A 55493-nucleotide genomic window follows, 5' to 3' on the forward strand; every position below is an offset into this window, starting at 1 on the left:
GCAGCGCACCGACAACCAGTGGGCCCGCGCCAAGGGCTTCGACGGCGCCTGCCCGCTGGGACCCTGGATCGAGACCGACCTCGACACCTCCGCACTGGCCGTGCGCAGCCGCGTCAACGGGGAGACCAAGCAGGACGGCAGCACCCGGGACATGGTCTTCGACGTCCCGTTCCTCGTCTCCTACGTCTCCCAGGCGTTCACCCTGCTGCCCGGCGACGTGATCCTCACGGGCACCCCCGCCGGCGTCGGCATCGTCGACGAGGGCGACCGCATCGAGGTCGAGGTCGAGGGCATCGGCGTCCTGCCCACCGTCCTGCGCCGCTGACGCCCGCGGCCGCACGCCTCGCCCACCCATCCACGCACCCACCGACGTCCCGAAAGAGCCATGACCGAAAAGCCCGCCACCCCGGCCACCGCCTCCACCTCTTCGCCCGTGCGGGTGCGCTTCTGCCCGTCCCCGACCGGCACCCCGCACGTGGGACTGATCCGCACCGCGCTGTTCAACTGGGCCCACGCCCGCCACACCGGCGGGACCATGGTGTTCCGCGTCGAGGACACCGACACCCAGCGGGACTCCGAGGAGAGCTACCAGCAGCTGCTCGAGGCGCTGGCCTGGCTCGGCATCGACTGGGACGAGGGTGTGGAGACCGGTGGTCCGCACGCCCCCTACCGGCAGTCCCAGCGCCTGGACATCTACCGCGACGTCGCCGCGAAGCTGCTGGCGCACGGGGCCGTCTACGAGGCCTACTCGACCCCGGAGGAGGTCGAGGCCCGCCACCGCGCCGCCGGCCGCGACCCCAAGCTGGGCTACGACAACTACGACCGGGACCTCACCGAGGAGCAGATCGCGGCCCACCGGGCCGAGGGCCGGGAGCCGGTGCTGCGGCTGCGGATGCCGGACGAGGACATCGTGGTCCACGACATGATCCGCGGCGAGATCGTCTTCCGGGCCGGGTCCATCCCGGACTACGTCGTGGTGCGCGCCAACGGCCAGCCGCTGTACACCCTCACCAACCCGGTGGACGACGCCCTGATGGAGATCACCCACGTGCTCCGAGGGGAGGACCTGCTCTCCTCGACGCCGCGCCAGATCGCCCTCTTCCGCGTGCTGGTGGAGATCGGCGTCGCGCAGTACGTGCCCGAGTACGGGCACCTGCCCTACGTCATGGGGGAGGGCAACAAGAAGCTCTCCAAGCGCGACCCCGAGTCCAGCCTGTTCCACCTCAGGGACAGCGGCTTCGTCCCCGAGGGCCTGCTCAACTACCTGGCCCTGCTCGGCTGGTCCCTGTCCGCGGACGAGGACGTGTTCACCGTGGAGCAGCTGGTGGCCCACTTCGACGTCCACGACGTCCTGGCCAACCCGGCCCGCTTCGACCTCAAGAAGGCCACGGCCATCAACGGCACGCACGTGCGCCTGCTCGAGCCCGCCGACTTCCGCGACCGCCTCGTCCCCTACCTGCAGACGGCGGGGGTGCTGGGGGAGACCCTGACCGAACGAGAGGCCGCGGTCCTCGACCAGGCCGCCCCGCTGGTGCAGGAGCGGATGAACCTGCTGGGGGAGGCCCCCGAGCTGCTGTCGTTCCTGTTCGCCGCCGACGACGAGATCGAGCTCGCCGACGACGCCCGCAAGCAGCTCAAGGACTCCGCCGGCGACGTCCTCCGGGCCGCCCTCGAGGCCCTGGAGCCCCTCGAGGACTGGCGCGCCCCGGCGCTGGAGACCGCTCTGCGCGAGGCGATCGTCGACGGGCTGGGCATCAAGCCCCGCCTCGCGTTCGGCCCCGTCCGCACCGCCGTGTCCGGGCGGCGGATCTCGCCGCCGCTGTTCGAGTCCCTGGAGATCCTCGGCAAGGACTCCTCCCTCGCCCGGATCCGCGCGCTCGCCGGACAGCTCGGCTGAGCCCCGCACCACGACGACACCGGCCCCGGCCACCGCACACGGTGGGCGGGGCCGGCGTCGTCGTGCGGCCCGGGCGCGCGCGGGAGCGCGCGGCGGCGTAGCCTGGACCCAGGGGGCGATGGCCATGGACCGGACCGACGACGAGATCACCCGGATGCGCACCGGCCGCCCGCAGCACCGCAACCCGGTGCAGCGGGACACCATCACCTGGCTGCGCACCGGTGCCGAGACAGGCGGTGAGCACGCCCTGCTCCACGTCGAGGTGGAGCCCGGAGGGGAGGTGCTCGCCCACTACCACCGCCGGATCGGGATGCACCTGCGGGTCCTGGAGGGGACCCTGCGCGTCCAGGTGGGGCACGTGGTGCGGGACCTCGGTCCCGGCCGCGAGGTGGAGATCCCGGAGGAGCACCTGTTCCGGTGGAAGAACCCGAGCGCCGCGTCGGCCCGGTTCGTCGTCGAGTTGCGTCCGGCGCCGGCCTGCCTCGAGAAGGGCCTGGTCGCCCTGTACGGCCTCGCCCGTGACGGGCGCACCCGCCGCGACGGCAGGCCGAGGAGCCTGCTCCGCACGGCGCTGCTGATGCAGTGGACCGACATCGGCCTGCCGGGGATCTACCGGTGGCTGGGGCCCGTGCTGCGGGGGCTCGCCGCAGCGGCCTGCCGGCGGGGGATCGACCGGGAGCTGGAGGAGCGCTACTGCCGGTGACCCCGATTTGCCGCCCCGGCCGAAGGCCGGTATAGTTTTCTTGCGTTGCGCCGGTCGGTGCGGGAAACCGCAGAGACCGGGGACGACAGTGGGATATGGTGTAATTGGCAACACTACGGTTTCTGGTACCGTCATTCTAGGTTCGAGTCCTGGTATCCCAGCGCTGATCGCTCGATCAGTAGGGCCCCATCGTATAGCGGCCTAGTACGCCGCCCTCTCACGGCGGTAACGCGGGTTCGAATCCCGCTGGGGTCACCTCGAGAAGAACCCCCGGACTGCACGGTCCGGGGGTTCTTCCGCGTCCGGGTTCGGCGGAGCCGGCGCCGCGCGGTCCCGCACCGGGCGGTGCGGCGCCCCTCCCGGAACCTGGTACAGTGTACGAGTCCGGTGGCGGGAGGCCGCCGACCGGACAGCCGCGGCCCCATCGTATAGCGGCCTAGTACGCCGCCCTCTCACGGCGGTAACGCGGGTTCGAATCCCGCTGGGGTCACCAGCAGAAGCCCCCCGGACCGGACGGTCCGGGGGCTTCTCCGTGCCCGGGGGAGACGCGCCCCGCCGACCATCCGGCGCCTCCACCACTAAGTACGCTGACAGTCCGGGCTCCGACTGCTACCGTGGCAGGACATCGCAGGACCCGGCGCCGGGTCTCCGGCGCCCACCGCCGAAGGAGCAGACGTGAACGACATCCCTCAGCACGACGACCTCCCGCTGCCCGACTACGACCACCTGCCTGTCGGGGTGCTCGGTTCGAAGATCACCGGTCTCGACGAGTCGGGCCTGCAGCAGCTGCTCGCCTACGAGCGCGCGCACGGGGACCGGCTGCCGGTCGTCCAGGTCCTCGAACGCCGGCTCGAGGCGCTGCGCCAGGGCGCCGAACCCAGTGGGCCGGTCCCCACCGATGCCCCCGAGGTCTCCTCGTCCAGCCAGGGGTCCCCGGTCTCTCCGGAGACCTCCGGCCCGCCGATCAATCCGCCGTCCCAGGGCACGCCGTTCAATCCAGCCCAGCCGCGCTGACGGCTCCACCGCCGCACGGCTGGCGGCCCGGCGGTACGCCCGCTGCGGGCACGCACGTGCGCGGTGACGCCGGGGATCCGCATGCCCGGATCCGTCCGCCCGCCGCCGTCCGCACGGATGCCCGGAGCGAGCACCCCGGTGCTGCTCTCATGCGGCGCCGGGGGTGAGGACCCGCCGGGCCGGTCGCGGCCCGGCGGGTCCTGCGCTCAGGCCAGGGAGGCGTCCAGGGTGATGTCCACGGACAGGGCCTGGGAGACGGGGCAGTTCGCCTTGGCCTCGTCGGCCAGGCGCGCGAAGTCCTCGGCCGAGAGGTCCTCGACCTCCGCCTGCACGGTGAGCACGATGCCCGTGATGCCCTCACCGGCGACGAACGTCACCTCCGCGCTGGTGTCCAGGCGGGTGGGCGGGGTGTCGTTCTGCGCCAGCCCGTTGGACAGGGCCATGGCGAAGCAGGTGGCGTGGGCGGAGGCGATGAGCTCCTCGGGGCTCGTCCGCGACCCCGCACCCTCCTCCGCGCGGGCCTTCCAGTCCACGTCGAACGGGCCCAGGCCCGATCCGGACATGCGGGTGCTTCCCGAGCCGCTGAAGAGATCGCCGTTCCAGACGGTGCTGGCCTTGCTGACGACGGGTTTCGGCATGGTTCCTCCTGAGGTCCACGGCACGCGGGCGATCCGCCTGCCGGCGCCGGGCGGCGCTGCTGTCACGGTAACGGATCGGGCTGGCGGTTGAGAGCCCGGTGCCACCGGTTCCGCGCCCGGCGTGACGCCCGGCAGTGCACGGGCCGGCGGGCGCGTCGGCCGCTAGCCGAGGGGCGTGCGCGGCGGCCCGGGATCGCGAGGCTTGGCCCGGTCCGTGACGGCGCGGGCGGTGGCGTGCGCGGCACCGGATACGACCCGCTCCAGGGGGCCTCGGCCGAAGGCGTGCCGCCAGGCCAGGGCCACGAGGGCGGAGACCACCAGGCAGGCGAGGAACCACAGCAGGGGGCTGCTGTAGTGCACCTCGGTGGAGAGCAGGACCAGCTGGGCGACGTACAGGGTGAGGGCCATGGCGCCCATGGCGGTCAGCGGCAACAGCCACGTGGCGAACTGCCGCTCCAGGAGCAGGAGGGCGGCGAGCGCCGCCAGGCTCACCCCGAGGCTCCACGCGACGGACAGCGGCGTGTTGACGTGGGGGGCGGCGATCACCTGCCACCACAGGGTGTTCGTGGGCAGCTCGCCCTCGGCCCCGAAGACGAGGATGTGCTCGAGGTCCGCCCGGGTCAGGGACTCGATGCTGTACAGGAGCACGTTGTAGCCGTCCGCGGCGTAGAGGAGCAGCCAGGAGAGGAGCTTAGAGAAGGCCGCGAGACCGAGCCCGGCCGCCAGGAGCCGGAGCTGGACGTGCAGGTTCTTGAGGTTGAGCCGGCCCACGGCCAGGCCCGCCAGCAGATAGGCCAGGTAGGTCACCGCCGGGTACGCGCCCGTGACGAGCAGCTGCCAGAAGACCGCCACGGGCTCCGTGAACAGGCTCGCGAACGTCGGGTTCGCGTCCGTGTGCTCCGGCACCCGGTCGACGAGCCAGTGGATGAGCAGCGGCCCCAGCACCAGGAAGGCGCCGGAGCACGCCAGCAGGGTCCGTGCCCGCAGGCCCAGGAACGGCAGGGCGAGCAGGAAGAAGGCGCCGTAGTAGACGAGGATGCCGACGGCCGGAGGCTCCGGGGGCATCAGGTACCCGATCGTCAGGCCGACCAGCATGATGAGCAGGGCCCGCACGGCCGTCCCGGCCCGCACCGCCGTGAGATCCCTGCCCCGGCGCGGCCGGCGTCCTCCGGAGGCGAGGGCGAGCGCCACGCCGGCGAGCAGGGCGAAGAGCGCCGCGGAGTCCCCGGCGAAGAGCAGCCACGACAGCGTCGGCCTGTTGTTGTCCGGGTAGGCGTCCGGCAGGAAGTGGACGGCGGTCATGCCCACGAGCGCCAGGCCGCGGGCTGCGTCGACGGCGACCACCCGTCCGGCCGACCGGCGGGGATCTAGCCCGCCGGCGGCCTCCGTGGCCCGGTCCCGCGTGGAGTGGTCGTTCATGCGTCCCGCCGTTCTGTCTCTCGTCCCCCGGTGCGGCAGCGCTCAGGATCGTGCGTGCGCTGCCGCCAATCTTTGCACCCCCCGGTCGTGGACGCGGCAACGTTGCGCTCGGCGACCCGGCGGCGACCCGGCCGCGGTGGCCGGGTCCGTCAGGAGGCCGCGCTCAGCGCGGGCTCGGGCAGGGGGACGGGAAGCTCACCGGCACGGCGCTGCAGGATCCCGTGCCGCAGCCGACGCCGGGCGTCCAGGGCGGTGGCCGCGTCGCCGGAGGAGGGTTGCTCCGGGGTGAGGATCTCCACGGCGTCGCCGAGGCCAGGATCCTGCGCCACCGCCTCGCGGAGCAGATCGAGGGCGTGCGGGTCCAGATCGCGCACGCAGCTGAGGTCCAGGCGCACGGTGGCCGCGGGGAGCATCGTGCGGGCTCGCCGCAGCACGGGGTGCAGCCTCTGCTGGTTGACCGGGGTCACGGCACCGGTCACGTCGACGCGGACGTACCGGCCGTCGAGGTCCACCTCGACGAGGACGGAGATCTTGCGCTGCACAGGTGCACTCCTTCACGGGACGACCGGTCGTGCACCCCCGGCAACTGGTCAGCCTGCTGTCCGTCAGGGTGCCCTGGAATGCTAAGCCGACTGTCGGTCGTGGTGCAAGCCCGGGCTCCTCCGGGAGAGGGTGCGGTCCCCGGGGCAATGCTGGAGACCCGGGGCAATGCTGAAGAAACGACGAAGATCCGCGCGCAGGGCCCGCTCCCGCGGGACCGGCGACCCGCCCGGGAGGACACTGGACGCATGGGAACTGCTGTCGAGAACGCCGCCCGCCCGGCCGGACGGGTGCTGGTGGTGGACGACGAGAAGGCGCTCGCGGGGATGGTCGCGTCCTACCTGGTGCGGGCCGGGTACGACGTCGCCCAGGCGCACACCGGTCCGGCCGCCCTGGAGGCGGCGAGCGCCGGCGCGCCCGACGTGGTGATCCTGGACCTCGGCCTGCCCGGGCTGGACGGGGTCGAGGTGTGCCGGAGGATCCGTGCCTCCTCGGAGTGCTACGTCCTGATGCTGACCGCCCGCGGGGACGAGGAGGACCGGCTCGCCGGGCTGGCCACGGGTGCCGACGACTACATCACCAAGCCGTTCAGCGTCCGCGAGCTCGTCGCCCGCGTGCAGGCGGTCATGCGGCGCCCGCGCACCGTCGCCCGGCCGGACGGCGCCGTCGCGCCGCACGTGGTGGGGGACCTGGAGGTCGACGTCCCGGGCCGGCAGGTGCGGGTGGCGGGGGAGCGGGTGACCCTGACCCGCACCGAGTTCGACCTGCTGGCGGCCCTCGCCCAGCGGCCCCGGGAGGCGATGTCCCGCCGCCGGCTCATCGACGTGGTCTGGGACCCGGCCTGGGTGGGGGACGAGCACCTCGTGGACGTCCACATCGGCCACCTGCGGCGCAAGATCGGGGACGACCCGGCCGCGCCGCGCTACGTGGAGACCGTCCGCGGGGTCGGCTACCGGATGGTGGCACCGTGACGGCGCGGCGCGAGCGCGGCCTGGCGGCGCGCTTCCTGCTCGCCCAGCTGCTGGTGGTGGCGGCGAGCGTGCTCGCCGCGGCGGTCGTGGCCTCCCTCGCCGGTCCGCCGCTGTTCCACGAGCACCTGGTGCGCGCCGGCGCCGAGCCGGACCCGGCCCAGCTGATGCACGTCGAGCGGGCCTACCGGGACGCCGGCCTGTGGACGCTCGGCGTGGCCCTGGTCACGGCGCTGGCCTGCGCCCTGGCCGTCAGCGCCTCCCTGGCCCGCCGGCTGCGCGGTCCGCTCGCCGCCCTCACCCGGGCCGCGCAGGACCTGGCCCGGGGCCGCTGGGGCGCCCGGGTCCCGGCGATGGGTGCCGGCAGCGAGGTCGACGCCCTGGCGGCCGCCTTCAACGTGATGGCCGCCGAGCTCGAGGCCACCGAGGGCGTCCGGCGCCGGATGCTCTCCGACCTCGCGCACGAGATGCGCACCCCCCTGTCCGTGCTCGGCGTCTACCTCGAGGGTCTCGAGGACGGCGTCACCGAGTTCGACGCGAGCACCGGCGCCGTCCTGGCCGAACAGCTCTCCCGGCTCACACGGCTGGTGGAGGACATCGACGACGTCTCCCGCGCCGAGGAGGGGCGCATGGTCCTGGAGCGCTCACCCGTGGCCGTGGCCCAGCTGCTGGGCGCCGCCGCGGACGCGGCCCGGGAGGCCGCTGCCGCCGAGGGGGTGGCGCTGCGGGTCGAGGACGACGCGCCCGGTGCGGTCCTGCCCGTCGACCCGCAGCGGATGGGGCAGGTGCTGGGCAACCTGCTCTCCAACGCCCTGCGCCACACCCCGCCCGGCGGGGAGGTGGTCCTCGGCGCCGCCCGGGCCGGCACCACGGCTGTGGTGCTGCGGGTCGACGACACGGGGGAGGGCATCGCGGCGGAGCACCTGCCGCACGTCTTCGAGCGCTTCTACCGCGGGGACACCGCCCGGGACCGGGAGCACGGCGGCTCCGGCATCGGGCTCACCATCTCCAGGGCCCTCGTGGAGGCCCACGGCGGTGCGCTCGAGGCGAGCTCGGCCGGCCCCGGGCGGGGTGCCGAGTTCCGGGTGGTGCTGCCCGTCCGGTGCCCCGCGCCCTCCGACCACGCGGTGCCGGCGGCCGATCCCTTGAGTTATACCCCAGGGGGGTATACTCTCGGGGACACGGACAGGCCCGGGCCGGCACGCGGCGCGGTCGCACCGGAGCCGCCGCCCATGTCGCGCAGCCGCGGAAGGAGCTCGTCATGAACACCCCGGACACCCACCCGGACCCGCACGGGGACGGCCTCGGACGCCACCCCGGCGACTCCGAGACACACGGGCAGGCCATGCCGCACGGTCCCGTCCACTCGGCCGTGGACGAGGAGCACACGGTCCACACCCACGGCGAGCACGCCGGCCACTCCACGGCGATGTTCAAGAACCGGTTCTGGCTCTGCCTCGCGCTGGCGGTCCCGGTGGTGGTCCTCAGCCCGATGGTCGGCCACCTGCTGGGCTACCACGTTCCCGGGTTCCCGGGCTCGGCCTGGCTGCCGCCGGTGCTGGGAACGGTGATCTTCGGCTACGGCGGACTGCCCTTCCTGCGGGGAGGGCTCACCGAGCTGAGGTCCCGGCAGCCCGGGATGATGCTGCTGATCGCCATGGCGATCTCGGTCGCGTTCGTCGCCTCGTGGGTCACCACGCTCGGCATCGGCGGCTTCGAGCTGGACTTCTGGTGGGAGCTGGCCCTGCTCGTGGTGATCATGCTGCTGGGCCACTGGATGGAGATGCGCGCCCTGGGCGCGGCCTCGAGCGCCCTGGACGCCCTGGCGGCCCTGCTGCCCGACGAGGCGGAGAAGGTCGTGGCGGACGGGACCGTGACCGTGCGGATCGGCGAGCTCTCCGCGGGCGACGTGGTGCTGGTCCGCTCCGGAGCCCGCGTGCCGGCCGACGGGGTGGTCCTCGACGGGACGGCGGAGTTCGACGAGTCCATGATCACGGGCGAGTCCCGGACCGTCTCCCGGTCGCCCGGCGACACGGTCGTGGCGGGGACGGTCGCCACCGACAGCACCGTGCGGGTGCGGGTCGAGGCCGTGGGGGCCGACACCGCCCTGGCCGGCATCCAGCGGATGGTCGCCGACGCCCAGGAGTCCTCGTCCCGCGCCCAGGCCCTGGCCGACCGCGCCGCCGCGCTGCTGTTCTGGTTCGCCCTGGCGGCCGGCATCCTCACCGCCGTCGCCTGGACGCTCCTGGGCAGCCCCGACGACGCGGTGGTCCGGACGGTCACCGTGCTGGTCATCGCCTGCCCCCACGCCCTGGGGCTGGCCATCCCACTGGTCATCGCCATCTCCACCGAGCGCGCCGCCCGCGCCGGGGTGCTGATCAAGGACCGTCTGGCCCTGGAGCGGATGCGCACCATCGACGTGGTCCTGTTCGACAAGACCGGCACCCTCACCGAGGGCGCCCACGCCGTCACCGGCGCCGCCCCCGTGCCCGGCACCTCCGAGGGCGAGCTCCTCGCCCTGGCCGCCGCGGCCGAGGCCGACAGCGAGCACCCGGTGGGCCGGGCCATCGTCACCGCCGCCGCGCACGACGCCGCCGCGCGGCGGCTGGACCTGCGCGGCACCGACTTCCGAGCGGCCACCGGCCGGGGCGTGAGCGCCACCGTCGAGGGCGCCCGGATCACGGTCGGCGGGCCCAACCTGCTGCGCGAGCTCCGCCTCGAGACCCCCGCCGCCCTGGGGCCGACGGTCCACGAGTGGACCGCCCGCGGCGCCGGCGTGCTCCACGTGCTGCGCGACGGGCAGGTCCTCGGCGCCCTGGCCCTGGAGGACACGGTCCGCGCGGAGTCCCGCGCCGCGGTGGCCGCCCTGCAGGACCGCGGGGTGAAGGTCGCCATGATCACCGGCGACGCCCGCCAGGTCGCCGACGCCGTGGGCGCCGAGCTGGGCATCGACGAGGTCTTCGCCGAGGTCCTTCCGCAGGACAAGGACAGCAAGGTCGTCGAGCTGCAGGACCGCGGCATGACCGTGGCGATGGTCGGCGACGGCGTCAACGACGCCCCGGCCCTCGCCCGCGCCGAGGTGGGCATCGCGATCGGGGCCGGCACCGACGTGGCCATGGAGTCCGCCGGGGTGGTCCTGGCGGGCAACGACCCCCGCTCGGTGCTGTCGATGATCGACCTCTCCCGGGCCAGCTACACCAAGATGATCCAGAACCTGGTGTGGGCGGCCGGCTACAACGTCGTCGCCGTTCCCCTGGCCGCCGGTGTCCTCGCGCCCGCCGGGATCGTGCTGTCCCCGGCCGTGGGCGCGGTCCTGATGTCGGTCTCCACCATCGTCGTCGCCCTCAACGCCCAGCTGCTGCGCCGGCTCGACCTGTCCCCGGCCCACCTGGCCGCCACCGGCGCCGAGTCCGGCCGCGCGGAGGCGCGGCCCCCCGCCGTCCCGGCCCGCTGACCGACCACCCCGCAGACACCGAACGAAGGACCGACACCATGACCCGCACCACCACGCTCCCCGCCCTCGCGCTCGCCGCCGTGCTCGCACTCGCCGGCTGCGGGAACGGCCAGGAGGCGGAGACGCCGGCCACCGGCGGCGCGAGCCCCGCCGCGGACGCCACCCCGACCGGGAGCACCCCGACCGGGAGCACCCCGACCGCGAACACGTCGACCGGGTCCGCGCCGGCCTCCGGCGCCGCCACGGAGATCTCCGGCGAGCACAACGACGCCGACGTCATGTTCGCGCAGATGATGATCCCCCACCACGAGCAGGCGGTGCAGATGAGCGAGGTCCTCCTGGGCAAGGACGGTGTCCCCCAGGACGTCCGGGACCTCGCCGAGCGGGTGGCGCAGACGCAGGAGCCCGAGATCGAGCGGATGCAGGCGATGCTGACGGCCTGGGACGCTCCCGCGACCCCGGACGAGTCGGCCACGGCCCACGGCGGCCACGGATCCGGCATGGTCGACGAGCAGGGCATGAACTGGCTGCGCGAGGCCGAGGAGGGGCCCGAGGCCGCCGGACTGTACCTGGAGCAGATGATCCGCCACCACGAGGGCGCCACCGAGATGGCCCGCGACGAGGTGGAGGAGGGATCCAACCCGGAGGCCGTCGAGCTCGCCGGGGAGATCGTCGAGGCCCAGGAGGCGGAGATTCAGGAGATGAGGACGATGCTGGAGGAGCTGGATCGGCCATGATGTGGGGCGACGGCATGGGCTGGGGCATGGGCTGGATGTGGATCTTCTGGCTCCTGCTGATCGTGGGCATGGTGGTCCTGGTGGTCGTGCTCGTGAAGCTGCTGACCGGCGGCGAGAGCGGCCGGAGCCGCCGCAACGGTCCCGCCTCACCGTCCGGTCCGCGACCCCGCCGGTCCCTCGAGATCCTGGAGGAGCGCTACGCGCGCGGGGAGATCAGCACCGAGGAGTACCGCGAACGGCTGCGCACCCTGGAGGAGGGCGACCGGTGAGCCCGCTGACGCGCCGGCAGCTGCTGGCCCTGGGAGCCGCCGGGGCGGGCGCCGCGGCCGTGGGCGGGGCGGGGCTGTGGTGGACCGGCGGCGGCGAGGCCCTCGGCGGCGGCCGCGGACTGGTCCAGCCCGAGGTGCTGAGCGCCGCCGACGGACTGCTCGAGCTGGACCTCGCGGCCGCCCCGGCCACGGTCCGCGTCGGGGCGCGCACGGCGCACGTCCAGGCCTTCAACGGCTCCCTGCCCGGCCCCACCCTGCGGCTGCGGCCCGGGAACACGCTGCGGGTGGCGATGACCAACCGGCTGGAGGTCCCGACCAACCTGCACGTGCACGGGCTGCACGTCTCCCCGGAGGGCCACGGGGACAACCCGTTCGTGAGCATCGCACCGGGGGAGTCCTTCGACTACGACCTCGCCCTGCCGGAGGACCACCCGCCGGGCACCTACTGGTACCACCCGCACCGGCACGGCCACGTGGCCGACCAGCTGGCGGCCGGCCTCTACGGGGCGATCGTCGTCGAGAGCCCCGACCCCGTCCCGGTGACGCGCGAGCGCGTCCTGGTCGTCTCGGACATCACCCTGGACGCCTCCGGCGTGCTCGCCGCGGTCTCCCCGCCGGAGCAGATGATGGGCCGGGAGGGCGAGACCGTGCTGGTCAACGGCCAGGTCCGTCCCGCGGCCACCGCCGCCCCCGGGGAGCGGGAGCTGTGGCGGGTCGTCAACGCCTGCCCGGCCCGGTTCCTGCGGCTGACCCTCGACGGCCAGACCCTGCGGCTGTCCGGACGCGACGTCGGCCGCCTGCCCGCACCGCGCGAGATCACCGAGGTGACCCTGGCCCCCGGCAACCGGGCGGAGCTGCTGGTGGACACCCGCGGGGGCACTTCCACGCTGACCGCCGCCCCGGTGGACCGCGGAAGCATGGACGGCATGATGGGCGGGCGGACGCCCGGGGACGGCCCGGGCAACGACGAGCCGATCGAGCTGCTCACCCTGGAGGTCACCGGGGCCCCGGCCGGGGCCGTGGGTCCGGTGCCTCCCGGGCCCGCGCCGCGGGACCTGCGCGGGGAGCCCGTGGCCGCCCGGCGGACCCTGGACTTCGCCATGGGCATGGACGGCGGCATGATGAGCGGCGGGATGATGGGCAGCACGCGCGGTCCCGGCTCGATGACGACCTTCACGATCAACGGGGAGCCGTTCGACGAGGACCGCACCGACCAGCGCGTCGCCCCGGGGACCGTGGAGGAGTGGACGCTGACCAACTCCAGCCCCATGGACCACCCGATGCACCTGCATGTCTGGCCGATGCAGGTCGTGGCGGACGGGGACGGGGACGTCGACGCCCCTCTCTGGCTGGACGTGGTCGACATCCCGGCCTTCGGAGAGGTGGTGGTCCGGGTGGCCTTCGACGACTTCACCGGCCGCACCGTCTACCACTGCCACATCCTCGACCACGAGGACCTCGGCATGATGGGCACCGTCGAGGTCCGCTGACCGCACAGCCCACCGCACCGACGCACCCACCCACTGATCCGGAGGAGGACCGTGGAACGCCGCGACACGCACGACGACACCCACGACGACACGCACGAGCACCGGACGACGCAGCAGGAGCAGGCGCACGGAACGGACCGGGAGCAGGACCGGGACCAGAAACTGTCCCTGACCGGGTCCGTCGCCCTGGGGACGGGGGTGATGATCGGCGCGGGCATCTTCGCCCTGGTGGGGCAGGTGGCCGAGCTGGCCGGCGGCTGGGTGCCGTGGGCGTTCCTCGCCGGGGCCGTGGTCGTCGCCTTCAGCTCCTACTCCTACATCCGCTACTCGGCCGCCAACCCGTCCTCCGGCGGGATCGCCATGCTGCTCAAGGCCGCCTACGGCCCCGGGGTGGTGGCCGGGTCCTTCGCCCTGTTCATGTACGTCTCGATGATCCTCGCCCAGTCCCTGCTCGGGCGCACCTTCGGCACCTACCTGCTGCGCCCCTTCGGGATGCAGGACTCCGCGGTGTGGGTGCCGGTGCTGGCGGTGGTGGCGATCGTTGCCGCGGCGCTGGTGAACCTCGTGGGCAACCGCTGGGTGGAGCGCTCCGCCACGGTGACGGCCGCGCTCAAGATCGCCGGCATCGGGATCCTGGCCGTCGGCGGGATCCTCGCCGCCGGCGTCGACTCGCTGGACCGGCTGGTCACCGTCGCCGACCGCACCCCGCCGGAGGCGGGGTGGCCGGGCTTCCTGGCCGGGGTCACCCTGTGCATCCTCGCCTACAAGGGCTTCACCACGATCACCAACCAGGGTGCGGACCTGGCCCGTCCCGAGCGCAACATCGGACGCTCCATCATGATCTCCATCGCCCTGTGCACCGTGCTCTACCTGCTGATCACGGTGGCCGTCACCGGCAGCCTGAGCGTGCCGGAGATCGTGGCCGCGCGCGACTACGCGCTCGCCGAGGCGGCCGAGCCCATGTTCGGCGTCTGGGGCGTGCGGCTGACCGTGGCCATCGCGGTCGTCGCCACGCTCTCGGGCCTGGTCGCGAGCCTCTTCGCGGTCTCGAAGCTCTACGACATGCTCCGGGACATGGGCCAGGCCCCCGGGCTGCCGGGAAAGGAGTGCCACCAGTCGCTGTCCATCACGGCGGGACTGGCCATCGTCATGGCCGCCTTCTTCGACCTGTCCCAGATCGCCGCGCTGGGGGCGATCCTCTACCTGGCGATGGACATCGCCATCCACCTCGGCATCCTCCGCCACCTCAAGGACGACGTGCAGGCCAGGCCCTGGATCCCCTGGGTCGCGATCGCCCTCGACGTCGCGGTGCTCGTGCCGTTCGTGCTGCTGAAGGCCCGGGCGGACCCGTTCACCCTGGTGGTCACCGCCGTGGTGGCCGCGGTGATCGTCGCCGCCCAGTGGGTCACGGTGCGCCGCCGGTCCGGCGCCTCGGAGGGCCGGTAGCCGGAGCAGGCTCCGGCCGAGCGTGGAACCACCGGTCCTCCGGGGCCCGGAGCGGCCCGGATCGCGCCGGGCCGCACCGCCCGAGGCCGCTGCCCGGCACCACGCCCGCGCGACGGGGGCCGGGAAGGACCGACGCCGTGCCGGGCGCGTCCGAGGGGCTCGTCCCGCGCGTCGGAACGGGTCCGGGCACCGCGCTCGCCGGGACCCGGGTGCTACGCTCCGATGAGCGCGACGACACGCCGCGACAGGCCTCGGCCTGCCGACCCGGATGGAGGCGAACACCGTGCCCCCGTACCCCGACACGGCCGGCCCCGACGACCGGGGCCGCACCTTCGGCGTCGAGGAGGAGCTGCTCCTCGTGGACGCCGAGACCCTCGAGCCCGCGGCGGTGAGCCGGGACGTGGTCCGTGACCACGACCGGCACCCGGTGGACTCCGGGCACCGGATCAGCACCGAGCTGCAGCAGGAGCAGATCGAGGTCGCCGGGCCCCCGGTGCAGGGGCTCGAGGAGCAGCTCGCCGCGATCCGGCAGGGCCGGGCGCTCCTGGACGCCGCCGCGGGCCGCCGGGGAGCCCGGGCCGTGGCGCTGGCCTCACCGGTGTTCCCGGCCCGGCCCCACCTCGTGCCCCAGCCCCGCTACGAGTGGCTGCACGAGCGGTACGGCATGGTCGTCGAGGACCAGCTGACCTGCGGTCTGCACGTCCACGTGGGGATCTCCGGCCCGGACGAGGGCGTGGCCGTGCTGGACCGGATCCGCGGCTGGCTGCCGGTCCTGCTGGCGCTCAGCGCCAACTCGCCCTTCTGGTACGGCCGGGACACCGGGTTCGGCAGCTTCCGGTACCAGACGTGGACCCGCTGGCCCACGTCCGGTCCCGACGAGCTCCTGGCCACGGTCCCGGAGTACGACCGCCGGTGCGCGGCCCTGCTGCGCTCCGGGCTGGCCCTGGACCGCGGCATGCTGTACTTCGACGCCAGGCTCTCCGCCCGGTACCCCACCGTGGAGATCCGGATCGCCGATGTGTGCCTCGAGGCCGAGCACGCCGCGGTGCTCGCGGCCCTCGCCCGCGCCCTGGTCGAGACGGCCGCCGGGCAGTGGCGGAGCGGCGCCGCGGCGCCGCCGATCGGCGTGGGCCAGCTGCGTGCCTGGTCGTGGCAGGCCAGCGCCGCCGGGCTCGACGGGACGCTGGTCAGCCCGGTCTCCGGCGCGCCCGCGCCCGCGGAGGAGGTCGTGGCGGCGCTGCTGGCGCACGTGCGCCCCGCCCTCGAGGCGCAGGGCGAGCAGGAGTCCGTGGCCCGGATGGTGGCGGCCCTCCTGCAGGGAGGGTCCGGGGCACGGCGTCAGCGCGAGGCCTGGGGGGCGCGGCAGGACCCGCACGACGTGGTCCGCGCGGCCCTCGAGGCGACCCACCGGTGAGGCGGGTCACCGACGACCGGAAGGGCTCCCCGCGCCGGGGCCCCGGCCCGGCCCGGGCGGAGGAGCGCGCCGCACCGCCCGTTGCGAGCACCGGCCGGGTGCGCCGGCATCCCCTGCTCCGGCGGCGCCGCGTCGTCGTCGGGCCCCACACGGTGGACGTGCGCGGGACCTTCGACCCCGCCCGTCCGCCGGTGGTCCTGGTGCACGGGATCGGGATGTCGGGGGCGTACTTCCTGCGCCTGGCGGACGAGCTCGCCGTGACCCGCGACGTGTACGCCCTGGACCTGCCGGGCTACGGCACGACACCGAAGCCGCGGCAGCCCCTCTCCGTGGCCGAGCTGGGGGAGGCCGCCGCGGGGGCGGTCGCGGCGCTGGGGCTGTCGAGGCCCGTCCTGGTCGGGCAGTCCATGGGCTGCCAGGTCGTCGTGGACGCCGTCAGGGACCATCCCGGACTGTGCTCGGGCTACGTCCTCGTCGGGCCCACCGTGGACCCGGACGCGCCCAGCCGGCCGGCCCAGGGGTGGCGGCTGCTGCGGGACACGCTGCGCGAGCCGCCGCGGACCAACGCCCTCGTCCTCCGGGACTACCTGCGGATGGGCCCGCTCCGCTACCTGCGCACCACCCGGTCCATGGTCCGGGACCGGATCGAGGAGGACATCCGGGGTTGCACGGTTCCGGGCCTGATCGTGCGGGGAGGGCGGGACCCCATCGCCCCGCACGACTGGGTGCGGCGACTGGCCCGGGCCGCCCCCGACGCCCGGGTGGTGGAGATCCCCGGTGCCCCGCACAACGTCCAGCACACCGACCCGAAGGAGCTCGCCGCAGCATGCGCCCCCTTTCTCGACGCCTGCCGACCCGCCCGCCGTCCGGACGGCTCGGCGTGATGCCGCGCCGGCTGGCGGAGGCGGGGACCAACCTCGCGGCCTGGGCGCAGGACTACGCCTACGCCCTGCGCTGGCAGGCGGCCGGATTCCTCGGCCGGTGGGACCCGGCGCACTACCGGGCACCGGCCGATCCGGAGCGGACGCCGGTCGTGCTGATCCCCGGGATCTACGAGTCCTGGACCTTCCTGCTGCCCGTGGCCGGGCTGCTGCGGGAGCACGGGCACGACGTGCACGTGGTCGAGGACCTGAAGTTCAACACCGGCACCATCCAGGAGATGGCCGAGCTGGTGGACGCGCACCTGCGCACGGCGGGCGTGGAGCGGTGCGTGCTCGTGGCGCACAGCAAGGGCGGGCTGATCGGCAAGCACCTCCTGGCCCACCACAACGGGGGCGCCGGGATCCACGGGCTCGTGGCGGTCAACACCCCGTTCTCCGGGTCCGAGCTGGCCCGGCTGCTGCCGCTGTCCACCATCCGGGTGTTCCTGCCGCACTCCCCGGAGCTCACCGCGCTGACCACCCAGCAGGCGGTGAACCGGGACATCGTCTCGATCTACGGCCGCTTCGACCCGCACATCCCCGGCGGCAGCCGCCTGGAGGGCGCCCACAACGTCCAGCTCGGGACCCGCGGGCACTTCCTGCCCCTGAACGATCCCCGGGTGCACCGGGCGATCCTCGACGGGATCCGCACGCTGACCCGCTGACCGGCCTCCCCGGCCCGGCGGCGTCGGGGGTGGCTGGTACTCTCCGCCCATCGTCCGTGCTCCGGCGGTTGGCGCCGGGACGCGGGGACGACGTCGGAGGGGACGGTGGCACCATGGTCGTGATGGGACTGACGCCCTTCCAGGGCTGGGAAGCCGTGTCCTGGGTGCTGCTGCTCCTCACGGCCGGGTGGGGGCTGATCCGGCTGGTGCGCGGGCTGGTGCTGCGCTACGGGAGCAACACCCGGTGGGGCCGGCGGACCCGCACCCGGCTGGGGCTGCGCCGGGCCCGCGACGACCTGCTGGAGCGCCACGCCCGCGGGGAGATCACCGAGGCGGAGTACCTGGAACGGCTGCGCATCCTCGAGCAGGAGGGCCGGTCCGGTCCGTGACCGCGTCGGCTCCTCGGGGCGACGCGCGGTCCGCGGGCCGGGGCTGACGCATGGCAAGGAGGCTGACAGACTGGGGGTGTTCGTGTTCCGTCGAGCCGGCGGGACGAGACCTCGCGACGACAAGGAGATTCCCATGTCCGACAAGCCCAACCCCATCGAGCTGCAGAAGCACCTCAGCGGCCTGGACTACCCGGTCAGCAAGGACGAGGTCGTGCAGAAGGCGCAGGACTCCGGTGCGGACGACTCGATCCTCGAGGCGCTGCGCAACCTTCCGGAGCAGCAGTACGAGAAGCCCACGCACGTGACCGAGGCCGTCTTCGGCGAGTAGGACCCGCGGACCCGTGTCCGGCAGGCCCCGCGGCGCGTGCCGCGGGGCCTGCCGGACTCCGGAGGGCTTCATCGAATCTTCAGGGTTCCGGGGTTCACCCGCCGGAACGGACAGTCTACTGTCGATCCTGTGGGGTGCGGCGGGCGCCGGTCCCCATCCAGCACCGCAGGACAGGTGGCCGTGGCCCGGCCGCCGATCGGACGAAGGAGCGAGACCATGACCCATGTGACATCGATGCTCGAGACCTACCCGAAGGACCTCGGCGGGGTGGACCGTCAGAAGCTGGCCGAGTGCATCGCGGCGTGCTTCGAGTGCGCCCAGACCTGTACCGCCTGTGCCGACGCCTGCCTGTCCGAGGACTCGGTCGCCGAGCTGACCAAGTGCATCCGCACCAACCTGGACTGCGCCGACGTCTGCGCCACCACGGGCAACGTCCTCTCCCGGCACACCGGCTACGACGCCAACCTGACCCGGGTGGTGCTCCAGGCCTGCCAGGCGGCCTGCAAGGCCTGCGGGGACGAGTGCGCCCAGCACGCGGAGATGCACGAGCACTGCAAGGTCTGCGCGGAGGCCTGCCGCCGCTGCGAGCAGGCCTGCGCCGACCTGATCAGCTCCCTGGGCTGATCCAGCACCGGCGAGCGAGGGGCCCGTCCGCCGGACGGGCCCCTCGCTCGCCGTTCCGCTCCGCGGTCGGCGGTCTGCGACGGCCGGACGCGCGGCGGTCGGCCGGCGGCCGGCGTCGGGCCCGGCCGAGGGCACGCAGGGGATGGAGGGAGCCCAGGATGCTGCAGGGACTGAAGACCAGGGCCGGCGCGGTGGGAGCGGGCCTGTACGCCGCCGCGCTCTCCCTCGTGGTGCTGGCGGCCTCCGGCGGGGTGGGCCTCCTGCTCCATCAGCCATGGCTGTTCCCCAGCCTGGGGCCCACGGTCATGCTGTTCTTCGAGTCCCCCGGACAACGGGCCTCGCGGCCGCTCAACGCCCTGGTCGGGCACGGGGCCGGCCTGCTCGCCGGGATCGCCGTCCTCTACGGCCTCGGTCTGCAGGACGACCCGCCCGTCCCGTCCGACGGGCTCACCCCGGCCTACCTGCTGGCCGGGGCCCTGTCGGTCGCGCTCACCACGCTGGTCCTCACCGCGGTCAGGACGCCGCACCCACCGGCCGGGGCCACCACGTTGATCGTCAGCCTCGGCATCCTCTCCGAGCCCGCGGAACTGGTCTCGATGGCCGCGGCGATCGTGCTGATCACCGCCCTGGGGTGGGGCCTCAACATCCTGCTGGGCACCCGCCCGGGCGAGGGGGAGGAGTAGGCACCGCACGGCCGGGGCGGGCCCCGCCCGGTCCGGCGCTCAGTCCGCCACCAGCAGGGCCTGCGGAGCCGCCTGCTTCATCCGTGTCGACAGCCAGTGCAGCTGCGTCCTGGTCTCGCCCTCGCAGCGCTCCACGACGTCGATCAGCTCCCGGTCCCGCAGCCCCTGGGCGGCCTGCTTCACGGCGGTCCAGGTGATGTCCACGAGACTGGCCAGCAGGTAGAGATCCTGCAGGTCCCGCAGCAGGCCCACGGGCCCGGAGCGGGTCTCGGCGAGACCGTCGGCGTGCAGGCGCTCGGGCTCGTCGTCCTCCTCGACCTCGCCGTAGCGGTCGACGACCGGGGCCAGGGCCTGCTCGTGGGCCTCGCACTGGTCGGCCAGGGACCGGCAGAGGTGGTAGACGTCGGGTTCGGCGCCGTGGCCCTCGGCGACCTGGCGGAAGGACGCGGCCAGGGTCTGCTCGGACCGGTGGAGCAGTCCCAGGTAGACGGGCAGCTTCATGGCCTCTCCTCCCGTGTGGCCACGGCCGGGGGCTCGGCCGGGGCGATGGTCTCATGCACCTCGGCGGCCGCCCCGCCCACGGTGGCCGGCACGCGGCCGCCCCGGGCGGGGCGCGAGGCGGTGGTGGTGGGAGCCGGTGCCGGTCCCGTGGCGTCGGCGACCTTGGTGACGCGCACGGCCGCGGTCTTGAACACCGGCTGCTTCGAGACGGGATCCCACTCCGTGAGGGTCAGCTCGTTGGCCGCGCGGTGGCGCTGCCCCGGGGCCCGGCCGGTGGGGTCCTGCTGGTCCCAGGACCCGTAGTGGAAGGGGGCGAACACCGTTCCGGTGCGCACGTCGCCGACCCGCACCGGGGCGGTCAGGTGGCCCCGGGGGGACTCCACCCGCACCACGTCGCCCTCGGTCAGTCCCAGGGCGGCGACGTCGGACACGGCCATCTCGACCCACACGTCGGGCGCCGCACCCTGCAGCTGCGGGGCCCGGCCGGTCTTGGTGCGGGTGTGGAAGTGGTAGACGGTCCGGCCCGTGGTGAAGCGGAACGGGTACTCCTCCCGCGGGAGTTCGTGGGGGCCCTGGTAGGGGGCGGTCTTGAAGATCGCCCGCCCGCCCGGGGCCATCGCCCGGTAGGCCTGCGGTCCCACGGTGGCGCCGGTGGTCAGGTCGTGCCCGTAGGTCTCGCTGTCGTCGGGGTCGGTGGGGAAGACGCCGTCCTCGTAGAGGCGAACGGTGCCGTCGGGGTGCTCCTCGGTGACCGGCCAGGGGATCCCGCTGCCGCCGCGCAGCGTCGCGTAGCTGAGCCCCGTGTAGTCGCAGGGCCGGCCCCGGGAGCACTCGCGCCAGGCGTCGAACCCGTCCTCGGGCCCGGACCAGTCCAGCAGCGGGCGGCCCGAGCGGGTGCGGAAGTCCATCCGCCGGGCGTAGTCCAGGAAGATCTCCAGGTCGCTGCGGGCCTCCCCCGGTGGGGACACGGCTTGTTCGGACAGGTGCACGGTGCGGTTGACGTTGGTGAAGGTCCCGGTCTTCTCGCCCCAGGCCGCGGCCGGGAGCACCACGTCGGCGTAGCGGGCGGTCTCGGTGAGGTAGAGGTCCTGGACCACGAGGAACAGGCCCTCCCGCTCGAGGACCTCGCGGATACGGGGCAGCTGCGGCATCGACACCGCCGGGTTGGTCGCCGAGACCCACAGGAACTCGATGGAGCCCTGCTCCACGTAGCGGAAGATCTGGGCCGCGTGCGTGGGCGGGGCCCAGTGCGGAATGACCAGCGGATCGATGTCCCACAGCTCCGCCAGCTGCCGGACGTGCGCGGGGTTCTCCCAGTTGCGGAAACCCGGCAGGTCACCGTCGGCCCCGCACTCGCGGGTGTTCTGGGCGGTGGGCTGGCCGTTCATCTGCAGGATCCCGCAGCCCGGTCTCCCGATCAGGCCCCGGAGCAGATGCAGGTTGTTGACCTGGTAGGCCGAGGCGGTGGCCTGGGCGGACTGGTAGAAGCCCTGCAGCACGGTGGACAGGACACGCTCGGAGGTCCCGAAGATCCGGGCGGCCGCCCGGACGTCGGCCGCGGCCACCCCGCACTCCTCGGCCACGGCCTCGGGGGTCCAGGGCTCGATCTGCTCGGCCAGGTCGTCGAAGCGCAGCGTGTGGGCGGCGACCCAGTCCTCGTCGACCCATCCCTGGGCGATCACCTCCCGGACCAGTCCGTGCATCAGCGCCAGGTTGGTGCCCGGGCGCACGGCCAGGTGCACGTCGGCGTGCCGGGCCACCTCCGTCTCGCGCGGGTCCACACAGACCACCTGTGGTCGGTCCGGGCCGGCCAGCCGGTCCAGCACCCGCGCCCACAGCACCGTCTGGGTCTCGGCCATGTTGTGGCCGAACAGGAAGACCGCGTCGCACTCGTCGATGTCCGCGTAGCTGCCCGGCTGGCCGTCGGAGCCGAAGTTCTCCTTCATGGCCGCCGCCGCCGTGGCCGTGCACAGCCGGGTGTTGCCGTCCATGTGCGGGGTGCCGATCCCGGCCTTGCCCAGGATCCCCAGGGCGTAGTACTCCTCCAGGAACAGCTGCCCGGAGGTGTAGAAGCCGTGGCTGAGCGGTCCCTGCTCCGCGAGCAGGGACCTGCTGCGGGTGACGATCCGGTCCATGGCCGTCTCCCAGTCGGTCTCCACGAGCTCCCCGTTCTCGCGGACCAGCGGACGGGTCAGGCGGTCCCGGTGGCTCACGCCCTGCCAGGAGGCGAACAGGCCCTTCGGCCCGAGCCGGCCGTGGTTGACGATGTCCACCGCGCGCCCGCGGACCCCGACCATGGTGTCGTCCTTGACCGCGATGTCGACGGCGCAGCCGTTGCTGCACAGCACGCACGCCGACTGCACCCACCGCTCCACGTCCGCCTCGGCCAGTCCCTCGGCCAGGACCTGGTCCACCCGCACGGGCCACCGCTGTCCTCGGGCGAAGGGCGTGCGCGTCCCCCAGATCTGCGCGATGCGATCGACCATGCTGACCCCGTTCCTCCGGTACCGGAGCTGCGCCGTGCGGGCGAGGCGGCCCCACAGCCTGTCCGTCCGACGGTAACCCTGCCGACGACGGCAGGGAACCCCGGCGCCCGCTGTTCCTGGGTGGCCGTTACTCCTAAATGGCCGTGCCCACCCGGCCCTTGGTCCGGATCCTGGTGTCCCCGGACACAGGGTTCGGGATCATGGCGCCCCCGGCCCCGATCCGTCCCGGCCACTGTCACCGCGCAGGGCCGCGAGGCCCCGGACGTCCTCGAGCGCGGACCCGTCGCCGTACTTGCTCGACGTGATGACGCTCAGCTTGCCGTTGGTCTCGAGCACGACGGCCTCGACCCGGGAGAGGTCGCCCGTGCCCTGCATCCGCACGGCCTGGCGCAGCTCGGACTCGGTGAGCCGGTTCCGCCGCAGCGCCTCGTGGCGGATCCGCCCCTCGGCGAGCAGCAGCGCCGGCTCGGCGGTGAAGACACCGCGCACGCGCGGCCAGCGGGAGGAGATCCAGGCCACGAGCAGCTGCAGCCCGGCCAGGACGCCGAACGCGGTGACGCCCTCCGCCCAGGAGACGTCCGTGCTCAGGAAGATGGTCGCCAGCGTGGAGCCCAGGGCGACGGTCACGACGAAGTCGAAGACGTTGAGCTGGGCGAGCGTGCGCTTGCCGGAGACCCGGAGGCACACGACCAGCGAGGCGTAGGCCGCCGCGCCGACCACCACGATGCGCAGGAGCTGGGGCCAGCCGTCAAACCACATGTCGATCACACTTCTTTCGGGGGACGGGAACGGTGCGGGGCGCGGTCATGCGGAGTGCTCCTCCTCCTTCAGTTGCGGTTCGTGGTGCTGCAGCCAGGCGCTCAGCGGCGCGGAGGTGAGTCCGTGGACGACGACGGAGGCGGTGATGGCCAGGGTGGTGTAGACGAAGACCTCGTGCTGGCCGGTGTGGCGCTCTGCCAGGGTGGCGTAGAACAGCGCCGAGACCCCCACCGGGGCGAACCAGCTCAGGAAGGCCGTCTCGGACCGGTCGTGCAGGTCCGTGAACAGCGGCCGCAGCATCCACACGGTGACCAGCCGGCGCACCAGCACGGCCGCGATCAGGACCACGGGCGGGACCCAGCCCAGGGCGGCCCATTCTGTCAGGGGCAGGGCCATGCCCAGCAGCACGAAGATCGGCAGCAGGAAGAGACGGGAGACCGCGTCCTGGACGCGGTCCTCCTGCTCCTCCTCCCGCTGGGGGATGACCTGCCCGAACACGGCGACGCCCACGAAGACCACCAGGACGGCGTCGGTGCCCAGCAGCTTGCCGGCGCCGAGCAGCAGCAGGGCCAGGGGCACGACGAAGGCCAGGTAGGAGCTGTCCTCCATCAGCCCCTTGTCCTGCACGACCACGAACAGCTTCCCCAGCAGGTACCCGGCCAGGACGCCGATGACGGCCGCCCCGAGCACCTCCCACAGCAGGACCTTCGTGAGCAGCTCCTGCCACGCCGTGTCCGGTTCGGTCAGCAGCAGCACGGGCAGCATGACGAAGAGGTAGCCCAGTCCGTCGTTGAGCCCGCTCTCGGCGGAGATGTTGTGCCGCACCCGCTCGGTGACCTTCTCCTCGGCCATGGAGCCGGTGACGATCGGGGTGGTGACCACCGGGTCGGTCGGCGTGACGATCGCTCCGACGAGCAGGGCCACCAGGAACGGGACTCCCAGTCCCCACCACAGCACCCCGGTGGCGACCACGAGCATCAGGGCCATGCCCAGGCCGATGATCACGGCGATCCAGCGGAGGTTCTTGCGCCAGTAGCCGTGCGGTAGGCGCAGCGCGACCCCGGCCAGGCCCACGGCCAGGGTGATCCGGGCCGCCTGCTCGAGCAGGGTGCCCTGGGGCACCCCGAAGTCCTCCATCCGCAGCAGGCCCAGGGCGTGGGGGCCGATCAGCACGCCGAAGGCCAGCGCCAGCAGGGGGCCGGGCAGACTGAGCCGCTGGAACAGGGTGGAGAACGTGGACAGCACCAGGATCGCCCCGGCGAACAGGGTCAGCAGCAGATTGACGTCCAACGGTGTTCCTCCTCGGGTGTCCGCCTCGGGTGTCCGCCTCCGGTGTCCGGGGGAGCCGCGGTTCCCGTCGGGACCGCGCCCCCCTACCGTAACCTTGCTGATGGTCGTCCGGGCAAGGCCGGGCAAGGCCGGGCAGGGCCGGGCAGGGCCGGGCCGGGCGGGGACCCGCCCTCGCGGGCGGCGCCGGGTAGGGTCGGCGGGGAAGGATCCGCGCGAACAGGAACGGAGCGACGACGTGGGCGTGCTGCAGACGGTGCTGGGGATCACGATCGTCCTGGTCGGCCTCTGGGACATGTACCACAGCCTGCTGCACCCCAGTGGAACGGGCGCGATCGGCGGCCGGGTCCAGACGGTCGTCTGGCGGATCTCCCGGCGCACCGGGCACCGCTTCGGCTCGGCCGTGGGCCCGGGGTCGATGATCACGGTGGTCCTCCTCTGGGTGCTGATGCAGGGGGTCGGGTGGGCGCTGGTCTACCTGCCGCACGTCCCCCAGGGGTTCACGTACTCGCCCGGGGTGAACCCGGTCGACTACCCCGATGCCCTCGACGCGCTCTACATCTCCCTGGTGACGCTGGCGACGCTGGGGTTCGGCGACGTCGTGGCCACCGACCCCTGGGTCCGGCTCGCCACCCCGCTGGAGGCGCTGACCGGGTTCGCGCTGCTCACCGCGGCCCTGACGTGGTTCACGCAGATCTATCCGCCGCTGTCCCGCCGCCGTTCCCTGGCCCTGGAGCTCAAGGCCCTGTCCGACGTCGGCTACGCCGACGGGATCGCCCGGGAGGACCCCGTGACGGTGGCCCGGGTGCTGGACGGCCTCGCCGCGGAGGTGGCCAAGGCGCGGATCGACTTCACCCAGCACGGGGAGACCTACTACTTCCAGGAGGAGGACCCGGACCTCTCCCTGGCCCGGCAGCTGTCCTATGCGCTCGAGCTGCGCGACCGCGCCGCCGCGTCCCCCTCGCCGGAGGTGCGCACGAGCGCCCGCCGCCTCGGCCTGGCCCTCGAGCAGCTGGGGCAGAAGCTGCGGGAGGAGTTCGTCAGCACGGGGACGACCCCCGAGGAGGTCTTCGCCGCCTACGCCACGGACCACCGGCGGGAACCGGGCCGCTGACCGGGCGCCGGGAATAGGCCCCCGCGGCCCCCGGTTGCCCGGAGCATGAAGGCATTGACGTACGCCCGCTACGGCGGCCCCGAAGTCCTCGAGCTCACCGACCTCCCCGAGCCCAAGGTGCCCCCGGGCTGGGTGCTCGTGCGGGTGCGCAGCGCCGCGGTCAACCCCGTCGACTGGCAGATCATGGCCGGCAATCTCGACCCGCTCCTGGAGGTGCAGTTCCCGGTGGTGCCCGGCTGGGACGTGTCCGGGGTCGTGGAGTCGGCCGGCATCGACGTGCCCGAGTGGGAGCCCGGGGACGAGGTGATCTCCTACGCGCGCACGGACTGGGTGCACGGCGGCACGATGGCCGAGTACGTCGCCCTGCCGTCCCGGCTGCTCGCGCCGAAGCCCGCCTCGGTGGACTGGGACCGGGCGGCGTCGCTCCCGCTGGCCGGCCTGACGGCCTACCAGGTCCTGGGCCGCCTGGAGGTCGCCGCGGACCAGACCGTGCTGGTGCACAACGCCTCCGGCGGCGTGGGCGGCTATGCCGTGCAGCTCGCGGTGGCCCGGGGAGCCCGGGTCATCGGCACCGCCTCGGAGACCAACCACGACTACCTGCGAGGCCTGGGCGCAGAGCCGGTGGTCTACGGGGACGGGCTGCCCGAGCGGGTCCGGGAGCTGGCGCCGGAGGGCGTGGACGTCGTGGTCGACCTCGTCGGCGGGGTCGTCGAGCAGACGCTCGCGGTCCTGAAGGACGGCGGACGGCACGCCTCCGTGGCCGACGACGCCGTGGAGGCCCACGGCGGGACGTGGATGTGGGTGCGGCCCTCCGCCGAGGACCTCACGGAGCTGAGCCGGCTCGTGGACCGGGGCGCGCTGCGCATCGAGCTCGCCCGCAGCGTGCCCCTCGCCGAGGCCGCCGAGGCCTACCGGCTCAGCCAGGAGGGCCACGTCCGCGGCAAGATCGCCGTGCGCATGGGCTGAGCCGGGGAGGCCCCGTAGGTGGACAGCAGGCTGACTGGCACAATGAGCGGGTGACCGATCAGACAGAGACCCTCAGGGCCCTCGAGCACGCGCGGGACCTGCTCGCGGCCTCGAGCCTGCCGCTGTCCACCACGAACGTGCTGCGCGAGCGGGAGGACATCGACCGCGCCGTGGACCAGCTGGACGACTACGTCCTGCCGCGGGTGCGCTCCCTCGACGCACCGCTGCTCGCGGTGGTCGGCGGGTCCACGGGCGCGGGGAAGTCCACCCTCGTCAACGCGGTGGTGGGTCATCCCGTGACGCGTGCGGGGGCGATCCGCCCGACCACCCGCCAACCCATCCTGGTCCACCACCCCCGCGACGCCGAGGCGTTCTCCACCCAGCGGGTGCTCCCGCACCTGAGCCGGATCCACGCCCGGAAGGTCACCCCGCCGGGCACCACCGCCGCGGACACCGCGTCCCCGTCCGCGCTGCCCGGCACCGCGGACGGACAGGCACTCGTGCTGCTGGCCGAGCCCCGCATCCCCGAGGGCGTCGCCCTGCTCGACGCCCCCGACGTCGACTCGATCTCCGACGAGAACCGCCGCCTCGCCGGCCAGCTGCTGGCCGCCGCCGATCTCTGGCTGTTCGTCACCACCGCCAACCGCTACGCGGACGCCGTCCCGTGGCGGCTCCTGGTGGAGGCCGCCGGGCGGGACATCACCGTGGCCGTGGTCCTCGACCGCGTCCCGCTCGGGCTCGAGGCCGAGATCGAGGAGGACCTCCGGCGGATGCTCGCCGACCGGGGGCTCGGCGACGCCCCGGTCTTCACGGTCCCGGAGTTCCCGCTCAACGAGACCGGCATGCTCCCTCCCCACGTCGTCGCCCCCGTCGTGGACTTCCTCGCCGAGCTCGGCCGGGACGCGGCCACGCGCTCGGAGATCGCCCGGCGCACCCTCGGCGGGGCGGTGCGCTCCATCGCCGAGCGCACCGACGCCGCCGGGAACGCCGTGCTCTCCCAGCAGCGGGCCGGGGCGCAGCTGCGCCACGACGTGGACCGCGCCTTCGACGAGGCGCTGGCCTCCGTGATCGACTCGACCCGGGACGGCACCCTGCTCCGCGGCGAGGTCCTCGCCCGCTGGCAGGACTTCGTGGGCACCGGGGAGTTCTTCCGCAACCTGGAGGCGGGCATCGGCCGGGTCCGCGACCGGCTCACAGCCTTCTTCAGCGGCAAGCCGGCCCCGGAGGTCCAGGTCGAGGAGGCCATCGAGACCGGTCTGCAGACCGTCATCGTCGAGGAGGCCGCGCGCGCCTCCGAGACCGCCGAGCGCAGGTGGCAGGACGAGCCCGCCGGCCGCGTGCTGCTCGGCGGCTCCGACCTGGGTTCCCTGCCCCCCGACTTCCGGCAGCGCACGGCCGAGCAGGTCCGGGCCTGGCAGGGCGACCTCATGGAGCTGATCCAGCGGGAGGGCGCCGACAAGCGGACGAAGGCGCGGGCCATGTCGCTCGGGGTCAACGCGCTGACCGTGATCCTGATGATCGGGGTGTTCTCGATGACGGGCGGGCTCACCGGCCTGGAGGTCGGCATCGCCGGCGGCTCCGGGGTGGTCGGCACCAAGCTGCTCGAGGCCGTGTTCGGCGAGGACGCCGTGCGGCGGATGGCCGAGGACGCCCGCCGGAACCTCGAGTCGCGCATCTCCGCGCTCCTGGACGAGCAGGCGTCCGTGTTCCTGCGCCGCCTCGACGTCCTGGACGGACACCCCGGGGCGGACGAGCTGGAGGCCGCCGCCGAGCGGATCCGCGCCGCCGCCCGCACCCTGGGGGAGACCCCGTGAGCCCGGCCCGCCGGCCGGTCCCGACCCTCTCCGAGCGGCTGCCCGCGCTGGCCCGCGCCGCGGACCTCGCCGACGGACGGCTCGACGAGGAGGCCGTCGCGGCGGCGCGCACCGTCCTGGCGCGCGCCGCCGAGCGCCGCTCGCTGTCCGCCGACCACACCGTGGTGGGCTTCTTCGGTGCCACCGGATCCGGGAAGTCGACGCTGTTCAACGCCGTGGTGGGCCGGGAGATCGCCCGTGCCGCCGCCCGCCGCCCCACCACCTCGGAGCCGCTGGCCGCGGTGTGGGGGGAACCGGGCAGCCAGGCCCTGCTGGACTGGCTGGACGTCTCCGAGCGGCACCACGTGGACACCCCGCTGCCCGCAGGCGCGGAGGACGCCGGGCGGTGGACGCGCGTGAGGGAACGGCTCACCGGGGGATCCGCTCCGGAGGGCACCGGCGGGCTCATCCTGCTGGACCTCCCGGACTTCGACTCGGTGAGCCTGCACCACCGCACGGTCGTGCAGCGGCTGGTCGGGATGGTCGACGTGGTGGTGTGGGTCGTGGACCCGCAGAAGTACGCGGACGCGATCATCCACCAGGAGTTCATCGCCCCGCTGGCCCGCCACGGAGCCGTGACCATGGTCGTCATGAACCAGGTGGACCGCCTGCCCGCCGCCGAGGTCCCCGCCGTGATGGCCTCGCTCGCGGAGCTCGTGGCCCAGGACGGGCTGCCCACCACCGGGCTCTCGAAGCCCGTGGCCGTCTCCGCCGTGACGGGGGAGGGCGTCGAGGCCCTGCGCTCCCGGATCCGCCAGGTCGCGGACACGAAGGCCGCCGCCGGGGCCCGGCTCGACGCCGACGTCACCGACGCCGCCGAGCGGCTCGCGCTGGCCTCCGGCGAGGGGGAGCCCGCCGGGATCACACCGGAGTCGGAGGAGCGGCTCACCGACGGCCTCGCCCAGGCCGCCAACGTCCCGGGCATCGCGCGGGCGGCCGGGAAGTCCTACGCCCTGCACGCCGCCGGGCACACCGGGTGGATCGCCACCCGGTGGCTGCTGAAGTTCCGCAAGGACCCCATGCGCCGGCTCAACCTGGACCGGGGGGACTCGGTGAACCCCGAGGTCAACCGGACCTCGCTGCCGCCGATGGGCGCCGCCCAGCGGGCGGCCGCCGACTCCGCCGTGCGCGGTTTCGCCCACGACGCCGCGGCCGGGGCCGCCGAGCCGTGGACCCGGTCGGTGCGCCAGGCCGCCCGCACCCACGAGGACCGGCTGCCCGACGCCATCGACCAGGCCATCGCCGGCACCGACTTCCGGGCCCGGAGAGGGGTCTGGTGGTGGTTCCTCTTCGACGTGCTGCAGTGGCTCGCGATGCTCGCCGTGGTGGCCGGCCTCGTGTGGCTGCTGGGGCTGTTCCTCCTGGAGTACTTCCAGATCCCCGTGCCCCCGCCCCCCACCGTCGAGGGCTTCCCGCTGCCGGTGCCCACTCTGCTCGTGCTCGCCGGGGTCGTGACCGGGCTGTTCCTGGCGCTGACCGGGCGCATCCTCGCCGGCTTCGGCGCCCGGCTGCGCGAGCGCACGGTCCGGCGGAAGCTGCGGGCCTCGGTGGCCGGGGCGGGCCGGCGCACCGTCGTCGATCCGGTGCGGGCGGAGCTGCAGGCCCACACGGCCTTCCGTGAGGCCCTCGCCGCGCTGCGCGGCTGATTCCGGCAGCACGCCCCGAGGGGTCCGCACCGTCCGCGGGGTCGGTCCCCGCCGATTGACCCCGTGGCCGGGCGCGGCGGACCGGGGACCCCGGAGCGCTGCCCGCCCCGGGGCGGCCCTCAGCCGCGAGCGGGCGCCGGGCGCAGGGCGAGGATCCATCCGCCTGCGGCGCCGATCGCGAGCAGGACGGCGACGAAGCCGATCGCGGGCGCGCCGGCCCACGTGAGGGCGTCGCCGTACCGCAGCAGGGCGATCGCCTGCAGGAGGGCGAACGCCAGGGCGCCCACCCCGAGAGGGCGGACGGTCAGGGCGTCGCCGCGGCGCAGGGCGTAGGCCGCGGCCCAGCCGAGCCCGACCAGCCACGCCCCGACCGCTCTCGCCGTGAGCGGGGTCAGCGGCCACGGCCACAGCGCCGCCGCCGCCGCGGGCAGCACCAGGAGCACGACGCCCACGCCCAGCAGCACGGCGGCGACGGCGGCCAGGAGCACCCGCAGCCCGCGCGGCAGCGGGGCGCCGGCCCCCGCGGGACGGGCGGCAGGTGCCCGGGAGCGGAGCTGGAGCCGGCCGATGACGAGCATGGCCACGGGCACGGCGGCGTAGATCGCCAGCCACGCCCAGGAGGCGAAGCGGGCCAGGGGCGGGTGCTCCGACGACAGGTGGAAGCGGTCCAGGTGGAGCAGGGTCACTCCCAGGGTCAGCGTCGTGAAGACGAACACGGGCCAGACGGCCAGCCTGGCCCGGTCCCAGCCGGCGGAGCGTGCCCCCGCCGCCTCGAGGAGCGCGCTGGACCAGTACGCCGCGCCGAGGAACACGGCGGTCATCGCCGGCTCGATCGTCCAGGCGAACCAGTCGGCCGTGCGCAGCGGGAAGACGAACAGCACCAGCCCGGCGAGGAACACGAGAAAGGCGGCGACGCAGAGCAGCCGACGCATCGCCGGGATCAGCGGCGCGGTCTTAGTCGCGGAGCGCATCGCCGACCGGGTCCTCGGGGCCGGCCGCCGGGGCCGGGCGCGGGGTCTGGGGAGACGCCGGGGGAGCGGCCGGGGCGTTCGGCGGGTGCCCGGACAGGTAGCCGTGCAGGAGCGAGACCACGGTGGCGCCGTCCCCGACGGCGGTCGCCACGCGCTTGACCGAGCCGGCCCGGACGTCCCCGATCGCGAAGACGCCCGGAAGACTGGTCTCCAGGGGCAGCGGCGCCCTGGCCGGTGCGCCGTCCCCGGGACCTTCGAGATCTCCCGTGCCGCCCGTGCGCAGGAACCCGGCGCGGTCGCGCTGCACCGAGCCGGGCAGCCACGACGTCCGCGGCACGGAGCCGATCAGCACGAACAGCGCGGACGCCGCGATCTCCTCCGGACCCTCCACTGGGGCATCCTCCGGGGCCGTCGCCGCGCCCACCTCCGCGCCCGTCTCCGCACGGACGGCGCCGGGACCGCCGGTGGGCGTGACCACGACGGCGGTGAGGCACCCGTCCTGCTCGCGGGCGCCCACCACCGAGGTCCCGTAGCGGACCGTCACGTTGCGGGTCGCCTCGAGCTGGGTGATGAGATAACTGGACATGCTGGCCGCGAGCGAGGGACCCCGGACCAGCAGCGTCACGTGCTCCGCGTACTTCGCCACGTGCAGGGCCGCCTGCCCCGCCGAGTTGCCGCCCCCCACCACGCAGGCGCGCTGCCCGGCCAGCGACGGCGCCTCGGAGACGGCGGCCCCGTAGAAGACGCCCCGGCCCACCAGGGCCTCGAGCTGCGGCACGCCGAGGCGCCGGTAGTCCACGCCGGTGGCCACCACCACCGTGCGCCCGCGCACCACGCCGCCGTCGGACGTGGTCACCGTGCGCACGGCACCGTCGGCCTCGAGGCTCTTGACCCGCCGCATGAACAGGAAGTCCGTGCCGAAGACCCAGGCCTGCTGGAAGGAGCGGAAGGCCAGGTGGGCGCCGCTCACCCCGCGGGAGAAGCCCGGGTAGTTGCGGATCAGCGAACTGGTGCCGGCCTGGCCGCCCACGGCCTGCTGCTCCACGACCATGGTGGAGAGGCCCTCGGAGGAGGCGTAGACCGCCGCGGCGAGACCGGCGGGACCGGCGCCGACGACGACGACGTCGAAGACCTTGTCCGTCGGCGGCGGCCGGTTCAGCCCGAACGCCTCCACGATCTCCGGGTCGCTGGGATCCTCCAGGACCGTCGGCGGCGAGGTGAACTGCAGCACCAGGACCGGCAGGGCCGGGTCGTGCAGGCCCAGGCTCTCCAGCATCCGCTGCGCGGCCGGGGACCCGACCGGGTGGAAGCCCACCGGGATGTGGTTGCGCACCAGGGTGTCGCGCAGCGAGTGGGCCCGTTCGTCGCGCTGGTCCCCGATCATCCGGACCGCCTCGAACCCGCCGCCCTGGGCCAGGTGCCAGTCGTCGAGGGCGTCGGTGATCGCGCCGTGGAACTCCTCGTCGCGCGGGCGCTCGGGGCGCAGGACGAGCAGGTCGGCGTGGCCCTGGGCGATGGCCCGGAACACGGTGGGGCCGCTGGCGAAGTCGCCCCACGTCACCGCCACGGCCCGCTTGGCGGCGGGGTGCTCGGCGTAGGCGCGCCGCAGGAGGTCCAGCCCGTCGCGGTCCGCCGGGCCGTAGCACCCCACGATGAGGGCCACCGCGCGGCCCCAGCGCCGCAGGCCTCGGAGGATCGCCCGGGCATGGGCGTGGTCGGCGCAGACCACGACCTCGTAGTCGGCGCCGTAGCGCCGGCGCAGCTGGTCTCCCAGGATGCCCCGGGAGACCGGGTCGCTGGTCGCGAGCAGCAGGACCGGGACCGGGTCGTCCATGGCCGCCACCTCCTGGTGGGTCCCCTGGCCGGATGGCGCTCAGGCTACTCCCGCCGGCACCGGCGGGCAAGGGAACCGACGCCGGACCGGTCCGGCCGGCCGCAGGGCGCCCGGGAGGGCTCCGGGGCGGGGACGGAGCGCCTGCTCCCGCGGGTGCGGGCACCACCCGACGGCACCGATGGTGCTCCTGCGCTTTGCAGGGCGCAGCACTCGGGCCGGTCCGCTGCGGCGTCCGGCGGATCTAGTGCGCGGCGGCCCGCACCGCCTCGGTGAGCTGGCGGGCGGCCTGCACCACGACCTCCGCGTGCAGGCGTCCGGGCTGGCGGGTGAGGCGCTCGATCGGCCCGGAGATCGACACCGCCGCGATCACGCGGCCGGAGGGCCCGCGTACGGGCGCGGACACGGAGGCGATGCCGGGCTCGCGCTCGCCCAGCGACTGGGCCCAGCCCCGGCGGCGCACCCCGGCGAGCACCGTGGCGGAGAACCGTGCGTGGCGCAGGCCCTCGAGCAGCCGGTCGTGGTCCTCCCACGCGACGAGCACCTGCGCGGCCGACCCGGCCTTCATCGACAGCTGCGTGCCCACGGGGATCGTGTCCCGCAGACCGATCGGCCGCTCCGCCGAGGCCACGCACACGCGCCAGTCGCCCTGCCGGCGGAAGATCTGCGCGGACTCCCCGGTCGCGTCCCGCAGGTTGACGAGCACGGGGCCGGCGGCGGCGATCAGCCGGTCCTCGCCGGCGGCGGAGGCCAGCTCCACGAGCCGGGACCCGAGCACGAAGCGGCCCTGCATGTCCCGGCCCACGAACCGGTGGTGGGCCAGGGCCACGGCGAGCCGGTGCACGGTGGGCCGCGCCAGACCGGTGGCGCTCACCAGCTGGGCCAGGGTCGCCGGTCCCGCCTCGAGGGCGTCGAGGATCATGGACGCCTTGTCCACGACGCCCACGCCGCTGGGGGCGGCGGCCGAGCTGAGCAGCAGGGCCTCGCCCGTGCCCTGCCCGCCCAGCGGGCTGCCCAGGGGCGCGCCGGACGGGTCCAGATGTCCAGATGTGTCCATGCTCTGATACTGCCGTCTCAAAATGTGAGAAGCAAGCCGGAAAGCTGGCCACTCCGCGAGCCCGCCCGCGACCATGGAGGCACGACCCCGCACAGGCAGCCACACACAGGCGGCCACGCACAGGCAGCACGGAAGGATCCGCCATGCCGGACTACCAGTCCTCCACCCCCTCCACGACTTCCGCTCCGGCCTCCGGGCGCGCGGGCGGGCGCACCCTGGCCGAGAAGGTCTGGGCGGACCACCTCGTGCGCCAGGGCGAGGACGGCCGGCCGGACCTGCTCTACATCGACCTGCACCTGCTGCACGAGGTGACCTCCCCGCAGGCCTTCGAGGGGCTGCGGCTGGCCGGCCGGCCGCTGCGCCGCCCGGACCTGACGATCGCCACCGAGGACCACAACACGCCCACGCAGGACATCTTCTCCCGCATCGCCGACGACACCTCCCGCAAGCAGATCGAGACGCTGCGCGCCAACTGCGCCGAGTTCGGCGTGCGGCTGCACCCGCTCGGTGACGCCGAGCAGGGGATCGTGCACGTGGTGGGGCCCCAGCTGGGGCTCACCCAGCCCGGGATGACCGTGGTCTGCGGCGACTCCCACACCTCCACCCACGGCGCGTTCGGCGCACTGGCCTTCGGCATCGGCACCTCCGAGGTCGAGCACGTCATGGCGACCCAGACCCTGCCCCTGGCGCCGTTCCGGACGATGGCGATCACGGTCGAGGGCACCCTGCGCCCCGGGGTCTCGGCCAAGGACATCATCCTGGCCGTCATCGCCAGGATCGGGACCGGCGGCGGGCAGGGCTACGTCCTGGAGTACCGCGGCTCCGCGATCCGCTCCCTGTCCATGGAGGCGCGGATGACGATCTGCAACATGTCCATCGAGGCCGGGGCGCGGGCCGGCATGATCGCCCCGGACGAGACGACCTTCGACTACGTCCAGGGCCGCCCGCACGCCCCCGAGGGCGCCGACTGGGACGCCGCCGTGGAGTACTGGCGGACCCTGCGCACCGACGAGGACGCCGTCTTCGACGCCGAGGTGTTCCTCGACGCGGACGAGCTCGAGCCCTTCGTCACCTGGGGCACCAACCCCGGGCAGGGCGTCCCGCTCTCGGCGGCCGTGCCCGACCCCGAGGACGTCGGGGACGAGAACGACAAGGCCAACGCGCGCCGGGCCCTGGAGTACATGGGCCTGACCGCCGGCACGCCCATGAAGGAGATCCCGGTGGACACCGTGTTCCTGGGCTCCTGCACGAACTCCCGGATCGAGGACCTGCGGGCCGCCGCGGAGATCGTCAAGGGCCGGACCAAGGCCGGGAACGTGCGGATGATGGTGGTGCCCGGCTCCGCGAAGGTGCGGCTGCAGGCCGAGGCCGAGGGCCTGGACCAGGTGTTCAAGCAGTTCGGGGCGGACTGGCGCTTCGCCGGCTGCTCGATGTGCCTGGGCATGAACCCGGACCAGCTGGCCCCGGGCGAGCGGTGCGCCTCGACGTCGAACCGCAACTTCGAGGGCCGTCAGGGCAAGGGCGGGCGCACCCACCTCGTCTCACCCGTCGTGGCCGCGGCCACCGCGGTGCGCGGCACCCTCTCCTCCCCGTCCGACCTCGAGCCCGCCGCCGCCCCGACCGACCTCGCGTCGGCCGGCGCGTGAGCCCCCGACCCGCAGCCCAGGAAGGCCCTCCCATGGAGAAGTTCAGCACGCACCGGGGCGTCGGCGTCCCGCTGAAGCAGTCCAACGTGGACACCGACCAGATCATCCCTGCCGTCTATCTCAAGCGCATCACCAAGACCGGCTTCGAGGACGCCCTGTTCGCCGCCTGGCGCAAGAACGAGGACTTCGTGCTCAACCGGGAGCCCTACCGGCACGGCTCCGTGCTGGTGGCCGGCCCGGACTTCGGCACCGGCTCCTCGCGCGAGCACGCCGTGTGGGCGCTGCGCGACTACGGCTTCCGGGTGGTGATCTCCTCGCGCTTCGCCGACATCTTCCGCGGCAACTCCGGCAAGCAGGGACTGCTCGCCGCCCAGGTCGACCAGTCCGACGTCGAGCTGCTGTGGAAGCTGATCGAGGAGCACCCCGGCACCCCGGTCGAGGTCGACCTCGAGGCGCGCACCGTGAGCTGCGACACCGTGACCGTTCCCTTCGTCATCGACGACTACACCCGCTGGCGGCTCATGGAGGGCCTGGACGACATCGGACTGACCCTCCAGGACGAGGACGCCATCACCGCCTACGAGGCCCGCCGGCCCGCGTTCAAGCCCACCACGCTGCCCGCCCGCACCTGAGCCGGCGCCCCCTGTCCGGCCCGGCGGAGCCCTCCACGGCCCCGCCGGGCCGCGCGCTGTCCCGGACACGCACGACCCCCGCCTGTGCGAGGCGGCTCTCCGGGGAACCTACACTGTACGGGTGTCGCTCCCGCTCGGGAGTGGCCCGGCAACAGCAGATCGGAAGTTCATGAGCAGCGCACTGCACATCACGGGCGGAGTTCCCCTGTCCGGCCAGGTCACCGTGCGAGGTGCCAAGAATCTCGTCCCCAAGGCCATGGTGGCCGCCCTCCTGGGGTCCACGCCGTCCGTCCTGGCGAACGTGCCGGAGATCAAGGACGTCCAGGTCGTCACCAACCTGCTGTCCCTGCACGGGGTCGAGGTGGGGCGCGAGGACGGCCGGCTCTCTCTCGACCCGTCCAACGTGACCACGGCCCGGCACGCGGACATCGACGCGCACGCGGGGGACTCCCGCATCCCGATCCTGCTGTGCGGTCCCCTCCTGCACGCGATCGGCGAGGCGTTCATCCCCGACCTCGGCGGGTGCAAGATCGGCGACCGGCCCATCAACTACCACCTCGACGTGCTGCGCCACTTCGGGGCCCGGGTCGAGAAGCTCGAGTCGGGGATCCGGATGAGCGCCCCGCACGGGCTGCACGGCGCCAAGGTCGAGCTGCCCTACCCCTCGGTCGGCGCCACCGAGCAGGTGCTGCTCACCGCCACCCGCGCCGACGGCCACACCGAGCTGCGCGGCGCGGCGACCGAGCCCGAGATCATGGACCTGATCGCGATCCTGCAGAAGATGGGCGCCATCATCACGGTGCAGACGGACCGGGTGATCCGGATCGAGGGCGTCCCCGAGCTCACCGGCTACCGTCACCGGGCCATGCCCGACCGGATCGAGGCCGCCTCCTGGGGCTCGGCCGCACTCGCCACCGGCGGCGACATCTTCGTGGCCGGGGCCCGGCAGGCCGACATGATGACCTTCCTCAACACCTTCCGGAAGATCGGCGGCGGCCTCGACATCACCGAGGACGGCATCCGCTTCTACCACCCCGGCGGGGACCTCAACCCGCTCATCGTGGAGACCGACGTCCACCCCGGCTTCATGACCGACTGGCAGCAGCCGCTCGTGGTCGCCCTCACCCAGGCCAAGGGGGTGTCCATCGTGCACGAGACCGTCTACGAGAACCGTTTCGGCTTCACCGGCGCCCTGAACCGGATGGGGGCCACGATCCAGCTGCACCGCGAGTGCCTGGGGTCCGTCCCGTGCCGGTTCGGGCAGCGCAACTTCGTCCACTCGGCCGTGATCTCCGGGCCCACCCCGCTGCGGGCCGCCCAGATCAACATCCCCGACCTGCGCGGAGGCTTCTCCCACCTGATCGCGGCGATGGCCGCCGACGGGGTCTCCCACGTGACGGGCGTCGAACTCATCAAGCGCGGCTACGAGCACTTCACCGACAAGCTGACGGGGCTCGGGGCGTCGTTCGAGCTCGACGGCGAGTGAGCCGGGCCCGTCGATGAGCCGCACCTCGAACCGCCGCCTGTTCCGAGTGCTGGCGGGGGTCGTCAAGCCGGCCTACCGGCTGGTGGCGCGGCTGCGCTGGACCGGGGCGGAGCACCTGCCCGCCGAGGGCGGGTTCATCGTGGTGCCCAACCACCTCACCGAGCTCGACCCGCTGACGGTGGCGATCACGCTCTACGACAACGGCATCATGCCCCGGTTCCTCGCCAAGGAGTCGTTGTTCCGCGCCCCCGTGGTCGGCGCGGTGCTGCGGGCCACCGGGCAGGTCCCCGTCCTGCGCGGCACCCCCGACGCCGCGGCCGCGCTCACCGCCGCCCGCGCGGAGCTGGCCTCCGGCGGGGCGGTCGTGATCTATCCCGAGGGCACCCTCACCCGCGACCCCGCCCAGTGGCCGATGACCGGGCACACGGGCGCCGCCCGGCTCGCCCTGGCCACCGGCGTCCCGGTGATCCCGCTGGCGCACTGGGGCGACCAGGAGGTCCTCGGCCGAGCACCGTCCACCGGCCGGCAGACCGTCAGCCTGGTCCCGCGCAAGCCCGTGCGCGTGCGGATCGGCCCGCCCGTCGACCTCACCCCGTGGCGCGACGACGTCCCGGACCTGACGCACCCGGTGGGGCGCCACGCCGCCCGGCTGGAGGACGCCACCGACGCGATCATGCGGGCCGTGACCGGCGAGCTCGCGGCGCTGCGCGGGGTCGACGCCCCGCCAGCCCTCTGGGACCGCCGCCGAGGAGGCCGCCTGTGACCTCGCCCTCCGGCCCCGCCCGGCACCTGCCCGTCCCGCTCCCGCCCGTCCTGTCCGGCACCGCCGAGGGCCCCCGCAAGATCGCCGTGCTGGGCGCCGGATCCTGGGGCACCACCTTCGCCAAGGTCCTGGCCGACAGCGCCCGGGCCGCCGCGCACGCCCGGCACGAGCCGCCGGCCCGCACCGTCGTGCTCTGGGGGCGCGACGCGGAGGCCATGGGCCACGTGGCCCGCACTCACGTCAACGACCGCTACGTGCCCGGCATCCGGTTGCCCGGACTCCTGCAGGCCACCGGCGACCTCGCCGCCGCCCTGCACGGGGCCGACCTCGTGGTCCTCGCGGTGCCCGCCCAGGCGCTGCGCGCGCAGCTGGCCGCCGCGGCCCCGCACCTCGACCCGGAGGCGGTGCTGCTCTCCCTGGCGAAGGGGCTCGAGCGGGACACCGGGCTGCGGATGAGCGAGGTGGTCGCCGAGGAGCTCGGCCGGGACACGGACCGGGACGCCGAGCACTGGCGGGAGCGCACCTGCGTGCTCTCCGGGCCGAACCTGGCCATGGAGATCGCCGAGGAGCAGCCCACCGCCTCCGTCGTCGCGGCCTCCACCACGGAGCTGGCCACCTGGGTGGCGCACGCCTGCCGGACCCGCTACTTCCGCCCGTACACGAACACCGACGTGGTGGGCACCGAGATCGGCGGGGTGGTCAAGAACGTCATCGCCCTGTCCGTGGGCATCGCAGACGGTCGCCACTTCGGGGAGAACTCGAAGGCCTCCATCATCACCCGCGGGCTGGCCGAGACAACCCGCCTCGCCCTCGCCCTCGGCGGCCGGCTCGAGACGCTCTCCGGCCTGGCCGGGATGGGCGACCTCGTGGCGACCTGCTCGTCGCCGCTGTCCCGCAACCGCACGGCGGGCCGGCTCCTGGGGCTCGGCGCGAGCCTCGCCGAGGTGCAGGAGGAGATGACCCAGACGGCCGAGGGGATCAAGTCCGCACCTGCCGTGCTGGCCCTGGCCCGCCGGCACGGCGTCGACATGCCCATCACCGAGGCCGTCGTGTCCATCCTGCGCGAGGACCTCACCGTCGACGACCTGGCCCCGCTGCTGCTGGGCCGCGGGATCAAATCCGAAGGGACCACTCCATGACCCCCCGCCCCTGCGTCGCCGTGCTCTTCGGCGGACGCTCCAGCGAGCACTCCATCTCCCTCATCACGGCCCGCGGCGTGCTGCGGGCCATCGACCGGGAGAAGTGGGACGTGGTGACGGTCGGCATCTCCACCTCCGGCGAGTGGTTCCTCTGCCCCCAGGAGGAGCTGGAACGGCTGCTGGACGAGAACCCCATCGCCGAGCTGCCGGTGGGGGAGGACCTCGTGAGCCTGCCCCTGAAGGTCGGGGAGAACGAGCTGATCGTCCGGCAGGCCGGCTCCTGCGGGGAGACCGTGACCCGCGACCGCCACATCGACGTGGTCCTGCCCCTGCTGCACGGGCCCTTCGGAGAGGACGGCACCCTGCAGGGGCTCCTCGAGCTCGCGGACCTGCGCTACGTCGGCTGCGGGGTGACCGCCTCCGCGGTGGGCATGGACAAGCACTTCATGAAACTGGCCTTCGAGGCGGCCGGGATGGAGGTGGGCCCCTACACCGTGGTCACCGACCGCCAGTGGGCGCTCGACCCGGCCGGCGTGCGCGAGCGGGTCGCCGCGCTGGGCTTCCCCGTGTTCGTGAAGCCGGCCCGGGCGGGTTCCTCCTTCGGGATCACCAAGGTGGACCGGCCCGAGGAGCTGGACGCGGCGATCGAGACCGCCCGCGAGCACGACCGCAAGCTCGTGGTCGAGGCCGGCATCGTGGGCCGGGAGATCGAGTGCGCCGTGCTCCAGGGCCGCGGCACGGACCCGGCCCGCACCTCGATGCCCGGGGAGATCGAGATCGTCGACGAGCACGCCTTCTACGACTTCGAGGCCAAGTACGTCTCCCAGGCGTCCGCGAGGCTCAGCTGCCCCGCGGACCTGCCGCAGGAGGCGACCGACGCCATCCGCGCCGGAGCCGTGACCGCCTTCGAGGCGCTCGACGGCGAGGGCCTGTGCCGTGCCGACTTCTTCTACACCCCGGACGGCCGGGTCGTCATCAACGAGGTCAACACCATGCCCGGCTTCACCCCGATCTCCATGTACCCGCGGATGTGGGCGGAGTCCGGGCTCGCCTACGCGCGGCTGATCGACGAGCTGCTCGGCCTGGCCATGGAGCGCCCGGTCGGCCTGCGCTGACTCCCCGCGAGTGCCGGCTTCCCGGCGAGCACCGGCTCCCCGGCGACCACCGGCTCCCCCGCGGCCGGGCCTAGGCCTCCGGGGCGGGGGAGGCGGTGACCACGACGTTCTTGCCGACCGCGTCGCTCGTGTAGCAGCTGATCAGCACGATGCGGTGGGGCACTACCCGCCAGATCTCGCTGTCCTTGAGCGTGTCCTTCTCGTAGGTCGTGACGGAGTCGACCACGTAGTCGAGCGTCCCGTCGACCGTCTCCACCTCGAGCCGTTTCCCGACCAGGGCCGGATCGCTGAGCTTGTTGAACGGCAGGTCGATCCGGTCGTAGCTGTGCCCGGCGATGTAGGTGGTGTTCTCCGAGCCCGCGCCGGGCATCCCGTAGGGGGTGAGCCAGTAGCCGCTGTAGGTCTGCGGGGGCACCAGGGAGGCCTCCGCGAGCTGGTCCCCCGTGGGGTTGTAGGGCAGGACGTCCGCCTCGAAGCCGACGGCGTCGATGCCCAGGCGCAGCGGCGACGCCGCGCGCGGGGTGTGGCCGAAGAGCTCCTGGGCGAGGAACCACTGGTTCATCAGCGCCACCCAGAGCACGGCGGCGCAGATCGTCACCACGGCCGCCCACCGCGCCCGCGGGTCCGTGCGGGACGTCGTGCCCGGGCGCGGCGGCGCCGGCAGGGTGTTGGTGCCCATGCTGTCCTGTTCTCCGTGGTCCCGGCCGCGGCGGCCGGGACCGGTCGTCCCTGTGCGTGGTCCCGGCCGCCGCACCGGCGCCGCGGCGAGCGGCGCCGGTGCCGCGGACGGCTCAGCCGCGCGTGCGCCCGAGCCGCCGGGCCCGGAGCGCCAGCGCGCCGGGCAGGGCCACCGCCGCCGCGAGCAGCGCGGTGAGCACCCCGGCCCCGGCCGGCTGCTCCAGGGGTGCCGCGGTGAGGAAGGTGTCCACGTTCAGACCGGTGTTCTCAGCCCCGCTGGGAGCGGCGACCTCGGCCGCGGCCGGCGCCTCCTGGACGGTGGCCGGGACGTCCGCGGGCGCGGGGTCCGCGGCCGGCGGCGCGACCGGGGCGACCACCTGCGCCGCGGCTGCGCCCGGGTCCGCCTCCGGGGCCGCCGGGACCTCCTGGACGGTGGCCGGGACGTCCGCGGGCGCGGGGTCCGCGGCCGGCGGCGCGACGGGAGCGGCCTCCTGCGCCGCGGGTGCGGCCGGGACCACCTCCGGCGCGGCCTGCGCCACCTGGGCGGCCGCGGGGGCCTCCAGGGGCGCGGGATCGACGGGTGCGGGATCGACCGGTGCGGGAGCCACGGCCGGGAGCTCGGCCGGAGCGGCCTGCTGCGCCGCGGGTTCGGTCAGGCCCGGCGGGGCGTCTGCGGCCGGTGCGTCCACCGGTGCGGCGACGGCGGACGGCGCGCCCAGCAGCAGGCTCCCCACCAGCACGGTCGTCGACGAGCCGGCGACCACCAGCTTTCTCGTAGCAGTCATGTCGATGTGTCTCCTGATAGTCCGTAGTCGGCCCGGGCCCACCCCAGGACCGCCAGCGCGCAGCACGAGCCCCTGACGATGTCGGCTCCGCACCCCCGTGCGGACACGACGGGACGCGTCGTGCTGCTCCTCGTTCGGCCCGGACGGGACGACCGCCCGTTCGACGGAGCCGGAACCCCCGACCGAAGAACTGCTGTGCTTCAACTATGTACTCCTGCACATCGTTAGCAAGGGCGAACGGCTACGTGACGGTATGAGGCGACGGGTCGCGGCCGGGCCGCAGGGCCCGCCGCGCGGGCGCCCGGGCGGGAGGGGCGCGGATCCCGGCCCTTCCGCCCGGCGCAACCCTGCACTAGTGGGGACACGTGTCCGGTACGCGCCACCGTTCGCGAACGCACATGATGGACTCGGCGGGGTGCGGCTCGGGCACTCCGCCGGCCGCGCTCCGGAGGGCGGCCCGGTCCGTCCGAGGGGGGAGAGGCAGCCGATGAGCTCAGTGGTGCCCGGGGCAGGAGACCCGGTGCCGGCGCACGGCAGGACCGCGGTGCTCGGCCACGGCCCGGCGTGGGCGGCCGGGCGCGCCCGTCGGCCCGCCCGGCGCAGGGGCCCCGTGCTGGAGCCGCCCGCCCCCGCCTCACCGGGCGGCGCGCTCGCCGGCGCCGGCGGCGTCCCGTGAGGTGGCCCGATCTGCTCGGCTCCGCGGCGGCCAACACGCGGCGCGCCAGGATCCGCACCGGCCTGACCGTGGTCGCGGTGTTCATCGGCGCCTGCGCCCTGACGCTGACCTCCGGGATGGGCACCGGCGTGAACCGCTACATCGACGACACCGTGGCCGCCTTCGGCGACGCCGACGCGCTCTACGTCCAGAAGTCCCAGCCCCTCGTCGAGCTCTCGGCCGGAGCCGGGCCGCGCGAGTACGACCCGGACACCACCCGGATCCGCACGGGCTTCGGCGTGTCCTTCGAGGGGCTCTCGCCGGAGGACGTCGAGTTCCTCGAGGACCTCGACGGTGTGGCGTCGGTCAAGCCGATGTACGCGGTCTCGCCCACCTACCTGGAGGCGGCGGACGGCAGCCGCTTCCAGCTCTCGCCGGGCATCCCGGTCGACGCCGTGGGCCTGCAGATGGTGGCCGGCGGTCCCCCGGCCGCGGACCGCGACGAGATCGCGGTCCCGGACAGCTGGGTGGCCGACCTCGGCTACGACTCCGCGGCGGAGGCCGTCGGGGGAGAGGTGGTCGTGGTCATGACCGACCTCGGGGAGCGGGACCGGGCGTTCCCGGCGCGGATCTCCGGGGTGACCCAGGCGAGCCTGGCGGGGACCTCGCTGAACCCGATCCCGTCCGACTCCTTCAACGAGCGGCTCTACGCGTACCAGGTGAGCGGCGGGCCGCAGCAGGTGCCCGAGAGCTTCGCGATGGCCACGGTCACCGTCGAGGACATGGGGCGGGCCGCCGAGATCCAGGCCCGGCTGGAGGAGCGGGAGATGCTGGGGCTGACGGTGGAGGACCAGCTCGGGATGTTCCGCACGGTCATCAACGCCATCGTGTGGATCCTCAACGCCTGTGCCGTGATCGCCCTGCTGGCCGCGGGCCTCGGCATCATCAACACGCTGCTGATGTCGGTGCAGGAGCGCACCCGGGAGATCGGGCTGATGAAGGCCATGGGGATGAGCGGGCGCACGGTCTTCGGGCTCTTCTCCCTGGAGGCCGTGCTGATCGGCCTCCTCGGTGCGGCCCTCGGCGCCGCCGCGGGCGTCGCCGGCGGCTCCGCCGTGAGCAGCGCGCTGGCCGAGGGCTATCTCTCCGGGCTGCCCGGCCTGTCCCTCTTCGCCTTCGAGGCGGGGAAGGTCGCGCTGATCGTGCTCGCCGTCATGGGGATCGCGTTCCTGGCCGGCACGATCCCGGCCGTGCGGGCCGCGCGGAAGGACCCGATCGCCTCCCTGCGCCACGAGTGAGCCGCAGCGGGCCCACCCGACGGGTCAGCTCTCGCACTCCAGGCAGTACTTCGCGCCGTCCTTCTCGCGGGCGAGCTGGCTGCGGTGGCGGACCAGGAAGCAGGACATGCAGGTGAACTCGTCCTCCTGCTCGGGCACCACCTGGATCAGCAGCTCCTCCTGGGACAGGTCCGCGCCGGGCAGGTCGATGCCCTCCGCCGTGTCCGCGTCGTCGACGTCGATGGCCGGGCTCTGGCTCGTGGCGCTGCGCTGGGCCTGGATCACCTCGAGGGACTCGTTGGCGGGTTCGTCCTCGGGCTTGACGCGGGGCTCGTCGTAATCGGTGGCCACGGGTGATCTCCTCCTGTGGATGGTGCGGTCGTTGAGGTGTCCACGCCACAACCCGGCGGGGAACGGACCTATTCCCGTTCCCCGCGGCCGGTGCCGGGGAAGGCACCGATGGTAGCCCGCCCGGGCGTCGCGGGCACAAACCGCCCGGCGCGGCCGTGCCGGGCGGTCCGTGCCCGGGGCTCAGTCGAAGGAGATCAGCTCGACGAGCTCCCCCACGCGGTCCTCGGGCAGGGACCGGGCGATGTCGGCCTGGCTGATCATGCCCACCAGGGCGTGCCCGTCGATCACCGGCAGGCGGCGCACCTGGTGCTCCTGCATGGTGTCGAGGGCCTCCTCCACGCTGTCGTCGGCGCCGATCGTCACCGGCTTCCCCTGGGCCAGCTGCCCGGCCTTCACCGCGCGGGGGTCGGTGCCGACCGCCAGGCACCGCACCACGATGTCTCGGTCGGTGAGCACGCCCTTGAGCCGGTCGTCCTCCCCGCAGATGGGCAGGGCGCCGACGTCGAGGTCCTTCATCCTGCGGGCGGCCTCCTCGAGGCTCTGGTTCTCCCCGATGCACTCCGCGCCGGGGGTCATGATCTCTCGTGCGGTCGTCATGGCTCGTCCTCCTGTGCTCTCGAGGTGCCGGGCGGGCACCGCTGCGGTCCGTGCGGACGGTCCCCGGCCGGGCCGGGCCACCCACGATAGTGAGCCCGGCCACGCGGAGGAACCGTCGCCGCGCCCCGCCCGTCACACTCCGCCGCGGGCCGCACCGTTCGCCGACGCCACCGTCCTGCGGCGGGCCCGCACCGATGGCAGGTGTGGGGTCACAACCCCTCGGCGGCGTCCTGCAGGTCGAGGCACTGGCGGTCGGCGGGGATCTGCTCGACCGCGGAGCCCAGCTCCACGAGCAGCGTGGAGGAGGCCACGGCAGTGCTGTCGAACACGACCTCCACCGCGGGGTCGCGGCCGTACGTGGTGGCGGTCCACGTCTGCCCGTCCTCGCCGTCCGCGCCGCCCTGACGGATCAGCCAGTCGACGTCGTTCACGGAGGAGCACGGGTCCGTGGTCGGGCCGGGGGGCGTCACCCCGCAGCGGACGACCACCGCCGTGGGCTCGCCGTAGGCGGTGGTGGCCTGGCTGGTGGTCTCCCGCTGCTCGTGCTCGCCGATGGTCTCCGGCATGGCGAGCATCGCCGGGGCGCACCCGGGGTCGGCGGCGTTCTCGGCGGGGTCCACGGTGACGGCCGGGGTGCAGCCCGTGAGGACCGCGGCCAGGGCGCCCGCGGCCAGCAGGGCGCGGGCAGGACGGGGCGGAGGGAGCAGGGGCATGCCACCAGCGTAATCCGTGGCCTGGGGCGTTCCCGCGTCCGGGCCCCTCGTTAGGATGAGCGCCATGAGCCGACCCCCAGCGGACACCCCTGCACGCCACGCGCCGCCCGCGGCGGAGCCGACGGTCGGGGAGCTCTCGGAGGCGGAGCTGCTGGCGCGCGTGCTCCCGCTGCTCACCCGGCCGGCCGCCCAGGTGCTGCTCGGTCCCGGGGACGACTGCGCCGTGGTCGCGGCCCCGGACGGCCGGTACGTGATCACCACGGACACCCAGGTCCAGGACCAGGACTTCCGCCTCGCCTGGCCCAGCGGCGTGCTCACCACCGGCTACGACACCGGCGTCAAGTGCGCCGCGCAGAACCTCGCCGACGTGGCCGCGATGGGCGCCGTCCCCTCGGCCCTCGTCGTCTCGCTCACCCTGCCCCCGGACACCCCCGTGTCCTGGCCCGAGGACTTCGCCCGCGGCCTCGCCGCCGGGTGCGCGGCCATGGGGGCGGAGCGCTGCGCCGTGGTCGGCGGGGACCTCGGGGCCGGACGGGAGCTGTCGGTCACGGCGACGGTGACCGGCGACCTCGAGGGCCGGGACCCGGTGCGCCGCGCCGGGGCCCGGGAGGGAGGCGTGCTCGCCCTGGCCGGCACGACCGGCCGCGCGGCCGCCGGGGTGGCCCTGCTGGAGGACCCCCGCTACCGGGCCGGGCGGGACGGGCTCCTGGACGAGCTCGCGGCGGCGCAGCTGCGCCCGTGCGCCCCCGTGCCGGCCGGCCCGGACGCCGCCCGCGCCGGCGCCACGGCCATGATCGACCTCTCGGACGGCCTGCTCCGGGACGCCGGGCGGGTCGCGGCCGCCAGCGGTGTCGTGGTGGACCTCGACGGCGCGGCCGTGGCCGCCCTCGCCGACCCCCTGGAACCGGCCGCCCGGCTGGTCGGGGCGGACCCCCGCGACTGGGTGCTCACCGGCGGGGAGGACCACGGCCTGCTGGCCGTCTTTCCCCAGGGCGCCCCCCTGCCCGGAGCCTTCCGTGCGATAGGCTCGTGTGCGCCCGCGCCCCCGGGGCACGACGGCACCCGCCCCCGGGTGCTGCTCGACGGACGAGCGCCGCACCTCGCCCTCGGGCACCCGGTCGGTGAAGGATGGGATCACTTTGAACCATAGGATCGGATCGAACACGGCCGTCATGCGGCGGTGGCTCGACCTGGCCCACCGCGATCTCGTGCGGCACAGTCCCGTGCTCAACGCCCTCAACGTCTTCCCGGTCGCCGACTCGGACACCGGGACCAACCTGGCGACCACCGTGCGCGCCGCGGCCGAGGCCGCCGGCGTGCTGGAGACCGGCGACGTGGGGGAGCTGCTCGCCCTGGCCGGCCAGGCCGCCCTGGAGGAGGCCCGCGGCAACTCCGGGACCCTCTTCTCCGTGTTCCTCACGGCGGTGGGCCAGTCCCTCGAGGGACAGACCCGGATGAGCGCCGAGTCCGTGCGCGTGGCCCTGCACGCGGGCCACGTGCGGGCCTGGAGCGTACTCTCCGACCCGGTGGCCGGCACCATGCTCTCGGTGCTGGAGGCGGCCGCGGCCGTCCCCGTCCCGCAGGACGTGGGCGACGGGTCGAACCAGCAGCTGAAGGACTTCCTGGCCCAGGTGGGCGAGGCCGCCCGCGCCGCCGTCCTGGCCACCCCCGAGCAGCTCGAGATCCTACGGGAGACCGGCACGGTCGACGCCGGGGCGCTGGGCATGCTCGTCGTCCTCGACGCGCTCGCCCGCACGGTGGGCGGGGACGACGCCGGGGACGAGGCCGGCCTCGACCAGCTGATCGACGACGCCGCCGCCCGGGCCGCGGGCGTCCACGCCGCCCCGCACACCGTGCACGACGGTGTGGAGGTGATGTGCACCGTGGAGCTGTCCCCGCTGGACGCAGCGGAGCTGCGGCACGAGCTCAGCGAGGTGGGCAACAGCGTGATCATGAGCGCGGTCTCCGAGGCCGGGGACGGCTACCGGTGGCGCGTGCACGTGCACGTGGAGCGCACCGAGGAGGCGCTCGCGGTGATCGGCGCCCGGGGCGAGGCCGTCAACCTCACGGTGACCTCCCTCTCGGAAGCGGACGGATGAGGCGCGCCTGAGATGGCCCGGTCCCACACCGGCGGGGCGTTCCCCGCCCCGGTCCCCGAGCTCGACCAGCCGCTCGCGCGCCTGCTGGGCCGCGCCACGGCCGACCAGCTGGCGAGGCAGCTCTCCGTGAGCACGATCGGGCAGCTGCTCGACCACTTCCCCCGCCGGTACATGCCCCGGGGGGAGCTCACCCCCTTCTCGGAGCTGCGCATCGACCAGCAGGTCACCATCGTGGCCGAGGTCGTCTCCGCCTCCACCCGCCAGATGCGCTCCCGCCGCGGGTCGATCACGGACGTGGTGATCACCGACCGCGTCTCCTCGGACCCCCGCCTCCTGTTCGAGGAGGCGGACCCCGCCTCCGGCCGCACGATGCGGCTGAGCTTCTTCAACGCCTGGACCGCGGCCAGGGACCTGCCCCCGGGCACGCACGCCCTGTTCTCCGGGAAGGTCGGCCTGTACAACGGCGCCGTCACCATGACCAACCCGCACTACGCCATCCTGGACCCGGACGCCCCCGAGGCCGGGGAGAGCGCGGAGGAACGGGCCGGACGCCCCATCCCCATCTACCCGGCCACCGCCAAGCTCACCACGGACAAGATCGCCCGCGCCGTGCACTCCCTGCTGCCGGTCGTGGACTTCGCGGCGGTCCCGGACCCGCTGCCGGAGGGCATCCGCGAGCGGGAGGGGCTGATGGGCCTCGAGGAGGCGTACTGGCAGGTGCACCGGCCCCGGGACACGCGGGCCCACGGCGAGGCCCGCCGCCGGTTCCGCTACCAGGAGGCCTTCCTGCTCCAGTGCGCGCTCGCCCGCCGCCGGGCCGAGATCGCGGCCCACCCGACCACCGCCCGCCCCGGCACCCCGGACGGGCTCCTGGCGAAGTTCGACGCCGCCCTGCCCTTCGAGCTCACCGCCGGGCAGCGCGCCGTGGGGGAGGAGCTCGCGGCGGAGCTCGCCGGGACCCACCCCATGAACCGGCTGCTGCAGGGCGACGTCGGCGCCGGGAAGACGCTCGTGGCGCTGCGCGCCATGCTCCAGGTCGTCGACTCGGGCGCCCAGGCCGCGCTGCTGGCGCCCACCGAGGTGCTCGCCGGGCAGCACCACGGCTCCGTGCTGCGCTCCCTCGGCCCCCTCGCCCAGGGCGGGGAACTGGGCGGGGACCCCGACGGCACGCAGGTCGTGCTGCTCACCGGGTCGATGGGTGCGGCCGCGCGCAAGCGGGCGCTGCTGCGGATCGCCTCCGGGGAGGCCGGGATCGTCATCGGCACCCACGCCCTGCTCTCCGAGGTCGTCCAGTTCGCCGACCTCGGGCTCGTCGTCGTGGACGAGCAGCACCGCTTCGGCGTGGAGCAGCGCGACCGGCTCCGGGACAAGGCCGGCCGCCCCCCGCACCTGCTCGTGATGACCGCGACCCCCATCCCGCGCACCGTGGCCATGACCGTCTTCGGCGACCTCGACGTCTCCGTGCTGGACCAGCTGCCGGCCGGGCGTCAGCCCATCGCGACCCACACGGTGGGGCTCGTGGAGCACCCCGCCTGGGAACAGCGCCTGTGGCGCCGCGCCCGCGAGGAGATCGACGCGGGCCGGCAGGTCTACGTGGTCGCGCCCAAGATCGGGGACGACGACGAGGCCCCGTCCACCGGCTCCCTGGCCGAGTCCGCCCGGGCGGCCGCCGCCGAGGACGAGGAGGCCGAGGCGCCGATGGCCTCCGTGGCCTGGCTGGCCGAGCTGATCGCCCGGCAGCCCGTCCTGGACGGCGTGCGCGCCGAGGTGCTCCACGGCCGGCTCGACCCCGTGCAGAAGGCCCGCCTCATGGAGGACTTCGCGTCCGGGGCGGTGCAGCTGCTGGTCTGCACCACCGTGGTCGAGGTGGGGGTGGACGTCCCCAACGCCACGCTGATGATCATCGTGGACGCCGACCGGTTCGGCATCTCCCAGCTGCACCAGCTGCGCGGCCGGATCGGGCGGGGCGGGCACGCCGGGACGTGCCTGCTGGTCACCCGGCGCCCCGCCGAGCACCCCTCGCGGGAGCGCATCGAGGTCGTGGCCGGCACCACGGACGGCTTCGCGCTCGCCCGGGCCGACCTGGAGCTGCGCCGCGAGGGGGACATCCTCGGCGCGGCGCAGTCGGGAGGGCGGTCGACCCTGCGCCTGCTGCGCGCGCTCGACGACGCCGAGCTGATCGAGCGCGCCCGCCGGGACGCCGTCACCCTCCTCGGCGAGGACCCCGGGCTCGACGAGCACCCCGAGCTCGCCGAGGCCATCGAACGCTACCTCGACCCGGACGCCGAGGCGTTCCTGGACCGGGGCTGAGCCCGGTGCGGCCGAGGACGGGAGGAGCACGACCATGAGCAGGATCATCGCCGGGGCCGCCGGGGGACTGCGCCTGCAGTCCGTGCCGGGACAGGGCACCCGCCCCACCACCGACCGGGTCAAGGAGTCGCTCTTCGCCCGCCTCGAGGCCTGGGGCATGCTCCACGAGGCCCGGGTCCTGGACCTGTTCGCCGGGTCCGGGGCGCTGGGCTGCGAGGCCGCCAGCCGGGGCGCGGCCGCCGTGACCCTGGTGGAGCGCCATCCGCCCGCCGTCCGCGTCTGCCGGGCCAACGCGGCCGTGGTGCACCGGGCGCTGGGCCGCGACGACGTCGTCGCGGTCCACCAGGGCGCCGTCGCCGCCTACCTGGCCGATCCCGCGGCGGGCCCCTGGGACCTGGTGCTCGCCGACCCGCCCTACCCGCTGGGCGAACCCGAGCTGAGCGCCGTCCTGGCGGCACTGGTGGGCCGGCTGGGCGAGGGCGGGGTGGTCGTGGTCGAGCGCTCCTCGCGCTCGCCCGAGCCGGAGTGGCCGTCCGGGCTGCGCCGCTTCGAGCAGAAGCGGCACGGGGAGACCACCACGTGGTTCGCCGAGACGGCGCTCACATCCGCGCCGCCGCCCGGCGCGCCGCGCTGAGCAGGTGCGCCGCTGTGCGTCCCGGCCCTGACAAGATGCGACAGGCAACAACGAGCACGGGCCCGGCGGCCCGGGAGAGACGGAGGACGTCCATGAAGATCACGGTTCTGGGCACGGGCTACCTGGGGGCCACGCACGCCGCGTCGATGGCGGAGATGGGCTTCGAGGTCCTGGGCGTGGACGTGGACCCGGCGAAGGTCGACGCCCTGTCCCGCGGGGAGCTGCCCTTCCACGAACCAGGACTGGGCGAGCTGCTGCGCAAGCACGTGGACACCGGGCGGCTGCGCTTCACCACCAGCTACGAGGAGGCCGGGGCCTTCGGCGACGTGCACTTCGTCGGCGTCGGCACGCCCCAGCGCGCCGGGTCCTTCGCGGCGGACATGCGCTACGTGGACGCCGCCGTGGGCTCGATCGCCGCGGCCGCCACGAAGGACTGCGTGATCGCCGGCAAGTCCACGGTCCCCGTCGGCTCGGCCCGGCGGCTGGCCGACCTCGCCCGCGCCTCGTCCCGGGACGGGGTGGACGTGTCCCTGGTCTGGAACCCGGAGTTCCTGCGCGAGGGCTACGCCGTGGAGGACACCCTGACCCCGGACCGGATGGTGCTGGGCGCGGAGGACGCGGCCGCGGAGGCCGTGATGCGCCGGGTCTACGCCCGCCAGCTGGAGGCGGGCGTGCCGCTGATCGTCACCGACTTCGAGACGGCCGAGCTGGTGAAGGTCGCCGCCAACGCCTTCCTGGCCACCAAGATCTCCTTCATCAACGCCCTCTCCGAGCTGACCGAGGCGGTCGGCGGGGACATCCGCACCCTCGCCGACGCGATCGGCCTCGACGAGCGGATCGGGCGGAAGTTCCTCAACGCCGGGGTGGGCTTCGGCGGCGGCTGCCTGCCCAAGGACATCCGGGCCCTGCGGGCGCGGGCCGCGGAGCTGGGCGTGGAGCAGTCGGTGCGCTTCCTGGCGGAGGTCGACGACATCAACGTCCGCCGCCGCGGGCACACCGTGGACACCGTCACCCAGATGCTCGGCGGCTCCGTGGTGGGCAAGCAGGTGGCCGTGCTCGGGGCGGCCTTCAAGCCCGACTCCGACGACGTGCGCGACTCCCCGGCCCTGGACATCGCCGCCCGGCTGCACTCGATCGGCGCCGAGGTCGCCGTCTACGACCCCAAGGCCAACGCCAACGCCGCCAAGCGCTATCCGCGCCTGGACTACGTGGACTCCCTCGAGGCCGCCGTCACCGGTGCGGAGGTCGTGGTGCTGCTGACCGAGTGGGCCGAGTTCAAGACGATGACCCCCGAGCAGCTGGACCCGCTGGTGGCCGTGCCGCAGATCCTGGACGGGCGCAACGTGCTCGACCCCGAGCGCTGGGCCGCCGCCGGCTTCTGCTACCGGGCCCTCGGCCGCCGGGCGACCGTCTGAGCTCCTCCTGTGCGCGCACAGCGGCGACGGCCGCCGCTGCCTCGGCAGCGGCGGCCGTCGCCGCGGGCGGGACTCGGTCCGCGTACTTCTCGAGGACCAGGTCGTCCGTGGTCTTGTCCAGCTGGATCGAGCTGCTGTGCTGGATGAGCCGGGCCACGGTGCTGGCCTCGCTCTCCGGGACGACGAGCAGGTACTCCTCCACGCCGTCGTCGAGCGTCAGCTCGAACGTGTAGGAGCCGGCGTCACCGTGCCCCTGCCTGCTGCGGATCACGTCGACGCTCGTGACGCGCCGGATGTTCTCGCCCTGGCCTGCTGGCAGGGTTCCCCTTTCGGACCCACCTCTCGGGAGGGGCCGGTCGCCGCGGCCGCGCGTGCCGGCCCCACTGACGACGGCGGCCGTCGACGGGCTGCCGGCCCGCGCCCGGAACGCTCCACCGGGCTCGCGGGTGCCCACCACGCCGGCCCCCCGGCACGGCCGCGCCAAGGGTGCTGACCGTGTGTGACGGGCCGGCCGCGGCTCAGCCGGCCAGCCGCTGGGCCGCCTGCTCCAGGAGGTCCCGGCGCTTGCCGAAGGAGAAGCGCATCCAGGTGCCGTACAGGCCCCGGTGCGCCGCCGAGGCGAGGGCCGGCACCGGCACGCCCACCACGCCGGAGCGCTCGGCCAGCACGGGGGCCAGCGCGGTGGCGTCCCCGACGCCGTGCCGCTCGCACAGCGCGCGCACGTCGGCCACGACGAAGAACGTGCCCTGCGGCTCGAACGGCTCGGCGCCCGCGGCGGCCAGCCCCTGCATGAGCACGTCGCGGCGCTGCCGGAAGTCCTCGGCCAGACCCTCGTAGAAGGCGTCCGGCAGGCCCAGGGCCGCCGCCGCCCCGAGCTGCAGGGGTGTGGCGGCGCTGTGCGTGAAGTACGCCTTGGTGGCCCGCACCGCGCCGACGAGGTGCTCCGGCCCGCTCACCCAGCCCACGCGCCAGCCCGTGGCCGAGAACGTCTTGCCCACCGAGGAGACGGTGAGGGTCCGCTCGAAGGCTCCCGGCAGGGCCGCCAGGGGGCGGTGGGCGCCGTCGTAGCGCAGGTGCTCGTAGACCTCGTCGGTGACCACCACGCAGTCGTGCTCCTCGGCCAGCTCGACCACCCGGGACAGCACGGCGTCGTCGAACACGGTGCCCGTGGGGTTGTGCGGGTCGTTGAGGACCACCATGCGGGTGCGCGGCCCGAAGGCCGCGGCGAGGCGGTCGAGGTCGGGGGAGAAGCGCGGGGGCTCGAGCGGGACCGTCACCAGCCGCGCGCCCGCGAACTCCACCACGGCGCCGTAGAGGTCGTAGTGCGGCTCGAAGGTGACGACCTCGTCCCCGGGGCGCAGGAACGCGAGCAGGCTCGCGGCCAGCCCCTCGGAGGCGCCCACGGTCACGACGACGCCGGAGGCCGGGTCCGGCTCGAGCCCGTAGAAGCGGCACTGGTGCTCGGCGACGGCCTCCTGCAGCTGCGGCACCCCCGCCACCGGGGAGTACTGGTTGCCGCCGCCGCGCAGGGCGGCCGCGGCGGCGTCGAGCATCTCCGGCGGCCCGTCGACGTCCGGGAAGCCCTGGCCCAGGTTGATCGCCCCCGTCCGGGCGGCCAGCCGCGACATCTCCTCGAACACCGTCCCGGAGAGCTCCCCGGCGGTGGTCAGCATGCCTCCTCCGTGGGCCATGCGCTCCCAGGGGGCGCGGGACGTGCGGGCGGCGGCATCGGCATCCATGGCCGCCAGTCTAGGGTCCCGCGGCGGCGTGCCTAGGATGGGGCCCATGCACCGAGCGATCTGCCCCGGCTCCTTCGACCCCATCCACAACGGCCACGTGGAGGTCGTCGCGCGCGCCGCGGCGCTCTTCGACGAGGTCGTGGTCGCGGTGTCCACGAACCCGCACAAGCGCTACCGCTTCGACCACGAGCAGCGGCTGGCCCTCGTGGAGGAGAGCCTCGCGGGGATCGTCGGCGTCGTCGTCGAGCCCATGGGCGGAGGCCTGCTCGCGGACTACGCGGCGCAGCGGGGTGCGGTGGCGCTGGTCAAGGGGCTGCGCTCGGGGGAGGACTACGCGTACGAGGTGCCGATGGCCACGATGAACCGCGACCTCAGCCGGGTCGAGACCGTGTTCCTGGCGGGGGACCCGCAGTTCCTGCACCTGTCCTCCACCCTCGTCAAGGAGGTCCAGGGGCTCGGCGGGGACGTCTCCGGCTTCGTGCCCGGGCCCGTGCTGCGCGCCCTGCGGGGCTGAGCCCGCCGGGACCGTCCGGGGCCGCCGGGGCGCGTCCCGTTTGAGAACGGGCGGCGGGGCGCGCTACCATGGCCTGTCGGCCAGAATTTCACCAGGAGATCGTCATCAGTCGCGAGAACAGTTCGCCCCTCATCATCGATGTCAGGGACCTCGAGCACCGCCCGGGGACGATGCGACGACTGGAGAAGGTGGTGCCCGCGCCGAAGGACTTCGGCAACGCACTCATCGGCGCCCCGGAGGGTTCGGACATCGAGCTGGACCTCCGGCTGGAGTCCGTCCACGACGGGATCCTGGTGTCCGGCACGACTGCCGTGGACATCCACGGCGAGTGCAGCCGATGCCTCGACCCGATCGACTACGATCTGGACGTCGACGTGCAGGAGCTGTACCTCTTCGACGCCGCCACCACCGGTGGGGAGGACGTCGAGGACGACCAGATGTATGAAGTTCAGGACGAGACGATCGACCTCGAGCCCATGCTTCGGGACGCAGTGATCACTCAGCTGCCGTTCCAACCGGTGTGCCGGGAGGACTGCCAGGGGTTGTGCGCCCAGTGCGGCGCGCGCCTGGAGGACGACCCGGGACACCACCACGAGGTGCTCGATCCTCGCTGGAGCGCCCTGTCGGGCCTGCTCGAGCAGGACACCTCGGAGAAGACGACCGATACGAGAGAAGAGAGATAGCCGTGGCTGTTCCCAAGCGGAAGATGTCCCGTGCCAACACCCGTGCACGCCGTTCCCAGTGGAAGGCGACCGCGCCGAAGCTGGTCAAGACCGTCGAGAACGGCAAGGTCACCTACAGCCTGCCGCACCAGGCCAAGGTCGTGACCGACTCCGCGGGGACCGCGCTGTTCCTGGAGTACAAGGGCCGCAAGGT

At 74.2% G+C, this 55493-nt stretch carries 55 protein-coding genes and 3 tRNA genes (2 of these 58 cut by a window edge); 42 read left to right on the forward strand and 16 right to left on the reverse strand.

Translation table 11 applies throughout. The features are described from left to right. The 7 genes from PU704_RS03260 to PU704_RS03290 form a co-directional block, all read left to right on the forward strand. Positions 1-325, forward strand: partial view of a fumarylacetoacetate hydrolase family protein gene (locus tag PU704_RS03260; protein WP_277550110.1) — the 3' portion only. Its footprint begins 449 nt before the window's first position; only the last 325 of its 774 coding nucleotides appear in the window; its start codon lies off the left edge, out of view; its stop codon occupies positions 323-325. A gap of 60 nt (positions 326-385) precedes the next feature. Next, positions 386-1897 (forward strand): glutamate--tRNA ligase, encoded by a 1512-nt coding sequence (gene gltX, locus PU704_RS03265; protein ID WP_277550112.1) that lies wholly within the window; start codon positions 386-388, stop codon positions 1895-1897. 124 nt (positions 1898-2021) lie between these two features. Beyond that, on the forward strand, positions 2022-2600 hold the full coding sequence (locus PU704_RS03270; RefSeq protein WP_277550113.1) for a cupin domain-containing protein: 579 nt from the start codon (positions 2022-2024) through the stop codon (positions 2598-2600). Between the two features lie 89 nt (positions 2601-2689). After that, positions 2690-2761 (forward strand) — tRNA-Gln (locus tag PU704_RS03275). 21 nt (positions 2762-2782) lie between these two features. Continuing rightward, positions 2783-2855, forward strand: a tRNA-Glu gene (locus PU704_RS03280). Between the two features lie 162 nt (positions 2856-3017). Further along, positions 3018-3093: transfer RNA gene (locus PU704_RS03285), tRNA-Glu, on the forward strand. A gap of 182 nt (positions 3094-3275) precedes the next feature. Then, complete coding sequence (locus PU704_RS03290) at positions 3276-3614, forward strand: DUF8129 domain-containing protein (protein ID WP_277550114.1); 339 nt, start codon at positions 3276-3278, stop codon at positions 3612-3614. A 206-nt stretch (positions 3615-3820) separates the two neighbouring features. On the opposite strand, the gene PU704_RS03295 is transcribed toward PU704_RS03290, so the two are convergent. The 3 genes from PU704_RS03295 to PU704_RS03305 form a co-directional block, all read right to left on the reverse strand. Continuing rightward, on the reverse strand, positions 3821-4252 hold the full coding sequence (locus PU704_RS03295; protein ID WP_277550115.1) for an OsmC family peroxiredoxin: 432 nt from the start codon (positions 4250-4252) through the stop codon (positions 3821-3823). 162 nt (positions 4253-4414) lie between these two features. Then, positions 4415-5671, reverse strand: coding sequence for a heparan-alpha-glucosaminide N-acetyltransferase domain-containing protein (locus PU704_RS03300; protein ID WP_277550116.1), 1257 nt, complete (start codon positions 5669-5671; stop codon positions 4415-4417). Between the two features lie 149 nt (positions 5672-5820). Next, positions 5821-6213 carry a hypothetical protein gene (locus PU704_RS03305; RefSeq protein WP_277550117.1) on the reverse strand — a complete coding sequence of 131 codons (393 nt, stop codon included), beginning with the start codon at positions 6211-6213 and terminating at the stop codon, positions 5821-5823. Between the two features lie 246 nt (positions 6214-6459). Here PU704_RS03305 and PU704_RS03310 point away from each other — a divergent pair, with 246 nt between their 5' ends. The 14 genes from PU704_RS03310 to PU704_RS03375 all read left to right on the forward strand — a co-directional run bounded on the left by PU704_RS03310 (position 6460) and on the right by PU704_RS03375 (position 19598). Further along, a complete protein-coding gene (locus PU704_RS03310) occupies positions 6460-7182 on the forward strand; it encodes a response regulator transcription factor (protein WP_277550118.1) in 723 nt (240 codons plus the stop codon). Next, positions 7179-8444, forward strand: coding sequence for a sensor histidine kinase (locus PU704_RS03315; protein ID WP_277550119.1), 1266 nt, complete (start codon positions 7179-7181; stop codon positions 8442-8444). The genes PU704_RS03310 and PU704_RS03315 overlap by 4 nt, the downstream gene beginning before the upstream one ends. After that, positions 8441-10633, forward strand: coding sequence for a heavy metal translocating P-type ATPase (locus tag PU704_RS03320; protein WP_277550120.1), 2193 nt, complete (start codon positions 8441-8443; stop codon positions 10631-10633). Before PU704_RS03315 ends, PU704_RS03320 begins: the two co-directional genes overlap by 4 nt. 38 nt (positions 10634-10671) lie before the next feature. Further along, on the forward strand, positions 10672-11370 hold the full coding sequence (locus PU704_RS03325; RefSeq protein WP_277550121.1) for a DUF305 domain-containing protein: 699 nt from the start codon (positions 10672-10674) through the stop codon (positions 11368-11370). Next, positions 11367-11639 (forward strand): SHOCT domain-containing protein, encoded by a 273-nt coding sequence (locus PU704_RS03330; RefSeq protein WP_277550122.1) that lies wholly within the window; start codon positions 11367-11369, stop codon positions 11637-11639. The genes PU704_RS03325 and PU704_RS03330 overlap by 4 nt, the downstream gene beginning before the upstream one ends. Further along, positions 11636-13129: a multicopper oxidase family protein gene (locus PU704_RS03335; RefSeq protein ID WP_277550123.1), complete on the forward strand. Its 1494-nt coding sequence runs from the start codon at positions 11636-11638 to the stop codon at positions 13127-13129. The genes PU704_RS03330 and PU704_RS03335 overlap by 4 nt, the downstream gene beginning before the upstream one ends. Positions 13130-13180: 51 nt before the next feature. Continuing rightward, positions 13181-14575, forward strand: a complete 1395-nt coding sequence (locus PU704_RS03340; RefSeq protein WP_277550124.1) for an APC family permease — start codon at positions 13181-13183, stop codon at positions 14573-14575. Between the two features lie 283 nt (positions 14576-14858). Beyond that, positions 14859-15989 (forward strand): carboxylate-amine ligase, encoded by a 1131-nt coding sequence (locus PU704_RS03345; RefSeq protein WP_277550125.1) that lies wholly within the window; start codon positions 14859-14861, stop codon positions 15987-15989. Beyond that, on the forward strand, positions 15986-16873 hold the full coding sequence (locus PU704_RS03350; RefSeq protein ID WP_277550126.1) for an alpha/beta fold hydrolase: 888 nt from the start codon (positions 15986-15988) through the stop codon (positions 16871-16873). The genes PU704_RS03345 and PU704_RS03350 overlap by 4 nt, the downstream gene beginning before the upstream one ends. Next, positions 16873-17574 carry an esterase/lipase family protein gene (locus PU704_RS03355; protein WP_277550127.1) on the forward strand — a complete coding sequence of 234 codons (702 nt, stop codon included), beginning with the start codon at positions 16873-16875 and terminating at the stop codon, positions 17572-17574. Before PU704_RS03350 ends, PU704_RS03355 begins: the two co-directional genes overlap by 1 nt. Before the next feature lie 122 nt (positions 17575-17696). Further along, positions 17697-17963 carry an SHOCT domain-containing protein gene (locus PU704_RS03360; protein WP_277550128.1) on the forward strand — a complete coding sequence of 89 codons (267 nt, stop codon included), beginning with the start codon at positions 17697-17699 and terminating at the stop codon, positions 17961-17963. A gap of 133 nt (positions 17964-18096) precedes the next feature. Further along, positions 18097-18291, forward strand: a complete 195-nt coding sequence (locus PU704_RS03365) for a DUF2795 domain-containing protein (RefSeq protein ID WP_047803530.1) — start codon at positions 18097-18099, stop codon at positions 18289-18291. A 216-nt stretch (positions 18292-18507) separates the two neighbouring features. Beyond that, a complete protein-coding gene (locus tag PU704_RS03370) occupies positions 18508-18915 on the forward strand; it encodes a four-helix bundle copper-binding protein (protein ID WP_047803529.1) in 408 nt (135 codons plus the stop codon). Positions 18916-19073: 158 nt separating this feature from the next. Further along, complete coding sequence (locus tag PU704_RS03375) at positions 19074-19598, forward strand: HPP family protein (protein ID WP_277550129.1); 525 nt, start codon at positions 19074-19076, stop codon at positions 19596-19598. Positions 19599-19637: 39 nt separating this feature from the next. On the opposite strand, the gene PU704_RS03380 is transcribed toward PU704_RS03375, so the two are convergent. The 4 genes from PU704_RS03380 to PU704_RS03395 all read right to left on the reverse strand — a co-directional run bounded on the left by PU704_RS03380 (position 19638) and on the right by PU704_RS03395 (position 24634). After that, positions 19638-20099, reverse strand: coding sequence for a hypothetical protein (locus tag PU704_RS03380; RefSeq protein ID WP_277550130.1), 462 nt, complete (start codon positions 20097-20099; stop codon positions 19638-19640). After that, positions 20096-22585, reverse strand: coding sequence for a molybdopterin oxidoreductase family protein (locus PU704_RS03385; RefSeq protein ID WP_277550131.1), 2490 nt, complete (start codon positions 22583-22585; stop codon positions 20096-20098). Before PU704_RS03385 ends, PU704_RS03380 begins: the two co-directional genes overlap by 4 nt. Positions 22586-22783: 198 nt before the next feature. Beyond that, a complete protein-coding gene (locus tag PU704_RS03390) occupies positions 22784-23344 on the reverse strand; it encodes a DUF421 domain-containing protein (protein WP_277550132.1) in 561 nt (186 codons plus the stop codon). A 45-nt stretch (positions 23345-23389) separates the two neighbouring features. Continuing rightward, the gene (locus PU704_RS03395) at positions 23390-24634 is read right to left on the reverse strand and encodes a cation:proton antiporter (protein WP_277550133.1); all 1245 of its coding nucleotides are present in this window, start codon (positions 24632-24634) and stop codon (positions 23390-23392) included. A 235-nt stretch (positions 24635-24869) separates the two neighbouring features. Here PU704_RS03395 and PU704_RS03400 point away from each other — a divergent pair, with 235 nt between their 5' ends. Genes PU704_RS03400 through PU704_RS03415 form a run of 4 tightly spaced genes read left to right on the forward strand, consistent with a single transcriptional unit; the run spans position 24870 to position 30210 of the window. After that, complete coding sequence (locus tag PU704_RS03400; protein ID WP_277550134.1) at positions 24870-25745, forward strand: potassium channel family protein; 876 nt, start codon at positions 24870-24872, stop codon at positions 25743-25745. A gap of 45 nt (positions 25746-25790) precedes the next feature. After that, the gene (locus PU704_RS03405; protein ID WP_277550135.1) at positions 25791-26711 is read left to right on the forward strand and encodes an NADP-dependent oxidoreductase; all 921 of its coding nucleotides are present in this window, start codon (positions 25791-25793) and stop codon (positions 26709-26711) included. A gap of 50 nt (positions 26712-26761) precedes the next feature. Further along, positions 26762-28525 (forward strand): dynamin family protein, encoded by a 1764-nt coding sequence (locus PU704_RS03410; RefSeq protein ID WP_277550136.1) that lies wholly within the window; start codon positions 26762-26764, stop codon positions 28523-28525. After that, a complete protein-coding gene (locus tag PU704_RS03415; RefSeq protein ID WP_277550137.1) occupies positions 28522-30210 on the forward strand; it encodes a GTPase in 1689 nt (562 codons plus the stop codon). The genes PU704_RS03410 and PU704_RS03415 overlap by 4 nt, the downstream gene beginning before the upstream one ends. Positions 30211-30329: 119 nt before the next feature. Here PU704_RS03415 and PU704_RS03420 read toward each other — a convergent pair whose 3' ends face one another. The 3 genes from PU704_RS03420 to PU704_RS03430 form a co-directional block, all read right to left on the reverse strand. Continuing rightward, positions 30330-31181 carry a hypothetical protein gene (locus PU704_RS03420; protein WP_277550138.1) on the reverse strand — a complete coding sequence of 284 codons (852 nt, stop codon included), beginning with the start codon at positions 31179-31181 and terminating at the stop codon, positions 30330-30332. Next, complete coding sequence (locus PU704_RS03425; RefSeq protein WP_277550139.1) at positions 31165-33015, reverse strand: NAD(P)/FAD-dependent oxidoreductase; 1851 nt, start codon at positions 33013-33015, stop codon at positions 31165-31167. Before PU704_RS03425 ends, PU704_RS03420 begins: the two co-directional genes overlap by 17 nt. 241 nt (positions 33016-33256) lie before the next feature. Next, positions 33257-34069 (reverse strand): IclR family transcriptional regulator, encoded by an 813-nt coding sequence (locus tag PU704_RS03430; protein WP_255396145.1) that lies wholly within the window; start codon positions 34067-34069, stop codon positions 33257-33259. Positions 34070-34212: 143 nt separating this feature from the next. Between PU704_RS03430 and leuC the strand changes: the two genes are divergently transcribed. The 6 genes from leuC to PU704_RS03460 all read left to right on the forward strand — a co-directional run bounded on the left by leuC (position 34213) and on the right by PU704_RS03460 (position 40850). Next, complete coding sequence (gene leuC / locus PU704_RS03435) at positions 34213-35715, forward strand: 3-isopropylmalate dehydratase large subunit (protein WP_277550140.1); 1503 nt, start codon at positions 34213-34215, stop codon at positions 35713-35715. Between the two features lie 32 nt (positions 35716-35747). Beyond that, positions 35748-36347: a 3-isopropylmalate dehydratase small subunit gene (gene leuD, locus PU704_RS03440; protein WP_075871527.1), complete on the forward strand. Its 600-nt coding sequence runs from the start codon at positions 35748-35750 to the stop codon at positions 36345-36347. Positions 36348-36516: 169 nt separating this feature from the next. Further along, positions 36517-37833 carry a UDP-N-acetylglucosamine 1-carboxyvinyltransferase gene (gene murA / locus PU704_RS03445; RefSeq protein ID WP_277550141.1) on the forward strand — a complete coding sequence of 439 codons (1317 nt, stop codon included), beginning with the start codon at positions 36517-36519 and terminating at the stop codon, positions 37831-37833. A 13-nt stretch (positions 37834-37846) separates the two neighbouring features. Continuing rightward, positions 37847-38596, forward strand: a complete 750-nt coding sequence (locus tag PU704_RS03450; protein WP_277550142.1) for a lysophospholipid acyltransferase family protein — start codon at positions 37847-37849, stop codon at positions 38594-38596. Between the two features lie 50 nt (positions 38597-38646). After that, the gene (locus PU704_RS03455) at positions 38647-39735 is read left to right on the forward strand and encodes an NAD(P)H-dependent glycerol-3-phosphate dehydrogenase (protein WP_277550221.1); all 1089 of its coding nucleotides are present in this window, start codon (positions 38647-38649) and stop codon (positions 39733-39735) included. Next, entirely contained in the window at positions 39732-40850 is a 1119-nt protein-coding gene (locus PU704_RS03460; protein ID WP_277550143.1) for a D-alanine--D-alanine ligase family protein, read from the forward strand. Before PU704_RS03455 ends, PU704_RS03460 begins: the two co-directional genes overlap by 4 nt. A gap of 70 nt (positions 40851-40920) precedes the next feature. On the opposite strand, the gene PU704_RS03465 is transcribed toward PU704_RS03460, so the two are convergent. After that, positions 40921-41529: a class F sortase gene (locus PU704_RS03465; RefSeq protein WP_277550144.1), complete on the reverse strand. Its 609-nt coding sequence runs from the start codon at positions 41527-41529 to the stop codon at positions 40921-40923. Between the two features lie 112 nt (positions 41530-41641). Further along, positions 41642-42313 carry a hypothetical protein gene (locus PU704_RS03470; protein WP_277550145.1) on the reverse strand — a complete coding sequence of 224 codons (672 nt, stop codon included), beginning with the start codon at positions 42311-42313 and terminating at the stop codon, positions 41642-41644. A gap of 487 nt (positions 42314-42800) precedes the next feature. On the opposite strand from PU704_RS03470, the gene PU704_RS03475 reads away from it, so the two are divergent. Both PU704_RS03475 and PU704_RS03480 read left to right on the forward strand, forming a co-directional pair. After that, positions 42801-42989: a hypothetical protein gene (locus PU704_RS03475; protein ID WP_277550146.1), complete on the forward strand. Its 189-nt coding sequence runs from the start codon at positions 42801-42803 to the stop codon at positions 42987-42989. Then, entirely contained in the window at positions 42986-44266 is a 1281-nt protein-coding gene (locus PU704_RS03480) for an ABC transporter permease (RefSeq protein ID WP_277550147.1), read from the forward strand. Before PU704_RS03475 ends, PU704_RS03480 begins: the two co-directional genes overlap by 4 nt. Before the next feature lie 24 nt (positions 44267-44290). Here PU704_RS03480 and PU704_RS03485 read toward each other — a convergent pair whose 3' ends face one another. The 3 genes from PU704_RS03485 to PU704_RS03495 all read right to left on the reverse strand — a co-directional run bounded on the left by PU704_RS03485 (position 44291) and on the right by PU704_RS03495 (position 45906). Then, entirely contained in the window at positions 44291-44596 is a 306-nt protein-coding gene (locus PU704_RS03485; RefSeq protein WP_047801835.1) for a DUF4193 domain-containing protein, read from the reverse strand. A gap of 180 nt (positions 44597-44776) precedes the next feature. After that, entirely contained in the window at positions 44777-45193 is a 417-nt protein-coding gene (locus tag PU704_RS03490) for a CBS domain-containing protein (protein ID WP_277550148.1), read from the reverse strand. Positions 45194-45402: 209 nt separating this feature from the next. Further along, positions 45403-45906: a DUF3515 domain-containing protein gene (locus tag PU704_RS03495; RefSeq protein WP_277550150.1), complete on the reverse strand. Its 504-nt coding sequence runs from the start codon at positions 45904-45906 to the stop codon at positions 45403-45405. Positions 45907-45970: 64 nt separating this feature from the next. Here PU704_RS03495 and thiL point away from each other — a divergent pair, with 64 nt between their 5' ends. The 6 genes from thiL (at position 45971) to PU704_RS03525 (ending at position 52597) form a co-directional block, all read left to right on the forward strand. Further along, positions 45971-47056: a thiamine-phosphate kinase gene (gene thiL, locus PU704_RS03500; RefSeq protein ID WP_277550151.1), complete on the forward strand. Its 1086-nt coding sequence runs from the start codon at positions 45971-45973 to the stop codon at positions 47054-47056. A 22-nt stretch (positions 47057-47078) separates the two neighbouring features. Continuing rightward, positions 47079-48005: a DAK2 domain-containing protein gene (locus tag PU704_RS03505; RefSeq protein WP_277550152.1), complete on the forward strand. Its 927-nt coding sequence runs from the start codon at positions 47079-47081 to the stop codon at positions 48003-48005. Positions 48006-48017: 12 nt separating this feature from the next. Beyond that, the gene (locus PU704_RS03510) at positions 48018-50315 is read left to right on the forward strand and encodes an ATP-dependent DNA helicase RecG (protein WP_277550153.1); all 2298 of its coding nucleotides are present in this window, start codon (positions 48018-48020) and stop codon (positions 50313-50315) included. Positions 50316-50349: 34 nt separating this feature from the next. Next, positions 50350-50949 carry a 16S rRNA (guanine(966)-N(2))-methyltransferase RsmD gene (gene rsmD, locus PU704_RS03515; RefSeq protein ID WP_277550155.1) on the forward strand — a complete coding sequence of 200 codons (600 nt, stop codon included), beginning with the start codon at positions 50350-50352 and terminating at the stop codon, positions 50947-50949. Between the two features lie 92 nt (positions 50950-51041). Further along, positions 51042-52364, forward strand: a complete 1323-nt coding sequence (locus tag PU704_RS03520) for a UDP-glucose dehydrogenase family protein (protein WP_277550156.1) — start codon at positions 51042-51044, stop codon at positions 52362-52364. 107 nt (positions 52365-52471) lie between these two features. Then, a complete protein-coding gene (locus PU704_RS03525; RefSeq protein ID WP_277550157.1) occupies positions 52472-52597 on the forward strand; it encodes a hypothetical protein in 126 nt (41 codons plus the stop codon). A gap of 285 nt (positions 52598-52882) precedes the next feature. On the opposite strand, the gene PU704_RS03530 is transcribed toward PU704_RS03525, so the two are convergent. Then, positions 52883-54103, reverse strand: coding sequence for an aminotransferase class I/II-fold pyridoxal phosphate-dependent enzyme (locus tag PU704_RS03530; RefSeq protein WP_277550158.1), 1221 nt, complete (start codon positions 54101-54103; stop codon positions 52883-52885). Positions 54104-54149: 46 nt separating this feature from the next. Here PU704_RS03530 and coaD point away from each other — a divergent pair, with 46 nt between their 5' ends. From coaD to rpmF, 3 genes are all read left to right on the forward strand, one after another. Continuing rightward, a complete protein-coding gene (gene coaD / locus PU704_RS03535; RefSeq protein ID WP_277550160.1) occupies positions 54150-54617 on the forward strand; it encodes a pantetheine-phosphate adenylyltransferase in 468 nt (155 codons plus the stop codon). A gap of 170 nt (positions 54618-54787) precedes the next feature. Then, a complete protein-coding gene (locus PU704_RS03540) occupies positions 54788-55300 on the forward strand; it encodes a YceD family protein (RefSeq protein ID WP_277550161.1) in 513 nt (170 codons plus the stop codon). A 2-nt stretch (positions 55301-55302) separates the two neighbouring features. Further along, on the forward strand, positions 55303-55493 hold the 5' portion of the coding sequence (rpmF, locus tag PU704_RS03545; RefSeq protein ID WP_031282896.1) for a 50S ribosomal protein L32. 13 nt of this gene lie beyond the right edge of the window; only the first 191 of its 204 coding nucleotides appear in the window; the start codon lies at positions 55303-55305; the stop codon falls past the right edge of the window.

Source organism: Kocuria oceani, from assembly GCF_029524215.1.
GTDB lineage: Bacteria > Actinomycetota > Actinomycetes > Actinomycetales > Micrococcaceae > Kocuria > Kocuria oceani.

What these genes read in the sequence shown, in the direction of transcription:
- PU704_RS03520 (WP_277550156.1), top strand. Translation starts at nt 51,042, where the DNA reads ATGAAGATCACGGTTCTGGGCACGGGCTACCTGGGGGCCACGCACGCC.
- PU704_RS03405 (WP_277550135.1), top strand. Translation starts at nt 25,791, where the DNA reads ATGAAGGCATTGACGTACGCCCGCTACGGCGGCCCCGAAGTCCTCGAG.
- PU704_RS03475 (WP_277550146.1), top strand. Translation starts at nt 42,801, where the DNA reads ATGAGCTCAGTGGTGCCCGGGGCAGGAGACCCGGTGCCGGCGCACGGC.
- PU704_RS03355 (WP_277550127.1), top strand. Translation starts at nt 16,873, where the DNA reads ATGCCGCGCCGGCTGGCGGAGGCGGGGACCAACCTCGCGGCCTGGGCG.
- PU704_RS03325 (WP_277550121.1), top strand. Translation starts at nt 10,672, where the DNA reads ATGACCCGCACCACCACGCTCCCCGCCCTCGCGCTCGCCGCCGTGCTC.
- PU704_RS03425 (WP_277550139.1), bottom strand. Translation starts at nt 33,015, where the DNA reads ATGGACGACCCGGTCCCGGTCCTGCTGCTCGCGACCAGCGACCCGGTC.
- PU704_RS03460 (WP_277550143.1), top strand. Translation starts at nt 39,732, where the DNA reads ATGACCCCCCGCCCCTGCGTCGCCGTGCTCTTCGGCGGACGCTCCAGC.
- PU704_RS03360 (WP_277550128.1), top strand. Translation starts at nt 17,697, where the DNA reads ATGGGACTGACGCCCTTCCAGGGCTGGGAAGCCGTGTCCTGGGTGCTG.
- PU704_RS03390 (WP_277550132.1), bottom strand. Translation starts at nt 23,344, where the DNA reads ATGTGGTTTGACGGCTGGCCCCAGCTCCTGCGCATCGTGGTGGTCGGC.
- PU704_RS03300 (WP_277550116.1), bottom strand. Translation starts at nt 5,671, where the DNA reads ATGAACGACCACTCCACGCGGGACCGGGCCACGGAGGCCGCCGGCGGG.
- PU704_RS03420 (WP_277550138.1), bottom strand. Translation starts at nt 31,181, where the DNA reads ATGCGCTCCGCGACTAAGACCGCGCCGCTGATCCCGGCGATGCGTCGG.
- PU704_RS03380 (WP_277550130.1), bottom strand. Translation starts at nt 20,099, where the DNA reads ATGAAGCTGCCCGTCTACCTGGGACTGCTCCACCGGTCCGAGCAGACC.
- PU704_RS03370 (WP_047803529.1), top strand. Translation starts at nt 18,508, where the DNA reads ATGACCCATGTGACATCGATGCTCGAGACCTACCCGAAGGACCTCGGC.
- PU704_RS03320 (WP_277550120.1), top strand. Translation starts at nt 8,441, where the DNA reads ATGAACACCCCGGACACCCACCCGGACCCGCACGGGGACGGCCTCGGA.
- PU704_RS03505 (WP_277550152.1), top strand. Translation starts at nt 47,079, where the DNA reads ATGCGGCGGTGGCTCGACCTGGCCCACCGCGATCTCGTGCGGCACAGT.
- PU704_RS03510 (WP_277550153.1), top strand. Translation starts at nt 48,018, where the DNA reads ATGGCCCGGTCCCACACCGGCGGGGCGTTCCCCGCCCCGGTCCCCGAG.
- coaD (WP_277550160.1), top strand. Translation starts at nt 54,150, where the DNA reads ATGCACCGAGCGATCTGCCCCGGCTCCTTCGACCCCATCCACAACGGC.
- PU704_RS03385 (WP_277550131.1), bottom strand. Translation starts at nt 22,585, where the DNA reads ATGGTCGATCGCATCGCGCAGATCTGGGGGACGCGCACGCCCTTCGCC.
- PU704_RS03270 (WP_277550113.1), top strand. Translation starts at nt 2,022, where the DNA reads ATGGACCGGACCGACGACGAGATCACCCGGATGCGCACCGGCCGCCCG.
- PU704_RS03430 (WP_255396145.1), bottom strand. Translation starts at nt 34,069, where the DNA reads ATGGACACATCTGGACATCTGGACCCGTCCGGCGCGCCCCTGGGCAGC.
- PU704_RS03530 (WP_277550158.1), bottom strand. Translation starts at nt 54,103, where the DNA reads ATGGATGCCGATGCCGCCGCCCGCACGTCCCGCGCCCCCTGGGAGCGC.
- PU704_RS03375 (WP_277550129.1), top strand. Translation starts at nt 19,074, where the DNA reads ATGCTGCAGGGACTGAAGACCAGGGCCGGCGCGGTGGGAGCGGGCCTG.
- PU704_RS03310 (WP_277550118.1), top strand. Translation starts at nt 6,460, where the DNA reads ATGGGAACTGCTGTCGAGAACGCCGCCCGCCCGGCCGGACGGGTGCTG.
- PU704_RS03470 (WP_277550145.1), bottom strand. Translation starts at nt 42,313, where the DNA reads ATGACTGCTACGAGAAAGCTGGTGGTCGCCGGCTCGTCGACGACCGTG.
- gltX (WP_277550112.1), top strand. Translation starts at nt 386, where the DNA reads ATGACCGAAAAGCCCGCCACCCCGGCCACCGCCTCCACCTCTTCGCCC.
- leuD (WP_075871527.1), top strand. Translation starts at nt 35,748, where the DNA reads ATGGAGAAGTTCAGCACGCACCGGGGCGTCGGCGTCCCGCTGAAGCAG.
- PU704_RS03540 (WP_277550161.1), top strand. Translation starts at nt 54,788, where the DNA reads ATGCGACGACTGGAGAAGGTGGTGCCCGCGCCGAAGGACTTCGGCAAC.
- PU704_RS03450 (WP_277550142.1), top strand. Translation starts at nt 37,847, where the DNA reads ATGAGCCGCACCTCGAACCGCCGCCTGTTCCGAGTGCTGGCGGGGGTC.
- leuC (WP_277550140.1), top strand. Translation starts at nt 34,213, where the DNA reads ATGCCGGACTACCAGTCCTCCACCCCCTCCACGACTTCCGCTCCGGCC.
- thiL (WP_277550151.1), top strand. Translation starts at nt 45,971, where the DNA reads ATGAGCCGACCCCCAGCGGACACCCCTGCACGCCACGCGCCGCCCGCG.
- PU704_RS03295 (WP_277550115.1), bottom strand. Translation starts at nt 4,252, where the DNA reads ATGCCGAAACCCGTCGTCAGCAAGGCCAGCACCGTCTGGAACGGCGAT.
- rsmD (WP_277550155.1), top strand. Translation starts at nt 50,350, where the DNA reads ATGAGCAGGATCATCGCCGGGGCCGCCGGGGGACTGCGCCTGCAGTCC.
- PU704_RS03490 (WP_277550148.1), bottom strand. Translation starts at nt 45,193, where the DNA reads ATGACGACCGCACGAGAGATCATGACCCCCGGCGCGGAGTGCATCGGG.
- PU704_RS03365 (WP_047803530.1), top strand. Translation starts at nt 18,097, where the DNA reads ATGTCCGACAAGCCCAACCCCATCGAGCTGCAGAAGCACCTCAGCGGC.
- PU704_RS03465 (WP_277550144.1), bottom strand. Translation starts at nt 41,529, where the DNA reads ATGGGCACCAACACCCTGCCGGCGCCGCCGCGCCCGGGCACGACGTCC.
- PU704_RS03330 (WP_277550122.1), top strand. Translation starts at nt 11,367, where the DNA reads ATGATGTGGGGCGACGGCATGGGCTGGGGCATGGGCTGGATGTGGATC.
- PU704_RS03495 (WP_277550150.1), bottom strand. Translation starts at nt 45,906, where the DNA reads ATGCCCCTGCTCCCTCCGCCCCGTCCTGCCCGCGCCCTGCTGGCCGCG.
- murA (WP_277550141.1), top strand. Translation starts at nt 36,517, where the DNA reads ATGAGCAGCGCACTGCACATCACGGGCGGAGTTCCCCTGTCCGGCCAG.